The 55413-nt window shown below is 74.7% G+C and carries 52 protein-coding genes (1 of these 52 only partly in view); 21 read left to right on the top strand and 31 right to left on the bottom strand.

The window, feature by feature from the left end; all coding sequences use genetic code 11:
• From cobA to ACFV1L_RS29150, 9 genes are all read right to left on the bottom strand, one after another.
• Positions 1–671, bottom strand: the 5' portion of a protein-coding gene (cobA, locus tag ACFV1L_RS29190; RefSeq protein WP_380371344.1) for a uroporphyrinogen-III C-methyltransferase. 568 nt of this gene lie to the left of the window's left edge; 671 of the gene's 1239 nt are visible here — the first part of the coding sequence; its start codon is at positions 669–671; the stop codon falls past the left edge of the window.
• Positions 672–796: 125 nt separating this feature from the next.
• Positions 797–4513, bottom strand: coding sequence for a nicotinate-nucleotide--dimethylbenzimidazole phosphoribosyltransferase (gene cobT, locus ACFV1L_RS29185; RefSeq protein ID WP_380371343.1), 3717 nt, complete (start codon positions 4511–4513; stop codon positions 797–799).
• A gap of 407 nt (positions 4514–4920) precedes the next feature.
• Positions 4921–6159 (bottom strand): precorrin-6y C5,15-methyltransferase (decarboxylating) subunit CbiE, encoded by a 1239-nt coding sequence (gene cbiE / locus ACFV1L_RS29180; RefSeq protein ID WP_380371341.1) that lies wholly within the window; start codon positions 6157–6159, stop codon positions 4921–4923.
• 136 nt (positions 6160–6295) lie between these two features.
• Positions 6296–6922 (bottom strand): GNAT family N-acetyltransferase, encoded by a 627-nt coding sequence (locus tag ACFV1L_RS29175; protein ID WP_380371339.1) that lies wholly within the window; start codon positions 6920–6922, stop codon positions 6296–6298.
• A 157-nt stretch (positions 6923–7079) separates the two neighbouring features.
• Positions 7080–7919 carry a MetQ/NlpA family ABC transporter substrate-binding protein gene (locus ACFV1L_RS29170; RefSeq protein WP_380371337.1) on the bottom strand — a complete coding sequence of 280 codons (840 nt, stop codon included), beginning with the start codon at positions 7917–7919 and terminating at the stop codon, positions 7080–7082.
• Positions 7920–7988: 69 nt separating this feature from the next.
• Positions 7989–8735, bottom strand: a complete 747-nt coding sequence (locus tag ACFV1L_RS29165; RefSeq protein WP_380371335.1) for a methionine ABC transporter permease — start codon at positions 8733–8735, stop codon at positions 7989–7991.
• Entirely contained in the window at positions 8732–9757 is a 1026-nt protein-coding gene (locus tag ACFV1L_RS29160; RefSeq protein ID WP_380371333.1) for a methionine ABC transporter ATP-binding protein, read from the bottom strand. The genes ACFV1L_RS29165 and ACFV1L_RS29160 overlap by 4 nt, the downstream gene beginning before the upstream one ends.
• A gap of 425 nt (positions 9758–10182) precedes the next feature.
• Positions 10183–10677: a GNAT family N-acetyltransferase gene (locus tag ACFV1L_RS29155; RefSeq protein ID WP_380371330.1), complete on the bottom strand. Its 495-nt coding sequence runs from the start codon at positions 10675–10677 to the stop codon at positions 10183–10185.
• A gap of 261 nt (positions 10678–10938) precedes the next feature.
• Positions 10939–12330, bottom strand: coding sequence for an FAD-binding oxidoreductase (locus tag ACFV1L_RS29150; RefSeq protein WP_380371327.1), 1392 nt, complete (start codon positions 12328–12330; stop codon positions 10939–10941).
• Between the two features lie 125 nt (positions 12331–12455).
• Here ACFV1L_RS29150 and ACFV1L_RS29145 point away from each other — a divergent pair, with 125 nt between their 5' ends.
• Positions 12456–13721: a VanZ family protein gene (locus tag ACFV1L_RS29145; RefSeq protein ID WP_380371325.1), complete on the top strand. Its 1266-nt coding sequence runs from the start codon at positions 12456–12458 to the stop codon at positions 13719–13721.
• A gap of 43 nt (positions 13722–13764) precedes the next feature.
• Here ACFV1L_RS29145 and argH read toward each other — a convergent pair whose 3' ends face one another.
• The 9 genes from argH to ACFV1L_RS29100 form a co-directional block, all read right to left on the bottom strand.
• The gene (gene argH / locus ACFV1L_RS29140; RefSeq protein ID WP_380371322.1) at positions 13765–15186 is read right to left on the bottom strand and encodes an argininosuccinate lyase; all 1422 of its coding nucleotides are present in this window, start codon (positions 15184–15186) and stop codon (positions 13765–13767) included.
• A 76-nt stretch (positions 15187–15262) separates the two neighbouring features.
• Complete coding sequence (locus ACFV1L_RS29135) at positions 15263–16456, bottom strand: argininosuccinate synthase (RefSeq protein ID WP_380371319.1); 1194 nt, start codon at positions 16454–16456, stop codon at positions 15263–15265.
• A 109-nt stretch (positions 16457–16565) separates the two neighbouring features.
• On the bottom strand, positions 16566–17114 hold the full coding sequence (locus ACFV1L_RS29130; RefSeq protein WP_035860196.1) for an arginine repressor: 549 nt from the start codon (positions 17112–17114) through the stop codon (positions 16566–16568).
• Between the two features lie 25 nt (positions 17115–17139).
• Entirely contained in the window at positions 17140–18339 is a 1200-nt protein-coding gene (locus tag ACFV1L_RS29125; protein ID WP_380371316.1) for an acetylornithine transaminase, read from the bottom strand.
• The gene (argB, locus tag ACFV1L_RS29120) at positions 18336–19268 is read right to left on the bottom strand and encodes an acetylglutamate kinase (RefSeq protein WP_380371313.1); all 933 of its coding nucleotides are present in this window, start codon (positions 19266–19268) and stop codon (positions 18336–18338) included. Before argB ends, ACFV1L_RS29125 begins: the two co-directional genes overlap by 4 nt.
• Before the next feature lie 14 nt (positions 19269–19282).
• Entirely contained in the window at positions 19283–20455 is a 1173-nt protein-coding gene (argJ, locus tag ACFV1L_RS29115) for a bifunctional glutamate N-acetyltransferase/amino-acid acetyltransferase ArgJ (protein ID WP_380371311.1), read from the bottom strand.
• Positions 20452–21480: an N-acetyl-gamma-glutamyl-phosphate reductase gene (argC, locus tag ACFV1L_RS29110; protein WP_380371310.1), complete on the bottom strand. Its 1029-nt coding sequence runs from the start codon at positions 21478–21480 to the stop codon at positions 20452–20454. Before argC ends, argJ begins: the two co-directional genes overlap by 4 nt.
• A gap of 168 nt (positions 21481–21648) precedes the next feature.
• On the bottom strand, positions 21649–21984 hold the full coding sequence (locus ACFV1L_RS29105; protein ID WP_380371308.1) for a hypothetical protein: 336 nt from the start codon (positions 21982–21984) through the stop codon (positions 21649–21651).
• A 566-nt stretch (positions 21985–22550) separates the two neighbouring features.
• A complete protein-coding gene (locus ACFV1L_RS29100; RefSeq protein ID WP_380371307.1) occupies positions 22551–22997 on the bottom strand; it encodes a hypothetical protein in 447 nt (148 codons plus the stop codon).
• Between the two features lie 225 nt (positions 22998–23222).
• On the opposite strand from ACFV1L_RS29100, the gene ACFV1L_RS29095 reads away from it, so the two are divergent.
• Complete coding sequence (locus ACFV1L_RS29095; RefSeq protein ID WP_380371305.1) at positions 23223–23963, top strand: VOC family protein; 741 nt, start codon at positions 23223–23225, stop codon at positions 23961–23963.
• Between the two features lie 25 nt (positions 23964–23988).
• Positions 23989–25185, top strand: coding sequence for a hypothetical protein (locus ACFV1L_RS29090; RefSeq protein ID WP_380371304.1), 1197 nt, complete (start codon positions 23989–23991; stop codon positions 25183–25185).
• Positions 25186–25221: 36 nt separating this feature from the next.
• Here ACFV1L_RS29090 and ACFV1L_RS29085 read toward each other — a convergent pair whose 3' ends face one another.
• The 3 genes from ACFV1L_RS29085 to ACFV1L_RS29075 form a co-directional block, all read right to left on the bottom strand.
• Positions 25222–25701 carry a hypothetical protein gene (locus ACFV1L_RS29085; protein WP_380371302.1) on the bottom strand — a complete coding sequence of 160 codons (480 nt, stop codon included), beginning with the start codon at positions 25699–25701 and terminating at the stop codon, positions 25222–25224.
• A 94-nt stretch (positions 25702–25795) separates the two neighbouring features.
• Complete coding sequence (locus tag ACFV1L_RS29080; RefSeq protein WP_380371300.1) at positions 25796–26182, bottom strand: hypothetical protein; 387 nt, start codon at positions 26180–26182, stop codon at positions 25796–25798.
• Between the two features lie 70 nt (positions 26183–26252).
• Positions 26253–27245 carry a LacI family DNA-binding transcriptional regulator gene (locus ACFV1L_RS29075; RefSeq protein ID WP_380371298.1) on the bottom strand — a complete coding sequence of 331 codons (993 nt, stop codon included), beginning with the start codon at positions 27243–27245 and terminating at the stop codon, positions 26253–26255.
• Positions 27246–27443: 198 nt separating this feature from the next.
• On the opposite strand from ACFV1L_RS29075, the gene ACFV1L_RS29070 reads away from it, so the two are divergent.
• From ACFV1L_RS29070 to ACFV1L_RS29050, 5 genes are all read left to right on the top strand, one after another.
• Entirely contained in the window at positions 27444–28358 is a 915-nt protein-coding gene (locus ACFV1L_RS29070) for a ribokinase (RefSeq protein ID WP_380371295.1), read from the top strand.
• Positions 28359–28448: 90 nt separating this feature from the next.
• Entirely contained in the window at positions 28449–29795 is a 1347-nt protein-coding gene (locus tag ACFV1L_RS29065) for an NtaA/DmoA family FMN-dependent monooxygenase (RefSeq protein WP_380371294.1), read from the top strand.
• Positions 29796–29830: 35 nt separating this feature from the next.
• Positions 29831–30349 (top strand): flavin reductase family protein, encoded by a 519-nt coding sequence (locus tag ACFV1L_RS29060; protein ID WP_380371292.1) that lies wholly within the window; start codon positions 29831–29833, stop codon positions 30347–30349.
• Positions 30342–30770: a riboflavin kinase gene (locus ACFV1L_RS29055; RefSeq protein ID WP_380371290.1), complete on the top strand. Its 429-nt coding sequence runs from the start codon at positions 30342–30344 to the stop codon at positions 30768–30770. Before ACFV1L_RS29060 ends, ACFV1L_RS29055 begins: the two co-directional genes overlap by 8 nt.
• 222 nt (positions 30771–30992) lie before the next feature.
• Positions 30993–31688 (top strand): nicotinamide riboside transporter PnuC, encoded by a 696-nt coding sequence (locus ACFV1L_RS29050; RefSeq protein ID WP_380371288.1) that lies wholly within the window; start codon positions 30993–30995, stop codon positions 31686–31688.
• Between the two features lie 57 nt (positions 31689–31745).
• Here ACFV1L_RS29050 and ACFV1L_RS29045 read toward each other — a convergent pair whose 3' ends face one another.
• Complete coding sequence (locus tag ACFV1L_RS29045; RefSeq protein WP_380371285.1) at positions 31746–32909, bottom strand: serine hydrolase domain-containing protein; 1164 nt, start codon at positions 32907–32909, stop codon at positions 31746–31748.
• A 201-nt stretch (positions 32910–33110) separates the two neighbouring features.
• Between ACFV1L_RS29045 and ACFV1L_RS29040 the strand changes: the two genes are divergently transcribed.
• Both ACFV1L_RS29040 and ACFV1L_RS29035 read left to right on the top strand, forming a co-directional pair.
• Positions 33111–34085 carry a DUF4190 domain-containing protein gene (locus ACFV1L_RS29040; protein WP_380371282.1) on the top strand — a complete coding sequence of 325 codons (975 nt, stop codon included), beginning with the start codon at positions 33111–33113 and terminating at the stop codon, positions 34083–34085.
• Positions 34082–34681, top strand: a complete 600-nt coding sequence (locus ACFV1L_RS29035) for a hypothetical protein (protein ID WP_380371279.1) — start codon at positions 34082–34084, stop codon at positions 34679–34681. The genes ACFV1L_RS29040 and ACFV1L_RS29035 overlap by 4 nt, the downstream gene beginning before the upstream one ends.
• Here ACFV1L_RS29035 and ACFV1L_RS29030 read toward each other — a convergent pair.
• Together ACFV1L_RS29030 and ACFV1L_RS29025 are read right to left on the bottom strand one after the other, a co-directional pair.
• The gene (locus tag ACFV1L_RS29030) at positions 34650–35366 is read right to left on the bottom strand and encodes a hypothetical protein (RefSeq protein ID WP_380371278.1); all 717 of its coding nucleotides are present in this window, start codon (positions 35364–35366) and stop codon (positions 34650–34652) included. The genes ACFV1L_RS29035 and ACFV1L_RS29030 overlap by 32 nt on opposite strands.
• A 166-nt stretch (positions 35367–35532) precedes the next feature.
• Positions 35533–37044 carry a hypothetical protein gene (locus tag ACFV1L_RS29025; RefSeq protein ID WP_380371276.1) on the bottom strand — a complete coding sequence of 504 codons (1512 nt, stop codon included), beginning with the start codon at positions 37042–37044 and terminating at the stop codon, positions 35533–35535.
• A 230-nt stretch (positions 37045–37274) separates the two neighbouring features.
• Here ACFV1L_RS29025 and ACFV1L_RS29020 point away from each other — a divergent pair, with 230 nt between their 5' ends.
• Complete coding sequence (locus ACFV1L_RS29020) at positions 37275–37775, top strand: peptidylprolyl isomerase (RefSeq protein ID WP_380371274.1); 501 nt, start codon at positions 37275–37277, stop codon at positions 37773–37775.
• Between the two features lie 143 nt (positions 37776–37918).
• Here ACFV1L_RS29020 and ACFV1L_RS29015 read toward each other — a convergent pair whose 3' ends face one another.
• On the bottom strand, positions 37919–39145 hold the full coding sequence (locus ACFV1L_RS29015) for an erythromycin esterase family protein (protein ID WP_380371272.1): 1227 nt from the start codon (positions 39143–39145) through the stop codon (positions 37919–37921).
• Between the two features lie 78 nt (positions 39146–39223).
• Between ACFV1L_RS29015 and ACFV1L_RS29010 the strand changes: the two genes are divergently transcribed.
• Positions 39224–39970: a MerR family DNA-binding transcriptional regulator gene (locus ACFV1L_RS29010; protein WP_380371270.1), complete on the top strand. Its 747-nt coding sequence runs from the start codon at positions 39224–39226 to the stop codon at positions 39968–39970.
• Positions 39971–40168: 198 nt separating this feature from the next.
• Positions 40169–41398: a beta-ketoacyl-[acyl-carrier-protein] synthase family protein gene (locus ACFV1L_RS29005; protein WP_380371268.1), complete on the top strand. Its 1230-nt coding sequence runs from the start codon at positions 40169–40171 to the stop codon at positions 41396–41398.
• A 7-nt stretch (positions 41399–41405) separates the two neighbouring features.
• Here the strand turns inward: ACFV1L_RS29005 and ACFV1L_RS29000 are convergent, their stop codons facing one another.
• Positions 41406–42371, bottom strand: coding sequence for an ADP-ribosylglycohydrolase family protein (locus tag ACFV1L_RS29000; protein WP_380371266.1), 966 nt, complete (start codon positions 42369–42371; stop codon positions 41406–41408).
• A 62-nt stretch (positions 42372–42433) separates the two neighbouring features.
• Here ACFV1L_RS29000 and ACFV1L_RS28995 point away from each other — a divergent pair, with 62 nt between their 5' ends.
• Positions 42434–43636 carry a methyltransferase gene (locus tag ACFV1L_RS28995; RefSeq protein WP_380371265.1) on the top strand — a complete coding sequence of 401 codons (1203 nt, stop codon included), beginning with the start codon at positions 42434–42436 and terminating at the stop codon, positions 43634–43636.
• A gap of 137 nt (positions 43637–43773) precedes the next feature.
• On the top strand, positions 43774–44730 hold the full coding sequence (locus ACFV1L_RS28990) for a rhomboid family intramembrane serine protease (protein WP_380371262.1): 957 nt from the start codon (positions 43774–43776) through the stop codon (positions 44728–44730).
• A 7-nt stretch (positions 44731–44737) separates the two neighbouring features.
• Here the strand turns inward: ACFV1L_RS28990 and ACFV1L_RS28985 are convergent, their stop codons facing one another.
• Positions 44738–46105 carry a PLP-dependent aminotransferase family protein gene (locus tag ACFV1L_RS28985; protein ID WP_380371260.1) on the bottom strand — a complete coding sequence of 456 codons (1368 nt, stop codon included), beginning with the start codon at positions 46103–46105 and terminating at the stop codon, positions 44738–44740.
• Between the two features lie 333 nt (positions 46106–46438).
• On the opposite strand from ACFV1L_RS28985, the gene ACFV1L_RS28980 reads away from it, so the two are divergent.
• The 3 genes from ACFV1L_RS28980 to ACFV1L_RS28970 all read left to right on the top strand — a co-directional run bounded on the left by ACFV1L_RS28980 (position 46439) and on the right by ACFV1L_RS28970 (position 49505).
• Positions 46439–47356: an EamA family transporter gene (locus tag ACFV1L_RS28980; RefSeq protein ID WP_380371257.1), complete on the top strand. Its 918-nt coding sequence runs from the start codon at positions 46439–46441 to the stop codon at positions 47354–47356.
• A 94-nt stretch (positions 47357–47450) separates the two neighbouring features.
• Positions 47451–48332, top strand: coding sequence for a polysaccharide deacetylase family protein (locus ACFV1L_RS28975; protein ID WP_380371255.1), 882 nt, complete (start codon positions 47451–47453; stop codon positions 48330–48332).
• 168 nt (positions 48333–48500) lie between these two features.
• Entirely contained in the window at positions 48501–49505 is a 1005-nt protein-coding gene (locus ACFV1L_RS28970; RefSeq protein ID WP_380371254.1) for a ketopantoate reductase family protein, read from the top strand.
• 17 nt (positions 49506–49522) lie between these two features.
• On the opposite strand, the gene ACFV1L_RS28965 is transcribed toward ACFV1L_RS28970, so the two are convergent.
• Positions 49523–50341, bottom strand: coding sequence for an SDR family NAD(P)-dependent oxidoreductase (locus ACFV1L_RS28965; protein ID WP_380371251.1), 819 nt, complete (start codon positions 50339–50341; stop codon positions 49523–49525).
• Positions 50342–50588: 247 nt separating this feature from the next.
• Here ACFV1L_RS28965 and ACFV1L_RS28960 point away from each other — a divergent pair, with 247 nt between their 5' ends.
• The gene (locus ACFV1L_RS28960; RefSeq protein ID WP_380371250.1) at positions 50589–51455 is read left to right on the top strand and encodes a 3-hydroxybutyryl-CoA dehydrogenase; all 867 of its coding nucleotides are present in this window, start codon (positions 50589–50591) and stop codon (positions 51453–51455) included.
• A gap of 72 nt (positions 51456–51527) precedes the next feature.
• Here the strand turns inward: ACFV1L_RS28960 and ACFV1L_RS28955 are convergent, their stop codons facing one another.
• Both ACFV1L_RS28955 and ACFV1L_RS28950 read right to left on the bottom strand, forming a co-directional pair.
• Positions 51528–51917 (bottom strand): hypothetical protein, encoded by a 390-nt coding sequence (locus ACFV1L_RS28955; protein WP_380371248.1) that lies wholly within the window; start codon positions 51915–51917, stop codon positions 51528–51530.
• A gap of 191 nt (positions 51918–52108) precedes the next feature.
• Positions 52109–52924, bottom strand: coding sequence for a chitosanase (locus tag ACFV1L_RS28950; RefSeq protein WP_380371246.1), 816 nt, complete (start codon positions 52922–52924; stop codon positions 52109–52111).
• Between the two features lie 189 nt (positions 52925–53113).
• Here ACFV1L_RS28950 and ACFV1L_RS28945 point away from each other — a divergent pair, with 189 nt between their 5' ends.
• Positions 53114–53602: a GNAT family N-acetyltransferase gene (locus ACFV1L_RS28945; protein WP_380371243.1), complete on the top strand. Its 489-nt coding sequence runs from the start codon at positions 53114–53116 to the stop codon at positions 53600–53602.
• Here ACFV1L_RS28945 and ACFV1L_RS28940 read toward each other — a convergent pair.
• Positions 53583–54815 (bottom strand): hypothetical protein, encoded by a 1233-nt coding sequence (locus ACFV1L_RS28940; protein ID WP_380371240.1) that lies wholly within the window; start codon positions 54813–54815, stop codon positions 53583–53585. The two genes, ACFV1L_RS28945 and ACFV1L_RS28940, sit on opposite strands and share 20 nt — an antisense overlap.
• A gap of 150 nt (positions 54816–54965) precedes the next feature.
• On the opposite strand from ACFV1L_RS28940, the gene ACFV1L_RS28935 reads away from it, so the two are divergent.
• Positions 54966–55358 carry a hypothetical protein gene (locus ACFV1L_RS28935; RefSeq protein WP_380371238.1) on the top strand — a complete coding sequence of 131 codons (393 nt, stop codon included), beginning with the start codon at positions 54966–54968 and terminating at the stop codon, positions 55356–55358.
• Positions 55359–55413: the final 55 nt, after the last annotated feature.

Here is a 55413-nt window from a genome sequence, read left to right as displayed (position 1 = left end):
ATCACCTCGACGTGCGGCGGGAGTTCGGCGAGCAGCTCGCGCGGGGCGAGCCGGTCGGCGACCACCACGTCCGCGTCGGCGAGGAGGCGGCGGCCGCGCACCGTGATCAGGTCGGGGTCGCCGGGGCCGCCGCCGACCAGGGCGACGCCCGCGCCGCGGGCGCGGTACTGGCGGGCGGCGAGCGAGCCGTCGCGCAGGCCGGCGACGATCGAGTCGCGGAGCGCGGCCGAGTGCCGGGGGTCGCCGGTGAGGACGGCGACGGTCGCGCCGGAGTCGTGGCCGGAGGCGGGCGTCCAGGCCGTCGCGGCGGAGGCGTCGTCGCTGCGGGAGCAGAACACCCGCAGGCGCTCGGCCTCGGCGGAGACGGCCGTGTTGACGTCGGGGTCGTCGGTGGCGACCAGCGCGTACCAGGTGTCGGCGAGGTCGCCGTCCGCGTACGGGCGGCGGTGCCAGGTCAGCTCCCCGGCGTCGGCCATCGCGGAGACCGCGGGGGTGGTGGCCGGGGATATCAGGTGGATCTCGGCGCCGGAGGCGATCAGCGCGGGCAGCCGGCGCTGGGCGACCTGGCCGCCGCCGATCACCACCACGCGGCGGCCGGACAGCAGCAGCCCGACGGGGTACGGGGTGATGCCCTGGGTGGACGGGTGCGGGTGCGGCGTGGGCGCGGTCATCGAGGGAGCTCCTGGGTGGGCGGCGGTGCGGGGAGCCCCGTGGCCGGCGCGCCCTTGAGCCGGCGACGGGCGGCGGCGGGCCGCCCCCGCCTCGCACGGCGGGGGCGGCTCGCGCCGGTGGTGGATCAGGCCTTCTCGGTGACTCCGGCGGAGTCGAAGGTGGCTACATCGTGCATCGCCCGGGCGGCGCTCTGCACCAGCGGCAGGGCGAGCAGGGCACCGGTGCCCTCGCCCAGCCGCAGGTCCAGGTCGATCAGCGGGCGCAGGCCGAGCCTGGCGAGCGCGGCCTGGTGGCCCGGCTCGGCGGAGCGGTGGCCGGCGATGCAGGCCGCCAGCACCTCCGGCGCGATGGCCTTGGCGACCAGCGCCGCCGAGCCGGCGATCACGCCGTCCAGGATGACCGGGGTGCGCAGCGAGGCCGCGCCCAGCAGGAACCCGGCGATCGCCGCGTGCTCCAGACCGCCGACGGCCGCGAGCACGCCGATCGGGTCGGCCGGGTCCGGCTTGTGCAGCTCCAGGGCCTGCCGGATCACCTCGACCTTGCGGGTGTGGGTGGCGTCGTCGATGCCGGTGCCGCGCCCGGTCACCTCCGCCGGGTCGGTGTCGGTGAACACCGAGATCAGCGCGGCGGAGGCGGTGGTGTTGGCGATGCCCATGTCGCCGGTGATCAGCACCTTGTTGCCGGCCGCGACCAGGTCGCGGGCGGTCTCGATGCCGACCTCGATCGCACGCACCGCCTCGTCGCGGCTCATCGCCGGACCCTGCGTCATGTCGTCGGTGCCGGGCTTGACCTTGCGCGGCAGCAGGCCGGTGGTGCGGCCCTGCTGGATGGCGTCCGGCAGCTCGGAGGCGACGCCGACGTCGACCACGCACACCTCGGTGCCGACCTGCGCGGCGAACGCGTTGACCACCGCGCCGCCGGCCAGGAAGTTGCCGACCATCTGCGCGGTGACCTCCTGCGGCCACGGCGTCACGCCCTGGGCGTGCACCCCGTGGTCGCCGGCGAAGATCGCCACGCAGCCCGGCTCCGGGATCGGCGGCGGGCACTTGCGGGCCAGCCCGGACAGCTGCGCCGCGATGATCTCCAGCACGCCGAGCGACCCGGCGGGCTTGGTCATCCGCTTCTGCCGGTCCCACGCCTCGCCGAGCGCCTTGGCGTCCAGCGGGCGGATGCCGCGCAGCGTGTCGGACAGCAGGTCGTGCGGCTCCTCGCCGGGCAGCGCGCGGTTGCCGTACTGCTCCTCGTGCACCACCCAGGACAGCGGGCGCTTCTTCGCCCAGCCCTGCTGCTGCAGCTCCGGCTCGTCCGGGAACGCGTCCACGAAGCCGACGCACAGGTAGGCCACGACCTCCAGGTGCTCCGGCAGGCCCAGCTCGCGGACCAGCTCCTCCTCGTCGAAGAAGCTCACCCAGCCGACGCCCAGGCCCTCGGCGCGGGCCGCCAGCCACAGGTTTTCAACGGCCAGCGCCGCCGAGTACGGGGCCATCTGCGGCTGGGTGTGCCGACCCAGCGTGTGCCGGCCGCCGCGGGTGCGGTCGGCGGTCACCACGATGTTGACCGGCGTCTCGAGGATCGCCTCGATCTTGATTTCCTTGAACTGCTTCGCCCGGCCCTTGGGCAGCGAGTCCGCGTACGCCTCGCGCTGACGCTCCGCCAGCTCGTGCATCTTCCGGCGGGTCTTCGCGGAGCGGATCACCACGAAGTCCCACGGCTGCGAGTAGCCGACGCTGGGCGCGGTGTGCGCCGCCTCCAGCACCCGGATCAGCACCTCGTGCGGAATCGGGTCCGGCCGGAAGCCGTTGCGGACGTCCCGCCGCTCCCGGATCACCTGGTGCACGGCCTCCCGCCCGGCGTCGTCGTACCCGGGCGCGGCGGGACCGCGGTCCTCCTCGGGGGCGGCGGGCCCGGTCGCTTCGGTGGGCCCGGTCGCTTCGGCGGTGTCGCCCGCTTCGGCGGTGTCGCCCGCTTCGGCTTCGCCGGGTGCGGCGGGTGCGGCGACCTCGGCTTCGGCGGCTTCGGCGGCCTCCGGCTCGGCGGCGGGCACGGTCTCCACGACGGGCTCGGCTGCGGGCTCCGGCTCCGTGGCCGCGGGGGCCTCGGTGGCTTCGGGCGCCTCGGCAGCGGGTGCGGGCTCGGCCGCAGGAGCGGGCTCGGTGGCCTCGGGGGTCGCAGGGGCCTCCGCCGCCTCCCCGTTCTCCGCGTTCTCGGTGCCGGGCTGCGGCTCGGCCGCGGGCTTCCCGGGCTCCAGCAGCGGCAGCCCGGCGGGCGCGGCGAGGAACGCCGAGATGCGCCGGTGCGCGCCCCGCCCGCCCTTCGCGGCCTGCGCGGGGATCGGCTGTGCGGCCGCCTCGGCGGCCTCCGCGTTCTCGGCGGCGGCGGGCGTGGCCTGCTCGGCGGGCGCGTCCTGCGGCTGTTCGGCAGCCGGGGCCTCCGCAGCGGGGGCGGCGGCCTCGGGCTGGGCCTCCGACGGGGTGTCAGCCGTCTCGGCGGCGACGGGCTCGGCCACCGCGGGCTCGACGGCCGGAGCCGCCTCGGGCTGCTCGGCGACCGGCGTGTCGGCTGCCGGGACGTCGGCTGCCGGGGTCTCCGCCGTCCGGGCCTCCGCCACCGGGGCGTCCGCGACCGGTGCTTCGGCGGCCGGCTCTGCCACCGGGGCCGCCTCGGCCGCCGGCTCCTCGGTTGCGGGGGTCTCGACCGTCGGTGCTCCGGCCGCGGAGGCCTCGGCCCCGGGGGCTTCGACGACGACGGGCTGCTCGGCGGCCGGGGCCTCCACGGCCTGCGCCGCCGAAACCTCGGCTGCCGACGCCACGGCGACCGGAACCTCGGCTGCCGGGGCCTCGGCGACCGGTGCCGGCGTGCCCTGGGGTGCGGCGGTCTCGACCGGCTCCACGAACACGGGCGCCAGGCCGGCGGCGGGCGCGCCGACCACGACGGGCTCGACGGCGATCGGCTGCGCGGGAACCTCCACGGCCTCCGCCACCGCCGGCTCGGCAGCGCCGGGCTCGACGACGGGCTCGGCCGCCACCGGCTCGACGACGAGGGGCGCGACGGCGATCGGCTGCGCGGGGGCGGCCTCCGCCTCGGCAGCGGGCGCAACCGCCTCGACCGGCGCGGCCGGTTCGGCGACGACGGCCGCGGCTGCGGCGGCCTCCACCACCTGCGGCTGGACGGGCGCGGGCACCGGCACGGCGGTCTGCACCGGTACGGCCTGCGCGGGCACGGTCTGAACGGGCGCGGCCTGCGCGGGCGCGGCCTGCGGCTGCACGGGCTGCTGCGGGGCCGTCTCGGCGGGGGCCGCGGGCACGCCGAAGGCGGGCGTGCCGCCGGGGGTGGACGGGCCTCGGTCGGCCAGCGAGCGGACCGGGACGTGACCGGTCATCAGCGACGGGTCCGGGATCGGCGGCCCGGCGTGCAGCGGGCGGCGCGGCTGAGGCGCCGTCAGCGGCTGGACGACGGGCTGCGCCTGCGGGGCTGCGGCCGCCTGCCCGGCCACGGGTTCGGCCGCCGGCTCGGCGGTGAGCACGAGCGGGGCGAGCGGGGGCCAGGACGGCGCGACGGGGGTGCCGGCGGCCGGCTCGGCGGGATCGGCCGGTTCGGCCGCTTCGACGGTGCCGTGCACGGCGTCGCCCCAGGCGGTCTGGGGGCCGGGCATCAGCAGGACGTCGTCGTCCTCGTCGCCGTCGGGCTGGTCGAGGAAGGTGTACGCGGGCCGCTGCTCGCCGTGCCATCCGGCCGCGGCCGGCGGAAGGGGCGCGCCGAGGTGGTGCTCCGGCAGGGGTCCGCCGGGCCCGGGTTCGGGCGCGAGGGGACCGGCGTTGGGGGCGTGGCCGCCGTCGGTCATGTCAATGCTCCTTCCAGGCCGCTTCCGCGTCCTCGGCGGGTGTCCCGGAGGTCCCGCCCACTTCGCCGGGGCGGAGCCGCACCGACCCGTCCCTTACTCCATCGGTCGTCACCCACAGGGGTGGCGTGCCATCAGAAACAACGACAGCCCCGGGCAACCGGCACGACGGCGCGGCCGCTTTCGGACCCTCACGGCATTCTTCCGGGCGGGTGCGCACCGCGTCGAATGCCCGCGAAGCGGGCTGTTCGGGTTGCAGCGCGTCAAATCGGCGGTAATCATGCCGGATCGGACACGGTGCTGCCGTGACGGTTTGCGCCCCGGGGGAAAACCCTACCGGCCGCGGCCGGACCGTTCTCGAAACCCTGTCCGGATGCGACGGGGATCACCGTACCGCCGGGGTCTGACGGTCAGTCGTGCGGTTCGGCCCAGATCAGCAGGGTGTAGTCGCCGCGCCCGAAGGAGGGTCCGGCTCCGCTGCTCTGTTCGGCGCGCAGCGGGGCGGACTGGAGCAGCAGGCCGTCGGTGCGGTAGCCGGCGGTGTCGAGGATCTGCCGGGTCTCGCCGGCTTCGGCGAGGCTGCGGGCGACGGCGACGACGCGTTCGGGTTTGCGGGCGACGACGGCTCGGACCATGGCGGGCCCGCCGTGTTCGACGGCGACGGCGTCGGGTTCGGGGAGGGCGCCGAGGACCTCGGGGCCGCTGCCGGCGGCGGTCTCGATCTCGACGCCGGCCTTGCGGGCGTTGGCGGTGATCCGGGCGCAGTCGGCGGGTTCGGCCTCGACGGCGACGACGGCGGCGCCGAACCGGGCGGCCTCGACGGCGAGGGCGCCGTCGCCGGCGCCGACGGTCCACAGCAGGTCGCCGGGGGCGGGTGCGAGGCGGGCGAGCGCCAGCGCGCGGACGTGCGGAGGCAGGGCGCGGGGGCGCCTGGCGTCGGCGTCCGCGCCGGCGTACGCCCGGTTCGGGAGCGCCCAGCCGCGCTGCGTCCCGGGGTGGTCGACGGGTTTGCCGGCGAGCCAGCCGGCGGCGGCCTCGGTGGCCGGGACGTTGCCGATGACCAGGACGACGGAGGGGTCGCGCCAGTCGTGGTCGGGGACGCGTTCGGAGGTGAGGACGGTGACGTCCTCCTCGGGGGTGCCGAGGGCTTCGCAGACCACGAAGGTGCGGGGCACGCCGCGGAGCATCAGGGCGAGTTCGCTGGGGCCGGCGTCGGCGGTGGTGAGGACGGCGACCTTGGGGTGGGCGCGGCACACGTTGGCGGCGCGGCGCAGCCGTCCGCCGTGCGCGGAGACCACCTGGGCGTCCTCCCAGGGCATGCCGGCCCGGGCGAAGGCGGCGGCCACCGAGGAGACGGCGGGCAGCACTTCGAGTTCGAGGCCGTACTCGGGGCGGCGCAGGGTGCGCACGACGCCGAAGAATCCGGGGTCGCCCTCGGCGACGACGACGGCGGTGCCGCGGTGGTCGGCGAGGCGGCGGGCGGCGGCCCGCAGGTCGCCGAGGCCGATGCGTTCGGCGCGTTCGGGGACGGGGAGGGCGGCGAGCTGGTAGCCCGCCCCGGCGACGAGGGTGGCCGCGGCGAGTGCGCCTGCGGCCGCCTGGGTCAGTGGTGTGCCGTCCCACCCGATGACCGTGATCCGGTCAGCCATCTGCGGCTGTTCTCCCTACGCCGTGTTCCGCCCCTGGTGGGTGTGCCGGTGGCGTGTCGTGCCGCCGGCGTTCCCTGGGCAGAGGCTACCGCCTGGCCGGAGTGGTGCGGAGCAGTGGCGCGCGCCGGGGGCGTGCTCAGTGGCGCAGGGCGTGCGGGCGGTCGGCGGGGTGGGCGGGTTCGGGCGGGTCGAGGTCCTCGGGGAGCAGGCTCCACACGATGAGGTCGGTGTGTTCCTCGGGGCCGGGCCCCCATTCGCCGCCGCGGACGAGGGCGGCGTTGCGCAGGACGCCTTCGCTGATCGCGCCGGTCTTCTGAGCGACCTGCTGGGCGGCGGTGTTGCCGGCGGCGGTGCGCAGTTCGAGGCGCTGGAAGCCGCGGTCCTCGAACAGCCACTGGGCGGTGCCGAGCAGGGCCTCGGGGGCGTAGCCCTCGCCGCGGGCCCAGGGGGCGGTGACGTAGCGGACCTCGGTGGCGCGCAGCCGCCAGTCGGTGCGGTCGAGTTCGAGGAGTCCGACCAGGCGTTGGGTGAGGTGTTCGGTGACGGCGAAGACTATGCCTCGTCCGAGGGTGCGCCGGTCGGGCGCCTGACGGGCGATCAGGTCGTGGGCGTCGGCCTGGGTGTAGGGCCTGGGGTACCCGGTCCAGGTCTGGACGAGTTCGTCGGAGAGCATCGTGGCGAGGCCGGGGGCGTCCTGTTCCTCAAGGGGGCGCAGCAGCAGCCGTTCGGTGCTGATGGCTGTCTCGGGGAAGTTCGCAACCATGCCGTCTCTCCTCGCCGGGTCGTGGACACACCGTACGCCCCGCCCCTTCGTCGGGCGTGTCAGCGTACCTGTTCCGGACCTCACGGCTCGTCAGCACGGTGCCCCCGGCCGGGAGGCCGGGGGCGCCGCGGTGGCCGAGCGTGAGTCGGCGGGCGGTTCAGAACGCGGGGATGACGGCGCCCTGGAAGGTGTCGTTGATGTACTTCTTGACCTCGTCGGAGTGCAGCAGCTCGGCGAGCTTCTTGACCCGCGGGTCGCTCTCGTGGCCCTTCTTGACGGCCAGGATGTTGGCGTACGGGTTGCCCTGGGCCTTCTCCAGCACCAGCGCGTCGGTGGCCGGCTTGAGGTTGGCGCCGAGGGCGTAGTTGCCGTTGATGACGGCGGCGTCGACGTCGTCGAGGGAGCGCGGCAGCTGGGCGGCCTCCAGCTCCTTGAACTTCAGGTGCTTGGGGTTGGAGGCGATGTCGTCGGCGGTGGCGGTGGTCCCGGCGCCGTCCTTGAGGGTGATGATGTTGTTGTCGGCGAGCAGCTTGAGCGCCCGGCCCTCGTTGGTGGCGTCGCTGGGGACGGCGATCTGGGCGCCGTCCTTGAGGTCGGCGATGCCCTTGACCTTCTTGGAGTAGACGCCGAGCGGCTCCAGGTGGACGGCCTCGACGGAGACGATGTCGGTGCCGTTCTTCTTGTTGAAGTCGTCCAGGTAGGGCTGGTGCTGGAAGAAGTTCGCGTCCGCGGATCCGTCCTGGACCGAGGTGTTGGGGGTCACGTAGTCGCTGACCTCCTTGACGTCCAGCTTGAGGCCGGCCTTCTCCGCCAGGTTGTCCTGCACGAACTTGAGGATCTGCGCGTGCGGGGTGGCGCTGGCGGCGACCACCAGGGGCTTGTTGGGGTCGGCCGCGGCGCCGGAGTCGGACTTGCCGGAGCTGGAGCAGGCGGTGAGCCCGATGACGAGGCCGGCGGCGGTGGCGGTCAGGACGGTGGTCTTCAGAACGTTACGCACGAAAAGTGCCTTTCTGCGGGATGCGAACGGCCCTGTCGGGCCGGGGCCGCTCCTGTGGGGAGCGGTGGTTCAGTGCGAGGAGGCGAGGTCCTCGTCGATCTCCTCGGCGCGCGGCGCGGCGGTCGCGGAGCGGAAGAAGCTCAGCGGGCTGCGGTAGTTGCCGCGGTGGGAGAGTCGGCGGGCGATCAGGTCGCCGAGCAGTTGCAGCGCGGTGACGATGATCACGAGTTCGGCGACGATGACCCACATGAAGGTGGTCTCGAAGCGCTGGTAGCCGTAGCGGATGGCGAGGTCGCCGAGGCCGCCGCCGCCGACCGTGCCGGCCATGGTGGAGTAGCCGATCAGCGCGATCAGGGTGGTGGTGACGGCGGAGACCAGCGACGGCAGGGTCTCGGGCAGCAGGGTCTTGCGGACGATGGTGCCGGTGCCGGCGCCCATCGCCTTGAGCGCCTCGATCAGTCCGCCGTCGACCTCGCGCAGCGAGGTCTCGACCAGGCGGGCGAAGAACGGGATGGCGCCGATGGCGAGCGGGACGCTGGCGGCCTGCCAGCCGAGCGAGGTGCCGGTGATCGCCTTGGTGAGGGGGATCACGGCGACGATCAGGATGATGAAGGGGATCGAGCGCCCGACGTTGACGATCACTCCGAGCACCCGGCTGACGGCCAGGTTCTGCAGCAGGCCGCCCTTGTCGGTGAGGACCAGCAGCAGTCCGAGCGGCAGGCCGATCACCAGGGTGGCGAGTCCGGCGATGCCGACCATGCCGAGGGTCTCCCAGGTGGCGGGCCACATGAGTTCCTGCATCCGTTCCCAGGTCATGCCGCCGCTCCGTTCGACAGGTCGAGGACGTCCACCTGGAGTCCCTGTTGGCGCAGGTAGCCGATCGGCACCACGTTGTCGGTGTGGCTGCCGGGCAGTTCGACCCGCATCCGGCCGACCAGGCGGCCGGCGATGGTCTCCGCGGCCGCGCCGAGGATGTTGATGTCGATCTGGTAGGTGCGGGCCAGCTGGGAGACGAACGGCTGGGCGGGCGCGTCGCCCTGGAAGGTGATCTCCAGGACGGTGCGGTCCTCGCGGCCGGTGCCGAAGTCGCCCAGCGGGAACAGGTCGCGGGCAATCTGCGAGCGGCCGTCGGCGAGCAGGTCGGTGAGCTGCCCGGTCTCGACGACCTTGCCGCCGCGCATCAGCGCCGCGGAGTCGCAGACCGACTTGATGACGTCCATCTCGTGGGTGATCAGCAGCACGGTGAGGCCCAGCTGCTGGTTGAGCTCGCGCAGCAGCTTGAGGACGGAGCGGGTGGTCTCCGGGTCGAGGGCGCTGGTGGCCTCGTCGGACAGCAGCACCTTGGGGTCGCCGGCCAGGGCGCGGGCGATGCCGACGCGCTGCTTCTGGCCGCCGGACAGCTGGCTGGGGTAGCTGCGGGCCTTGTCGGCGAGGCCGACCAGGTCGAGCAGGTCGGCGGCCTTGCGGCGGCGGTCGTGCCGGTCGAGGCCGATGATCTCCAGCGGCAGTTCGACGTTCTGCTGCACGGTGCGCGAGGACAGCAGGTTGAAGTGCTGGAACACCATGCCGATCCGGCGGCGGGCCTCGCGCAGTTCGCGGCCGGCCCGCTGCTCGCTGCCGGCCAGCGCGGTCAGCTCCACGCCGTCGACGGTGACGGTGCCGGAGGTGGGCCGCTCCAGCAGGTTGACGCACCGGATGAGGGTGGACTTGCCGGCGCCGCTGGTGCCGACGACCCCGAACACCTCGCCCTGCCGCACGTGCAGGTCGACGTCGTCCAGTGCCACGACGTCGCGGCCCCGGGAACGGTAGACCTTGGTCAGGCCCTTGGTGGTGATCACAGCTGCTTCCGTTGTTCGTCGGCGGATGGTCATCGGCGGACCGCCGCGGGGGCGTGCGCCAATGGCGGAGGACGGCACCTGGTGCCGGGAGGAAGAGTGGGCGCTGCCGTCGTGTCGATCATGGCCGCCGGTCGGACGGGCCGCGCGTGGGCGTGGCCCTAACGAGTCATCGGCGGACGGGACGTCAGCGGGCGCTGGGCGAAGGCTCTCAGCGACAACACATTCGACGGCACATGCGTCGCTCACCTGCCGGCGTCGCGCCGGTGGGGATGCATGTCGTCGTCGTGGTCATGGACCCAGTAAATCAGACAATTGGTCCACGTCCCAATGATCAGGACCTTCTGTCCGACATGCGGACACGACCCTTGTGGGACAAGGCCGCGGCGCCCCACCCGTGGTCCGGATGGGGCGTCGCGAGGGGTGGTTCAGGCCGCCAGGGAGGTCTGCACCGGCTTGGCCAGGGTGACGATCGACATCCGGCGGGAGACCTCGCGCACCTCCGTCTCGCGGTATCCGAGACGGCGGTACAGCCGCAGGTTGCCCAGGCTGCGGTGGCCGGTGAACAGCCGGTAGCCGCTGCTGGCGCCGTCCTCGGCGAGCTGTGCCTCCAGCGCGGTCAGCAGGCGGCGGCCCAGGCCGTGCCGCTGCATCCGGGGGTGCACCACCAGGCGGCCGATCCGGCCGACGCCGTCCTCGTCGACCCAGCCGCGCACCGTGCCGACCACCTCGTCGCCCAGCCGGGCCACCAGCACGCGGTGCTCGGCGAGTTCGGCCTTGAGGCTCTCCAGGGTCTGGGTCAGCGGTGCGAGGTTCCAGTCGCCGTACAGCTCGGCCTCGCTCTGGTAGCCGAGGTACTGGAGCTTGAGGATCTGCTCCGCTTCATCAGGTCGTGCCGCTGCGATGATCACACTCATGCCCATGTGCGGGGGCCTCCATCGTCAATCGCCCGGCGCGCACGAGTGAGGGTCTGGCACCGGCCTTGTCCGAGGTGTGCCCGGACGGGGATCGGCCCGGCCCGGGAAAAAGCGCGACACGTCCCGCCGGACGGTGGCCCGGTCACCGGACTGGCGCGCTCACGCTCAGTATCCGGACGGCCGGACGACCGTCAAGAGAGACGTTCGCCACCGCTCTACCCAGCCGACGGCTGTTCTCAACCTCCCGGACGCCCGACGTGGCGAGCGTCACGCGCCCCCCGCCGGGCCGTCCCGCCGCCCGCTCGGACGGATGTTCTGGTTCACCCGGAACAGGTTCCCCGGGTCGTAGCGGTCCTTCAGCGCCACCAGCCGCTCGTACTTGGCCAGCCCGTACGCCTCCACCACCCGGCCCTGGCCCTCCAGACCCATCAGGGTGACGCAGCCGCCGCCCGAGGAGAACGGCCGCATCGCCTCCCAGCACCGCCGCACCCACGCCACCTGCGGCTCCGCCGGCCCGGCGCTCCACCGGCCCACCGCGCTCAGCAGGTACGGGGCCTGCCGGTAGGTGTACGCGCTGTCCTCCGCGCCCACCCGGGCCACCGCGCCGCCCAGGAACGCCAGTTGCGCGTACGCGTCCGGCGACGGCAGGGCGGCGACCTGCTCCGCCAGGCAGTCGATCGCCGCACCGTCCAGCACCGACAGGAACTCCGACCGCCCGAACACGGCCGCGCCCGGCCCCCGACCCTCGTCCTGCATCCGCTGCCACAGCGGGTACGGGCGGGTCTGCACGGTGTCCGCGAGCACGCCCGGCAGGGCGCGCAGCGGCGCGATCACCTCCCGGCCGCGGTCGGCCCGGCCGGCCCAGCACAGGCCGATCCGCACCGCCGTCGCCGCCGGCAGCTGCGGCATCCCGCGCGGTACGCCGAACTCGCAGCACACCGTGAGCCCGTCGGGGGCCTGCGCCATGAAGTCCCGCACCGCGGCCAGCGTCGGCGCCAGCCGCTCCCCGGGCAGGTACAGCGCCCCGCACAGCAGGTGCGCGCCCACCCGGTGCAGCCGGTAGGTGAAGGAAGTGACCACCCCGAAGTTGCCGCCGCCGCCGCGCAGCCCCGCGAACAGCTCGGGGTGCGAGGCCGCGCTCGCCGTCAGCAGCCGCCCCTCGGCGGTCACCACGTCCGCCTCCAGCAGGTTGTCGCAGGTCAGCCCGTACGCGCGGGACAGCCAGCCGCTGCCGCCGCCGAGCGTGGTGCCCGCGATGCCCGCCGCCGAGTACGGCGCGCCGGGCGTCGCCAGCCCGAACGCCTGCGTCTCGTGGTCGAAGCCGCCCCAGGTCGCCCCGGGCTGCGCCCGGGCGGTCCGGCGTTGCGGGTCCACCCGCACGCCCGTGAGGCCGGACAGGTCGATCAGCATCGCGCCCTCGCCCGTCCCCAGCCCCGCCAGACTGTGCCCCGCGCCGCGCACCGCGACCGGCAGGCCGTGCTCCCGGGCCACCGCCACCGCCTGCAGCACGTCGGCGACGCCGGTGCACCGGGCGATCACCTCGGGCCGCCGGTCCACCGCCGCGTTCCACACCCCCCGCGCCCGGTCGTACTCCTCGTCCCCGGGCAGCACGATCTCGCCCCGGAACCCCTCGGCAAGCGCCACGGCTGCGTCGGCCATGGATCCAGCGTAGGCGGGGTGCCCGCCGCCCGCTCCGCCGCGATCGGGAGGCCGGGTGACGGCGACCACCGGCAGTTACCGCCGACTCCGCCCGCGGTGCCCGGCCGGGCGGCATGCTCGGCCGGGTGACCGATGCGATCTTCCACGGCCATGCCGGCCTGCTGCCCGCCCTCCTGGTGTCCGCCCTGCTGCTCGGGGCGCTGTCGTACGTCGTGGGCAGGGCCCGCGGATGGCCGGCCTGGTCGGCGGTGCTCGGCGGGGCGTCGATCGCGGCGGTGCTGACGGCGACGCTGTACCCGACCGGCGGGTCGGGGTCGGCCTCGCAGATGTGCCTGTACAGCCGGGACCTCCCGGGGGCGTTCGGCACCCAGCAGGGGCTGATGAACGTGGCGCTGTTCGTGCCGCCGGCGTTCTTCGCGGCGCACGCGACGCGGCGGCCGGTGCTGGTGGCGGCGGGCTGCGTGGGCTGGTCGGCCGTCACCGAGACCGTGCAGGCGCTGGCGCCGGGGATCGGCCGGGCCTGCGACTCGGCGGACCTGGTGGCCAACGCGGCCGGCGTGCTGCTGGGAGCGGCGCTGGCGGTGGCGTGGCGCCGGGTGCGGCCGTCGCGGCGGGAGTGGTCGGCGGGCGCGGTGGCGGCGGCGGTGGCGCTGGTGCCGGTGGCGGTGGTGCAGCGGGCGGCGGTGACTCCGACCTGGAGCGATGCCGCGCTGTCCCCGGCCCGCTCCCCCGAGCAGCTCGAACTGGCCCGCCGGGACGCGGAGCTGCTGTTCGGGCCCGGCACGGCGCTGATCGGCGTGAAGCACTCGGCGGCGATGGGCGAGACGCCGGAGTCGCTCCTCGTCACGACCGCCGGCGGTTCGTTCCACCTGGAGTGGCCGTCGGGCCGGCTGCTCCACGCGTCGCTGGTCCCCGTCGCCCCGGCGGGGGGCGGCAGCGACGAGGAGGCGCGGGCGGCGGCGGACGCGTTCGCCGCGCGGTGGCTCCCCGGCGTCCCGGCCTCGCCCGCCGCGGAGGTGCACCGGGCGGACCCGGCGACCGCCCGGCGCACCGTGCGGTACCGGCGGTTCCGGGAGGACGGGCTGCTGCTGCCGATGCGGCTGGACATCGACGTGGACCCGGGCGGCCGGGTCGCCCAGGTGCTGACGCGCCTCGTGGACGATCCTGCGCTGCCCGCCGCGACCGTCACCCGGGAGCAGGCGGTCGCGGCGGTGGCGTCACGTCACTCCGGTTCGGTGCAGGGCGTGTTGCTGCTGGCGGCGAGGACGCGGGACGGCTGGCGGGCCTGCTGGGCGGTCACCGTGGCGGATGCCGACCCGGCCGCGCCGGGGGTGGCGTACGCGGTCGACGCGGTCACCGGCACGGAGGTCGAGGCCGACGCGAGCCGCTGAGGCGGCGGGGGGCCGGACGGCTGTCCGGCCCCCGCTCCGGCGGTCAGCCGACCCAGGCCTGCTGGACGGCCAGGTCCTGCTTGATCTCGGCGAGCTGCACGGCGACGGCGGACGGGGCGGTGCCGCCGCGGCCGCTGCGGGAGGCGATCGCGCCGTGCACGGACAGCACGCTGCGGACGTCGGGGGTCAGGTGGTCGGAGATGGCGGCGAACTGCTCGTCCGTCAGGTCGGAGAGCTCGATGCCCTCGGCCTCGCAGACCTTGACGCAGGCGCCGGCCACCTCGTGCGCGACGCGGAACGGGACGCCCTGCTTGACCAGCCACTCGGCGATGTCGGTGGCGAGCGAGAAGCCGGCCGGTGCGAGCTCTTCGAGGCGCTCGCGGTGCACGGTGAGGGTGGCGACCATGCCGGTGAAGGCGGGCAGCAGGACTTCCAGGGTGTCGCAGGAGTCGAAGACCGGCTCCTTGTCCTCCTGGAGGTCGCGGTTGTAGGCCAGCGGCAGCGCCTTGAGGGTGGCGAGCAGGCCGGTCAGGTTGCCGATCAGGCGGCCGGACTTGCCGCGGGCGAGCTCCGCGATGTCGGGGTTCTTCTTCTGCGGCATGATCGACGACCCGGTGGAGAAGGCGTCGTGCAGCGTGATGAAGCCGAACTCCTTGGTGTTCCAGATGATGATCTCCTCCGCGATCCGCGAGAGGTTGATGCCGATCATCGCGGTGACGAAGGCGAACTCGGCGACGAAGTCGCGCGAGGCCGTGCCGTCGATGGAGTTGCCCACCGAGCCGCGTTCGAAGCCGAGTTCGGCGGCGACGGCCTGCGGGTCGAGGCCCAGCGAGGAGCCGGCCAGCGCGCCGGAGCCGTACGGGGAGACCGCGGTGCGGGTGTCCCACTGGCGCAGCCGCTCGGCGTCCCGGCCGAGGGCCTGGACGTGGGCCAGCACGTGGTGGGCGAACAGCACGGGCTGGGCGTGCTGGAGGTGGGTGCGGCCGGGCATCGCGGTGTCCGGGTGGGCCTCGGCGAGGCCGACCAGGGCGTGCTGGAGGTCGAGGATCAGCGCGCCGATGGTCTTGGCGTGGTCGCGCAGGTACATCCGGAACAGGGTGGCGATCTGGTCGTTGCGCGAGCGGCCGGCCCGCAGCTTGCCGCCGAGGTCGGCGCCGAGGCGCTCCAGCAGGCCGCGCTCCAGGGCGGTGTGCACGTCCTCGTCGGCGACGGTGCCGACGAACGCGCCGGACTCGACGTCGGCCAGCAGCTGGTCCAGGCCGGCCAGCATGCCGTCCAGCTCGGTGTCGCTGAGCAGGCCGGCCTTGTGCAGGACCCGGGCGTGGGCCTTGGAGCCGGCGATGTCGTAGGGGGCGAGCCGCCAGTCGAAGTGGACGGAGGCGGACAGCTTGGCGAGGGCCTCGGAGGGGCCGTCGGCGAAGCGCGCGCCCCAGAGGCGGACGTCTGCGGGCTGGGAGGCGGTCATCGCGTGGGCTCCTTCGAGTGCTGCGGCGGTGCCCCGGCCGCGCGGTGCGGCCGGGGCGGGTGGAACTGAGGGGTGATCAGGCCAGGTCGCGGCGGGCGGCGATCTTCGAGGACATGCCGAAGATCTCGATGAAGCCCTTGGACATGGACTGGTCGAAGGTGTCGCCGGTGTCGTAGGTGGCGAGGTTGAAGTCGTACAGCGACTGGTCCGACTTGCGGCCGTTGACGACGGCGCGGCCGCCGTGCAGGACCATCCGGATCTCGCCGGAGACGGCCTGGTTGGCCTCGTTGACGAAGCCGTCCAGGGCGCGCTTGAGCGGGGAGAACCACAGGCCGTCGTAGACCAGTTCGGCCCAGCGCTGCTCGACCTGCCGCTTGTAGCGGGCGAGTTCGCGCTCGACGGTGACGTTCTCCAGGGCCTGGTGGGCGGTGATCAGGGCGATCGCGCCGGGGGCCTCGTAGATCTCGCGGGACTTGATGCCGACCAGGCGGTCCTCGACCATGTCGAGGCGGCCGACGCCCTGGGCGCCGGCCCGCTTGTTGAGCTCCTCGATGGCCTGGAGCACCGACACCTTGCGGCCGTCGACGGCGACCGGGACGCCCGCCTCGAAGGTGATGACGACCTCGTCGGCCTCGCGCGGGGTGGCCGGGTTCTGGGTGTACTCGTAGACGTCCTCGATCGGGGCGTTCCAGATGTCCTCGAGGAAGCCGGTCTCGACGGCGCGGCCGAAGACGTTCTGGTCGATCGAGTACGGGTTCTTCTTGGTGGTGACGATCGGGAGGTTCTTGGCCTCGGCGAAGGCGATCGCCTTGTCGCGGGTCATCGCGTAGTCGCGGACCGGGGCGATGCACTTCAGGTTCGGGGCCAGCGACTGGATGCCGACCTCGAAGCGGACCTGGTCGTTGCCCTTGCCGGTGCAGCCGTGGGCGACGGTGGTCGCGCCGTGCTTCTGCGCGGCGGCGACCAGGTGCTTGACGATCACCGGGCGGGACAGCGCGGAGACCAGCGGGTACTGGCCCTGGTAGAGGGCGTTGGCCTTGAGGGCCGGCAGGCAGTACTCGTTCGCGAACTCGTCGCGGGCGTCGGCGACCTCGGCCTCGACGGCGCCGCAGTCGAGGGCGCGCCGGCGGATCACCTCCAGGTCCTCGCCGCCCTGGCCGACGTCGACCGCGACGGCGATGACCTCGGCGCCGGTCTCCTCGGCGATCCAGCCGATGCAGACGGACGTGTCCAGACCGCCCGAGTAGGCGAGTACGACGCGCTCAGTCACGGCTTTCTCCTTCAGTACAGGTTTCATGCGGCGTTAGGCATAAGTATGCACGTCCGCGTATGAGTTGCCAAACCGGTGGCACGGAAGGCGTGCGAACCGGACGGCGGGGCTACTGCGACTTGGCCTGCGCGAGCTGCATCAGGTGGTCGGCGAGCGCCTGCCCGCCGGCCGCGTCGCGGCTGATCAGCAGCACGGTGTCGTCGCCGGCGATGGTGCCGAGGATCTCGAACACCTCGGCGGTGTCGATCGCGGAGGCCAGGAACTGGGCGGCGCCGGGCGGGGTGCGCAGCACCACCAGGTTGCCGGAGGCGGTGGCGGAGACCATCAGCTCGCCCGCCAGCCGGGCCATCCGGGCCTCGCTGGCGGATTCGCCCATGGGGGCGCGCGGGGTGCGGTCCCCGCCCTCGGCCGGGACGGCGTAGATGAGCGCGCCGTCCCGATTGCGGATCTTCACCGCGCCGAGTTCGTCCAGGTCCCGGGAGAGGGTGGCCTGGGTGACCACGAGGCCGTCGTCGGCGAGCAGCTTCGCCAGTTGGCTCTGGGAGCGGACGGGCTGACGGGTCAACAGATCCACGATGCGGCGGTGGCGCGCGGTGCGGGTCTGCGGGACCTGCGGCATGGGTCCTGCCGTGGTCGACTCGGGGCGGGGTTCGGTCATAACTGAAGATTCTCCTGAAAGACGCTCAGCTGTTCGCGCCGGGGGCGGTTTCACGGACCGTTCGGAGGATCGCGGGCAGCGCGGCGAGGAAGCGGTCGGCCTGTTCCTCGGTGAGGATCAGCGGCGGAACGAGCCGGACGGCGTCCGCGACGGCGGCGTTGACCAGGAAGCCGGCGTCCTGCGCGACGGCCTGGACCCGGGCGGCGACCGGCTGCGTGAGCACGATGCCGAGCAGCAGGCCCTTGCCGCGCACCTGCGCGACCAGCGGGTCGCCGATCGCCTCGATGCCCTGGCGCAGCCGCTCGCCGAGCTTGGCGGCGTGCTCCAGCAGGCCCTGCTCCTCGATGGTGCGCAGCACGGCGAGGCCGGCGGCGGCGACCACCGGGTTGCCGCCGAAGGTGGTGCCGTGCTGGCCGGGAGCGAGCAGTTCGCCGGTCTCGCCGAAGGCGAGCACGGCGCCGATCGGCAGGCCGCCGCCGAGGCCCTTGGCGAGGGTGACGATGTCGGGGTCGACGCCGTCCTCGGCCTGGTGGGCGTACCAGTGGCCGGTGCGGCCGATGCCGGTCTGGATCTCGTCCAGGACCAGCAGGGTGCCGGTGGCGCGGGTGATCTCGCGGGCGGCCCGCAGGTAGCCGTCGGGCATCGGGACGGCGCCGTTCTCGCCCTGGATCGGCTCGACGAAGACGGCGGCGGTGTCGGTGGTGACGGCCGCGCGGAGCGCTTCGACGTCGCCGAGCGGGACGTGCGTGACGTCGCCGGGCAGTGGCTCGAACGGCTTCTGCTTGGCGGGCTGGGCGGTGAGCGCGAGGGCGCCCATGGTGCGGCCGTGGAAGGCGCCCTGGACGGAGACCAGGTGGGTGCGGCCGGTCAGCCGGGAGATCTTGAAGGCGGCCTCGTTGGCCTCGGCGCCGGAGTTGCAGAAGAACACCCGGGCCTGGCGTCCGGCCAGCTCGACGAGCTTCTCGGCGAGTTGGACGGTCGGTTCGGCCATGAACAGGTTGGAGACGTGGCCGAGGGTGGCGATCTGCTCGGTGACGGCCCCGACGATCGCGGGGTGCGCGGTGCCGAGCGCGTTGACGGCGATGCCGCCGACCAGGTCGAGGTACTCGTTGCCGTCGGCGTCCCACAGCAGGGCTCCCTCGCCGCGCACCAGCGGGATGCGGGGGGTGCCGTAGTTGTGCATCAGCGTGTGCCGGTACCGCTCGACGATGCTCTTGTTGCTCATGCCAGGCCCCCCAGGACGGTGGTGTCGTCGTCGGGCACGACCATGGTGCCGATGCCCTCGTCGGTGAAGATCTCCAGCAGCAGGCTGTGCTGGACCCGCCCGTCCAGGACGCGGGCGGTGCCCACGCCGGAGCGGACGGCGCGCAGGCAGCCCTCCATCTTGGGGAGCATGCCGCTGGCCAGGGTCGGCAGCATCTCCTCCAGTTCGGAGGCGCTGAGCTGGCTGATCACGTCGTCGGAGTTCGGCCAGTCCTTGTAGAGGCCCTCGACGTCGGTGAGCACGACCAGCATCTCGGCGCCGAGCGCGGCGGCCAGCGCGGACGCGGCGGTGTCGGCGTTGATGTTGTAGACGTGGCCGTCGGCGCCGCGGGCGATCGAGGAGATCACCGGGATCCGGCCGTCGGCGATCAGCGCCTTCACCGCGCCGGCCTCGATGTTGACGATGTCTCCGACCAGGCCGATGTCGACCTGCTCGCCGTCGACCACGGCGTAGCGCTTGACCGCGGTCATGGTGTGCGCGTCCTCGCCGGTCAGGCCGACGGCGAACGGGCCGTGGGTGTTGAGCAGGCCGACCAGTTCGCGCTGGACCTGGCCGGCGAGCACCATCCGGACCACGTCCATGGTCTCGGGGGTGGTGACCCGCAGGCCCGCGGTGAACGAGGACTCCAGGCCGAGCCTGTCGAGCTGGGCGCTGATCTGCGGGCCGCCGCCGTGCACCACGACGGGGTGCAGTCCGGCGTAGCGGAGGAACACCACGTCCTGGGCGAAGGCGGCCTTCAGGTCCTCGTCGACCATGGCGTTGCCGCCGAACTTGATGACGACGGTCTTGCCGTGGAAGCGCTCCAGCCAGGGCAGCGCCTCGATCAGGGTGCGGGCCTTGGGCAGGGCGGCGTTGCTGCGGGCCTGTTCGCCCTTGGGTGCGATCTGCATGGTGACGTCCCCCGTCAGCTGGAGTAGGCGCTGTTCTCGTGCACGTACTCGGCGGTCAGGTCGTTGGTCCAGAGGCTGGCCGAGGCCCGACCGGCCTTCAGGTCGGCGGTGATGACGACCTCGCGGCCCTTCATCGGGACCAGGTCGCGGTCGTCGCCGACGCCGCCGTTGCGGCACACCCAGACGCCGTTGATGGCGACGTCCAGCTCGTCGGGGTCGAAGGCGGCGGAGGTGGTGCCGATCGCGGACAGCACCCGGCCCCAGTTGGGGTCCTCGCCGTGGATGGCGCACTTGAGCAGGTTGCTGCGGGAGACGGTGCGGGCGACGTCGACGGCCTCCTCCTCGGTGGCGGCGTTGACGATGTCGATCCGGATGTCCTTGGAGGCGCCCTCGGCGTCGCCGATCAGCTGGCGGGCCAGGTCGGCGCAGACGGTGCGCACGGCCTCGGCGAACTCGCCCTGTTCGGGGGCGACGTCGGAGGCGCCGGAGGCGAGCAGCAGCACCGTGTCGTTGGTGGACATGCAGCCGTCGGAGTCGACCCGGTCGAAGGTGGTGCGGGTGGCGTCGCGCAGCGCGGCGTCCAGTTCGGCGGACTCGACGACGGCGTCGGTGGTGACGACGACCAGCATGGTGGCCAGGCCCGGGGCGAGCATGCCCGCGCCCTTGGCCATGCCGCCGACCGTCCAGCCGGCCGGGCTGGTGACCTGGGCGGTCTTGTGCACGGTGTCGGTGGTCTTGATGGCGATCGCGGCGCTCTCGCCGCCGGTGTCGCTGAGCGCCTTCGCGGCCAGCTCGACGCCGGGCAGCAGCTTGTCCATCGGCAGCCGGACGCCGATCAGGCCGGTGGAGCAGACCGCGACCTCGATCGCCCCGACGCCGAGTTCGGCGGCGGCCTTCTCGGCGGTGGCGTGGGTGTCCTGGAACCCCTCCGGGCCGGTGCAGGCGTTCGCCCCGCCGGAGTTCAGGACGACGGCGGCCAGCTCGCCGTCCTTCAGCACCTGCCGGGACCACTTGACCGGCGCGGCCTGCACCCGGTTGGAGGTGAAGACGCCCGCGGCGGCGCGCAGCGGCCCGTCGTTGACGACCAGCGCGAGGTCCGGGGTGCCGGACGCCTTGATGCCGGCGGTGACGCCCGCCGCTCGGAAGCCCTTCGCCGCGGTGACGCCGAGGTTCTGAGTGTCCGTCATGGTGCGACTCCGTTCAGCGGAAGGCCCAGCTCCTCGGGGAGGCCGAGGGCGATGTTCATGCTCTGCACCGCGCCGCCGGCGGTGCCCTTCACCAGGTTGTCGATCGCGCCGATCGCGATGATCCGCCCGGCGTGCTCGTCCAGTGCCACCTGCAGCACGGCGGCGTTCGAGCCGTAGACGGACGAGGTGTGCGGCCACTGGCCCTCGGGCAGCAGGTGGACGAACGGCTCGTCGCCGTACGCCTCCTGGTACGCGGCGCGCAGCTTTCCGGCCGTGGTGCCGGGCTTCGCCTTGGCGGAGCAGGTGGCGAGGATGCCGCGCGGCATCGGCGCGAGCGTCGGGGTGAAGGAGACGGTGACCGGCTCGCCCGCGAGCGGGGTGAGGTTCTGCGCCATCTCCGGGGTGTGCCGGTGGCCGCCGCCGACGCCGTACGGGCTCATCGAGCCCATCACCTCGCTGCCCAGCAGGTGCGCCTTGGCGGCCTTGCCCGCGCCGGACGTGCCGGACGCGGCGGTGATCACCGCCTCCGGCTCGGCCAGGCCCGCGGCGAACATCGGGAACATCGCGAGGGTGACGGCCGTCGGGTAGCAGCCCGGCACCGCGATCCGCTTGCTGCCCTTCAACGCCTGGCGGTGGCCGGGCAGTTCGGGCAGGCCGTAGGGCCAGGTGCCGGCGTGCGGGGAGCCGTAGAACTGCTCCCAGTCCGCCGCGGACCTCAGCCGGTGGTCGGCGCCGAGGTCGACCACCAGGACGTCTTCGCCGAGCTTGGCGGCGATCTCCGCGGACCGGCCGTGCGGCAGGCCGAGGAACACGATGTCGTGCCCGGCCAGCGTCTGCGCAGTGGTCGGCTCCAGCACCCGGTCGGCCAGCCCGATCAGGTGCGGCTGCAGCGCGCCGAAGCGCTGCCCCGCGTTGGAGCCGCCGGTCAGCGCCCCGATCTCCACCTCCGGATGCCCTTGCAGCAGCCGCAGCACCTCGCCGCCCGCGTACCCGCTCGCTCCGGCGACGGCAACTCGCAATACCATGGCGTTCCCTCCTGAAGCCCAGCATGAATATACGCACCCCAGCAAAATCATGCAAGAATGCATGCACGCTGCGCTCCCCCGGGCCGCCCTTCCGGCGGGACGGACGACGGCGCACGGAGCCGCCGCCGCACGGAGCCGGTCCGCGCGGCGGCGGCGCAGCGGCGTCCGTCAGCCGGAGAAGACGACCGCGCCCACCGTGGGCGGCGAGGTCGAGACGACGCTGAAGTATCCGACCGTCCCCGCGGGGCCGCGGAAGTCGGCGAAGCACCCCGTCCTGCCGACCTGCACGGGGACGCTCCCGCCCGGCGCGCCGTGCAGGGCCAGGGCGGCACGGCACTGGTCGGGCGTCGGCGGCGCGGGGCCGTCCCAGGCCGCCACCTGGGGGCCGGTGATCGCCGTCGGGGCGCACGACGCGCAGAGGCGAAGCCGGTAGTCCCGCACCGGCAGGGTGGGGGGCTCCGCCTCGGGGTCGGCGCCGCGGAAGGTCAGAACGCCTTGCCACACGGGGCCGGGGCCGCTCGGGGAAGCCGTCGTCGACGGCGCCCCCGGACTGGTCGGCGGCCAACCCGCCGGCGGAGGCGTCATGCCGCTGCCGGTACTGGCAGCCGGTGTGGGGAGGGTCGTGGTGGAGGGGTGCGGCTCGGGCAGCGCCCCCCCGCTGTGGGGCACGGAACTGCCCAGCCCCAGGACGATGCCCACGAGCATCAGCAGGGCGCCGGCGGCGCCCACCGCCGGCTTCCACACGGACGGCCCTGCCGCCACGGCGGTGCGACCGCCGGCGCCGGTCGTTGCACGGCCGGCGAGAGAGCCCTTGAAGGCCGGCACCCGGGGCCGGGGCGCACCGCGGGAAGCCGGCCCCGACGGCCGAGCGCGGTGTGCCGGGTCCCCGGCGGCGTCCTCCAGGCCGTCCGGAGCCGTGTGCGACCGGGCCCCGCCGGCCACCGGCACGTCGAGCAGCGAGGCGAGGTAGCGCTTCGACCACCGTGCCCCGACCGCCCGTCCGGGCGGCTGCTCCGGGGCGGGGGGCGCCGTGGCGGACAGCAGGGAGCGGAGGTAGCGCCGCCTGAAGCTCAACTTCCTGCCTCCCCGGTCGTCTCCAGCGGTGCCCGGGCCGGCGCCGGCTGCTGCTCGGTCGGGGATGGGACGCCCGCCGGGGCGCCCGGGTTCCGGTCCTCCCCGGCGCCCGGGTCCTGGACGATCTCCTGGACCGTGCGGAACGAGCCGAGTTGCCGCAGCAGGGCGGGTGCGGAGGCCCCGGCGGCCACGGCGGCGTACAGGCCGGTGATCTGCGAGTGGAGCAGCCAGCCCGCGAGCGCCCCGAGGAGCAGCCGGCTCACGGCTGCGGCGAGGTCGGCCGTCGGATCGATGTAGGCGCGCAGCGGGGGGAGCCTGCGGCGCTTGGCCTCTCTGGCCCGCTGGCGTGCGGCCTGCCACGCCAGCACCCGTGCGTTGAAGACGAGGGCCTCGACGAGTGCACCGCCGATCGCCCCGTACAACGTGCCGTGGAACCAGTCCACCTGCTCCCCCTTCGCCAGGGGAATGTTCCAGCAGTCGGCGGCGCGGCTTCAACCGGATCGGGGCAACTGCCGCCCCGTGCGGGCCCGAGGCGCTGTCGGTCGGCTCGCTCCGGCCCGCCGAGGTGCGGGCGCCGGCGGCGAACCTCCGTGCCGGGCCGGGCCGTTGAGGCGCCCGGGGGTTGGCGGGAAGGTACCGCGCGGGCCGCGGTGGCTAGGATCTGCGGCATGGCGCTGCGCCCCGTACAGGTGAACATCAAGGCTGTCGACCCGGTGGCGGTCGGCCGGTTCTGGGCGCAGGCGCTCGGCTGGACGGCGCACCGGCCCGGGGTGACGACCTACGTCGCACCGCCGGGCGAGCTGGTGTGGCCGGACCCGGTGGTCCTGGGGATCGACCTGGTGCCGGTGCCGGAGGGCAAGGGCGCGGTGAAGAACCGGACCCACCTCGATCTCGCCAGCTCGTCGACGGCCCATCAGCAGGAGCTGGTGGAACGCGTGTTGGCGCTCGGTGCGACGCCGGTCGACCTGGGGCAGGGCGAGGTGCCGTGGACGGTGCTGGCCGACGTCGAGGGCAACGAGTTCTGCGTGCTGGAGCCGCGCGAGGTCTACCGGGGGACCGGACCGGTCGCCGCGGTCGTGGTGGACTGCGCGGATCCGCGGGAGATGGCCCGGTTCTGGGGCGAGGCGGTCGACTGGACGGTGCACGAGGCCGCCGACGACCACGCCACCCTGCGCGCCGCCGCCGGCAGCGGCCCGTTCCTGGAGTTCCTGCGCTCCACCGACGGCCGTGCCGCGCCCGACCGGATCCACCTCGACCTGCTGCCGTACCCCGGTGACGACCCGTCGGCGGAGGTCGCCCGCCTGCGGGCGCTGGGGGCCGTCGACCTCGACCTCGGCCAGGGCGAGGTGCCGTGGACGGTGCTCGCCGATCCGGACGGGCACGAGTTCTGCGTGCTCGCGCCGCACTGACACCCCCGGCCCCTACCGTGTCGGCATGACCGAACTCGCCGTACTGGCCCGCACACCCGCGGACGACGACCACCCCGTCGAGCAGCTCACCGCCCACCCCCGGCTCCCCCTGGTGGCGGGCACCGCCGCCGGCAGCCGACTGGTGCGGGTCTGGGACTGCGGCGGCGGGCGGCTGCGCGAGCTCTCCCCCGTCGATCTCGGGCCGGCCGGCGAGCCGGACCCGGCCGACTGGTGGCACCGGGACGCCCCTCCCGCGGTGGCCTGGCATCCGCGCGACCCGCTGCTGGTCGTCGCCGACGGAGCCACCCTGACCCGCTGGACGCCTGACGGCCCGTCGGCGCCCGAGCCGACCGCGGCGGCCCACCACTACCTGGCGTTCAGCCCCGACGGCCGCACCCTGTGGGCGGCCCCGTCCGGCGAGGGCGCCTCGGCCGCCGTCGATCCCGCCACGGGCGCCAGCGCCCCGGCCCCGTACTGGGACACCGGCGTCGCCGCCCACCCGTCCGGCGAGCTGGTCACCACCCTGGTCAGCGACCAGGGCGCGACGTTCTGCCTGTTCGCCCGCCCCGGCGACGGGCCGGGGACGGCGATGCGGACGCTGCGGCAGGCGCTGATCCTGGACGTCGACGGCTACGGCACCCCGCTGTTCAGCGCCGACGGCCGGCACCTCGCCGTCCGCGGCAACGCGTACGTCGAGTCGCTGGACATCTTCGCCTTCCCGTCGCTGCGCAAGGTCCTGTCGACGGCGCTCGCCGAGGACGGCGCCGTCGAGTGGCCCCGGGACAACCTCGCGTGGGACGCCCGCCCCGGCGTGATCTGGATCGGCACGCCCACCGGCGCGCTGATCGAACTCGACGTCGAGGCGCAGGAGGCCGTCGAGCACGCCGCCCCGGACGACGTGCCGGTCTCCGCGCTGGTCGCCACCGCGGCGGGCGAGCTGCTGGCCGCCCGCGAGAACGGCGAACTCGTCCTGCTGGCGGTCCGCTCGGAGGCCCCGGCCGCCGCGTCCGCCCAGGCGCCGGACGACGACGCCGCCGCGTTCCTCGCCGCGACGGAGGCACTGCCGCCGGACGCCGACCTGGAGGAGCACCTGGTCTTCACCGACGGCACGGACAGCTGGGACACCGAGGCGCTGGAGACGGTGACCGAGGCGTCCCCCGCCGACCCGACCTGGCTGCAGATCCAGGCCTCGATCAACCGGGCCCGGGCGCAGCGCGGTTGAGCCGGCGGGGGCGCCCCGGACGTCAGGCGCCCGGCGTCACGCCTCGGGCTGAGTGACCGTCAGCCCCCAGTGCACGTCGGGGGCCGAGGTCTCCACCCCGACGTGGAAGGACCGGCCCTGCTCGGGCGTCACCACCGCCGTGCCCCGGCCGACGGCGTCGGCCGGGCAGGCGACGGTGAACTCCACCGGGGTCGGGTCGCCGTAGTAGGGCGTGAAGGTGACGTGGGCCTCGCCCGCGACGCCGCTGCCGCCCTGGCAGCCGACGGTGACGGTGACCGGCGGCCCGGCCTGGTAGGCGCCGCCGGTGACGGCGCCGCCGTTGCCGATCCAGTCCTTGATCCAGATCAGCCCGTCCGGCCCGGGGTAGGGCAGGATCTCACCGGTCCCCTCCGTCCCGATGTCGGAGGCCACCGCAGCCGGAGCCCCCTGCTCGGCCACCGCCGGCCCCGCCGCCCCCGCAGCCGTCGCCACCGCGACCGCCGCTGCGGCCGCCCACGCGAAAGTCGAACGCCTCATCGTCGTCCCCTCCGTCGGCGTCGGGCCACCCAGCGGCCCGACGTACCCGAACAGTCTCGTCCGGCCCGGACGGACGCCGCCTGAGTACGGGTACTCAAGTCCCCGCCGCCCACGACTCCGGATCCGCCGGCGCGCGGCCGTCGAGCGGACCGGAGCGGAGGCAGGCGAGCACGGTGCCGGCCGTGGCGTCCAGGAAGACCTGGAAGTACCAGCGCCCGTCGGCCGAGCGGATCCATCCGACGCGGGTGGGCCGGTCCCCCGCCGCGCGCAGGATCTCGACGGTCTCGGCGAACCCGAGGGCCGGTCTCCCCTTCCGCAGCGCCGTCCGCAGTCTGGCGCGCACGATGCCCGCATGGTGGGACCCCGTCCCGAGGAACGCCCGCACCCCGCAACTGCCGCCGGACAGCAGGGCCTCGCGGGCGGGGCCGAAGGCCGGCGTCCGCTCGCCGGTCAGCAGCGCGGCGAGCTCCTCGGGCGTCATGCCGGCCAGTGTGGCAGGCCCGCGCACGGCCGCTCCACCGGCGTTCCGCGCCGGGTCGGTTGACGCCCCGTCAGGCCTCGGCGTCGGTGGAGGCCCGGACGACCAGCTGGGGGGCGAAGCGTTCGACGTTCTCCGCCCGGTCCCGGGCGGTGGACTGAAGGAGCGTCAGGGCGCGTTCGGCCATCGCGGCGAGCGGGTGGCGGATGGAGGTGATGGGCGGGTCGAGCAGTTCGAGTATCTCGGTGTCGTCGAAGCCGGTGACGGCGATCTCCCCGGGGACGGACACCGCCGAGCGCTGGAGGGTGGAGACCAGGCCGACGGCGAGGACGTCCGCGCCGCAGACGACGGCGTCGATCGCGTCGCGCTGTTCGGCGATCCGCCGCCCGGCGGTGCGGCCGGCGTCGGTGGTGAAGCTGGGGAGCAGGACGGTGGTGGCGTCCTCACCGCGGGCGGCGGTGAACGCGGCGAGGCGTTCCGCGCCCGAGGAGGAGGCCTGGTCGGCGGCGACCAGGGCGATCCGGTGCCGGCCGAGGGCGTCGAGGTGGTCGAGGAGCAGGCGCATCGCGGCGGCGTTGTCGAGGGTGACGGCGACCGTCCCGGAGCCGCTCGCCCAGCGGTCGAACAGCACGACGGGCGTGCGCTTCGCGGCGGCCCGCACGGCGGGGCCGGAGGCGGCGGCGGAGACGGGGACGACGACCAGGCCGTCCACCCGTCCGCCGAGCAGGGTCTCGATCTGTTCGGCCTCGATGCCGGCCGAGTTGGCGGCGTCGGAGACGACGAGCTGCCCGCCGGCGGCGCGGACCTGCTGGGCGATGGCGTCGGCGAGTTGGACGAAGTAGGGGTTGGCGAGCGAGGGGACGACGACGCCGACGGTGCCGGTGGTGCCGGTGCGCAGCGCCCGCGCGGAGTGGTTGGTGCGGTAGCCGAGTTCGCGGGCGGCGTCCTCGACGCGGCGGGCGAGCTCGGGGTCGACGTTGCGCGGGGTGCCGGCCAGGACGCGTGAGGCGGTCGCGCGGGAGACGCCGGCGGCGGCGGCCACGTCGAGGAGTCGGGGCGCTGTCACGTGGGGTCCTCCCCGGTCGGGAACGGTGTCGGCGCGGCGCCGGCCCGGCTGCGGTGTCGGGGCGGTGTCGGCGCGGTCACGGATCGGGCCGGCGGGTCCGAGTCGGCGGAATGCGCAGCACGAGGGTACTTGACGGGTGCCGGGGGCTGGGCCAGAGTGTGGGAAATCGATCTCCCGAGGAGCTCCCGAGGAGCGCAGATGCCGTCCATCACCGTCGTCGGTTCGGTCAACCGCGACCTCGTGCTGACCGTCCAGGACCTGCCGCGACCGGGCGAGACCGTGCTCGCGGAGGGCTTCGTGGAGGGCGTCGGCGGCAAGGGCGCGAACCAGGCCGTGGCGGCCGCCCGGCTCGGTGCGCGCGTCCGGCTGGTCGCCCGGGTCGGGGCGGACGCGGGCACGATCCTGCGGGCGCTGGCCGCCGAGGGCGTCGACGTCACGACGGTGCTCCCGGCCGCGGACGCCACCACGGGCATCGCCTCCGTGGTGGTCGACCGCGCGGGCGAGAACGCCATCGTGGTCAACCCGGGGGCGAACGCGGCGCTCGCCGTCGCCGACCTGCCGGCCGAACTGGCGGGCGGCGCGGGCGATGTGGTGCTGGTCCAGCACGAGATCGCGCCCGAGGTGGTGGCCGCGGCGGTGCTGCGGACCCGGGAGCAGGGCGGCACGGTCGTCCTCAACCCGGCCCCGGCCCGGCCGGTCGCGCCGGAGGTGCTGGCGGCCGTCGACGTCCTGGTCCCCAACCTGGGCGAGCTCGCCGCCCTGCTCGGCGTCGAACCCCCGGCCGGCCCGGACGGGGCGCGCGCCCTGCTGGAGCACGCCGAACTGCCGTGCGGCGCCGTGGTGGTGACGCTCGGTGCGGACGGGGCGCTGGTCAAGCGGCCCGGCCGGCCCGCCGTCCACCTGCCCGCCCCCGTGGTGGACGCGGTGGACACGGTCGGCGCCGGCGACACCTTCTGCGGGGCGCTCGCCGACTCCCTCGCCCGCGGCGGCGACCTGCTCGCCGCCGCCGAACGCGCCGTCCGGGCGGCCTCGTTGGCCGTCACCGGGCTCGGCGCGCAGTCCTCCATGCCGACCGCGGCGCAGCTCGACTCCCCGCCGCCCGCCGCGGCCTGACCCGGCAGCAGCTCCACCCGCCCTGCCGTTTCCTGACGAACCCCCGGCTCCACCCGCACCCCGGTACCACCAGTTCAACGGAGAACACCCATGCGCAGCCTCAAGCTCGGACTGTTCGAGAACGCCCAGACCAACGCGAGCGGCACCGCCACCTGGCGCCATCCCGACAGCCGCCGGCACGAGTTCGACACCCTCGGCTACTGGCGCGAGGTCGCGCAGCTCTGCGAGGACGCCAAGCTGGACTTCCTGTTCCTGGCGGACGCCTGGGGCTGGTCGGAGATCAACGGGGTGCGGCCGCCGATCGCCACCGAGGAGACCCTCGACCTGCCCCGGCTGGACCCGTTCGTGATCGCCTCGGCGCTGCTCGCCTCCACCACCGACCTGGGCCTGGTGGTGACCGGTTCGGTGCTGGTGGAGCCGCCGTACGCGTTCGCCCGCCGGCTGGCCACCCTGGACCAGCTGTCCGGCGGCCGACTGGGCTGGAACATCGTCACCACCGGCACCGCCGACACCGCCGTGAAGGCCTTCGGGATGGACATGGTGGCGCACGACGACCGGTACGCGATGGCCGAGGACTTCCTCGACCTGGTCTACAAGTACTGGGAGGGCGCCTGGGAGCCGGACGCGCTGGAGAAGGACAAGGCCGGCCGGTTCGCCGACCCGGCGAAGGTGCACCTGGTCGAGCACGAGGGCCCGTACTTCCGCTCGCACGGCTACGGCAACACCGCCCGCTCGCCGCAGGGCACCCCGGTGCTGTTCCAGGCGGGCGCGTCCCCGGCGGGCCGCCGGGTCGGCGGGCGGCACGGCGAGTGCATGTTCGTCGGCAGCGGCAGCGTCGCCCAACTCGCGGGCCACACCAGGGCGATCCGCGAGGAGGCGGTGCAGGCCGGCCGCGCCGCCGACCAGGTCAAGGTCATGTCGGCGTTCTCCTGCGTGGTCGGCGCGACCACCCAGGACGCGGAGCGCCGCTGGCAGCGGATCCTGGACGCGCAGCGCCCGGAGGTCACCGTCGCCTCGTACGCGATGTTCACCGGCCTGGACCTGTCCTCGTACGCGCCGGACACCCCGATGAGCGAGCTGTCCACCGAGATGTCGCAGACCCAGGTGGCCCGGTTCGCCGACCGGACCGTCGGTGACGTGCTCGCCGACTGGCACACCCACGGCGTCGGCGCCCGCCCCGTGGTCGGCACCGCCGAGGAGATCGCCGACGAGATCTGCGCCCTCGCCGAGGGCGCGGACCTGGACGGCTTCCTGCTGTCGCCGCCGGTCCAGCCCGCCTCCACCGTCGAGTTCGTCGAGTCGGTGCTGCCGATCCTGCGCGCCCGCGGCGTGTTCCGCGGCGAGTACGCGGACGGCGAGTCGCTGCGCGAGCGGCTCACCGGCGCCGACGACCGGGCGCTGCCGGCCAGCCACCCGGCCGCCCGGCACCGCCACTGACCCGCCCCACCCGCGACGAGAGGACGGCGACGGCCATGGCCACTCCCGCCCACCACCCCACCGCTCCGTCCGCGGACCTGAGCGCGGCGACGCTGCGCCAGGCCTTCGGGGCGTACCCGACCGGCGTGGTCGCGATCGGCGCGCTGCGCGACGGCGCACCGGACGGTTTCGCGGCGAGCTCGTTCGTGTCGATCTCGCTGGAGCCGCCGATGATCGCGGTCAGCGTGGCCCGCACCTCGACCACCTGGCCGCGGCTGGCCGGCCTGCCGGTGCTGGGGCTGAGCGTGCTCAGCCACGAGCAGGGCGCGCTGTGCCGGCGGCTGGCCTCCCGGGCGGGCGACCGCTTCGAGGGGAGCGACTGGCAGGCGACGCCGGACGGCGCGGTGCTGATCGAGGGTGCGGCGCTGTGGCTGACCGCCCGGGTCGGCGCGGTGTACGACGGCGGCGACCACGAGATCGTCCTGATGGAGCTGCTCACCGCCGAGCTGTTCCCCGGCGTGGAACCGCTGGTGTTCCACACCAGCCAGTTCCGCGAGCTGTCGCCCCATGCCTGACGCCACCTCACCCCGGCTGTCCGGCACCGTCGTCCACGGTGCCGGACGGGGGCGGATGCTGGGCTTCCCCACCGCCAACATCTCCCCCGACCCCGGTTCGGACGTCCCGCCGCCCGCGATCTACAGCGGCTGGCTGGCCCGGCCGGCCACCGGCGCCGTGCACCGCGCGACGATCAGCATCGGCACCAATCCCACCTTCGAGGACGGGTCTCGGGTCCACACCGAGGTGTACTGCCACGACACCTCGGACGACCTGTACGGCGAGCACGTCGCACTCTGGTTCGTCGCCCGGATCCGGGACACCGTCAGGTTCGCCTCGGTGGACGAGCTGCTGCTCGCCGCGCGGGCGGACGTCCGACGCTCGGAGGCCCTGCTGGACTCCGCCAGGGGGCGGCGCGTCCTCGCCGCGGCGGCCCGCTGACTCCCCTTCCCCACCTGCCCGGTCGGCCCCGTCTCCCCCGCTTCCGGCGGGGCCGGCCGTCCCCCTCCCGCCTCCCCTTCCCTGCACGGCACGCACCCCCACCCCCACCCTCCGTCTGCGCCCGACGCCCGCGTGCCCGGTCGGCCCCGTCCCCGCTTCCCCGTGTCCGCGGGGCCGACCGCTCCTCCCCCGCCTCGCTCCGAACGAACAAAGGTGTGAGTAATGAGCGCATTCCACTGGCTGAACGAGCAGTTCAGCTTCCTCGGCCTCCCCGTCTACTGGTCCGACTTCCTCGGCAACATCCTGGCGCTCGCCACCGTCTGGCTGGCCCTGCGCCGCTCCCTGGTGGCCTGGCCGGTGCAGATCCTCGGTTCGGTGTTCCTGCTGGTCGCCAGCCTGAACGTGCACCTCGGCGGCAACGCCGCCCGGCAGGTCGTGATCATCGTGTCGGCCGCCTGGGGCTGGGCCACCTGGAAGCGCAGCCGCGAGCAGGAAGGCGCCATCAACGTCCGCTGGGCGAACTGGACCGAACGCGGCGTCCTGATCGCCGCGATGGTGCTCGGCACCGGCGCGTTCGGCGCGCTGCTGAAGTGGACCGACGCGTCCTTCTACCCGGGCGCCCCGTGGTGGATGGTCCTCGCCGACGCCTGGATCTTCATCGGCTCGATCCTCGCCATGTACAGCCAGGCCCGCCGCTACATCGAGTTCTGGTTCGTCTGGCTGGCCGTCGACCTGGTCGGGGTGCCGCTCGCCATCCACTCCGAGCTGTACTTCTCCGGCATCGTCTACGGCATCTTCTTCGTCATGGTCCTGATGGGCATCCGCGACTGGGCCTCCCGCAGCAGGCCGCAGGACATCGCGTCCCCGCTGGAGCCGGCCGTCCAGGTCGAGTCCCGCGACGAGTCCCGCGCGAACTGACCCCCCGCCGGGCCGACCCCTCCTCCGAGGGGCCGGCCCGCTCGTCCTGATGCTGCGTCAGGACGCGGCGATTCCCCGGTACACCGCTTCGAGCAGGCGGTGGTTCTCCGGGCCGGCGCCGTAGCGGGAGGGCAGGCCGAAGCGGCGGCGGGCGTAGGCGTAGGCGAGCCCGGCGCCGGGGTCGGCGAGGGCGAGCGAACCGGTGGCGCCGCTGTGGCCGAAGGCGTCCGGGCCGAGCGGGCGGTAGAGGCCGGAGAGCTCCTCGAAGCCGAGGCCGAAGACGTCCTCGTTGCCGGTGACCAGGTCGGTGCCGCGGTACTGCGGGCGGGCGAACTCGGTGACGGTCTCCGGCTTCAGCAGCGGGGCCCGGCCGTCCACCTCGCCGATCGCGGCGGCGTACAGGCCGGCAACGCCGCGGGCGGTGCCGACGCCGCCGGACGAGGTCGGGCCGAGGGCCCGGACCAGCCGGGTGTTGGCGAAGGCCACCAGGTCGACCGGCACGGGCGCGTTCCGGTTGCCGGCGACACCGGCGATGCTCTCCGGGTCGGTCGTCGTCGCGCCGATCCGCGCGGCCTCCTCCGGTGTCGGCCGCAGCGGCAGCGTCTCGGCCCGCCGCGGCTCCAGCTCCTCGGGCAGGCCGAGGTAGAAGTCCAGGCCGTACGGGGCGCGGATCCGCTCCTCGTAGAGCTCCTGGATGGAGCGGCCGGTCACCCGCCGCACCACCTCGCCGGTCAGCGCGCCGATCACGAAGGCGTGGTAGCCGTACGCCGCGCCGGGCTCCCAGAACGGCCGCTGGCCGGCCAGCCGGGCCGCCATCGCCCGGTCGTCGGCCAACTCCTCGGCGGTGAACCCGCCGTCCACGCCGACCACGCCGGAGCGGTGCGCGAGCAGCTCGCGCAGCGTCAGCCGGTCCTTGCCGTGCGCCCCGAACTCCGGCCAGTACGAGGCCACTTCGCGGTCGAGGTCGAGCACGCCGTCCTGCACCAGCAGCGCCGTCACGAGGTGCGCCGCGCCCTTGGTGACGGAGAACAGGTTCATCAGCGTGTCCGCGTCCGTCCCGCCCCCGGCCCACAGGTCGACCACCCGCCGGCCGTCGACGTGCACCACCAGCTGCGCCTCCGGCGAGTCCTCGCGCTCCGCGGCGACGGCCGCGAACGCGTCCCGTACGCCCTCGAAGCCCGCTGCCACACTGCCCTGCACCGCATCGTCCCGGTTCGCCATGGTCTGCGCCCCCCGTCGTCGATCGTCCGGCCGCCCCTCGGCCGGGAGTGGTCAACTGCCGTGCGCACACCGACATTCCCGGCCGGCGGAGATTCTTCCGGCGCTGCGGAAACGGGCTCGCCTTCTGCTGCCCCGACAGGGGATACTCCGGTCACGATCGGTCCCGTCCGGTCCTCGCCGTCCCTGAGCTCAAGGTGCCGCATGACCCTGCCCGTCCCGCCCGACAGTCCGGAGACCGAGGAGGCGGCAGTGCCCGCCAACCCGTGGGCCCCGCCGGATTCGGACCGGCTGACGGCCGCTCAGGTGACCGCGCCGCCCGCCGGCCCGTACTGGCCGCCGTTCCCGGTGCCGGTGCCGCAGCCCCGCAACGGGCAGGGCATCGCCGCGCTGGTGCTCGGCATCATCGGCGCGGTGCTCAGCCTGCCGCTGGTCCTGTTCTGGTTCTCCTGGCTGCCCGCCCTGCTCGCGGTGGTCTTCGGTGCCGTCGGCCTGCGGCTGGCCCGCCGCCGCCTGGCCACCAACCGGGCGATGGCGCTCACCGGCACCGTCCTCGGCGCCGTGGGCCTGACGGTCTCCGCCGTCACCGGCGGCTTCGTCGTCTCCGAGGTCCGGGACGCCGCGCGGGCCCACGACCGCGCGGTCGCGGAGCGGCGGCGCGACGAGGCGGAGCGGCAGCGGCTGGCGGACGAGCGGGCGAAGAAGACGGCCGCGGAGCAGGAGGCCAGGGCCGCCGACGAGCGGGCCCGCCGACTGCCGGCCGGCGGGACGTATACGTTCCCCGACGGCCTGAAGGTCACCATGGCCCCGCCGGCCCCGGCCGCCCCGAGCACCTCCGGCACGCCCCTCCCGGAGAACGCGACCTTCGTCCGGCTGCGGGTGACCGTCGTCAACACCGGCTCCACCGAACTCTCGCTGTACGGATCGGCGCTGCTCATCGTCAAGGACTCCCGCGGCACCCTGCTCCACCCGCTGTTCGGCGGCGGGCAGTACGTGCAGCTCCCCAAGTCCCTCGCCCCCGGCCAGGAGAGCACCGCGCTGGAGACCTACGGCCTGCCGAACGCCACCGCCGACCCGTTCACCCTCCAGTTCACCCACGGCTCCGGGCTCGACCGCAAGGACGTGATCTGGACCGGCACGCCGCCCCGCCGACCCCCGCCCCGGAGGCCCGCCCCGTGACCGCCCGACCGCCGACCGGCCGCCCCGTCCTCGCCGTTGCCGACCCCGGCCGCCGCCTGCTCGCCGTGGCCTGCGCCGACACGTACGGCGAGGCCCGGCAGCTCGGCCTGTACGAGACCGGTGAGCGGCCCCGCCTGCTGCGCCGGATCCGCTGCCGGCACCACATCGCCGCGCTGGCCTTCCACCCCGGCCTGCCGCTGCTCGCGGTGGGCACCGGCGCCTACGACGGCGGCTGCTTCTTCGAGGGCCAACTGCTGATGGTGCCCCTGGACGGCGGCCGCGAACGGGAGCTGTTCGCCGAACGGATGGGCCGTCAGGTACTCGCCGTGCACTGGCTGGACGACACCCGGCTGCGCCTGCACCTCGCCCCGTACGACGACGACCGCGACGACGACGCCCACCACGAGGCCCATCTGGTCGTCCTGGAGCGGCCCGACTGGACGGCCGTCGCCGCCCGCTCCATCCCCGACCGCCGCCTCCAGGGGCCTCGCGTCCCCTTTCCCCGCACGGCCGGGGCGGCCGCGGCAGACGCCGCCGCCGCCCGGCAGTTGACGGACCGCCTGCTCACCGCGCCGGCTCCCCGCCACGACCGCTGACCGCGGCGGGGGGCTCCTCCGCCGGGGCCAGCCCGAAGCGCACCGCCAACCGCTCCGCCAGCTCGGCGACCGGAACGCTGCCGTCGACCGTCACGACGTCGAGGCCGTGCCGGGCGGCCTGGCGCCGGATCTCCCCGTCCCACAGCGCGTCGCGGGCGCAGCGCAGCGCGAACATCCGCTCCGGGTCCGCGCTGCCCCAGTTGAGCCGCACCCGGTCCGGATCGGCGAACCGCGCCCGGAGCGCGGCGGTGCGGAACTCCGGCGTCGGCACCAGGAAGACCGCGTGCCCGGGCCGGGCGAGCAGCGGCGCGAGGTGGTCCGGCAGGATCCCGAAGTAGTCGACCAGCAGCGGCCGTTCGCCGGCAGCGCGCCGAAGGTCCTCGGCGAGGAACCCGGCCGTCTCCCCGTACAGCCCCGCCATCGACCGGAACACCTGCTCGGCCGTCCGCCCCTGCCACGCCTCCCCCGGCGCCGCCCCTCGCAAGGCGGCCAGCCGGGGCTGCCGCTCCGCCGAGCACCGCGCCAGCCACCCGTGCTCCGCCCGGTCGCCGTCGTACACCTCGGCCCCGTACCGGTCGGCCAGCACCCGCGCCACCGTGCTCTTCCCGGCCGCGCTCCCCCCGACGATCCACCGCACCCGTGCCAGTCCGTCGGGCCGTCCGCCGTCCGCAAGTCGATCCGTCATGGGTTCCATGGTCGGGGCACCGGCTCCGGATGTGCAGTCTTGTTCCGGCCCGCCGGACGACGGAATCCGGGCGGCCGGCGGACGACCTCCGCCCCGCGAGCCCGTCGTCGGTGCGCGCCCCGGCTGAACTGCCTTGCCGTGGAGGGGCGCTGGACCGCCGAGCCGCTCAGCCCCGGGGCGGCGGGAGCAGGCGCAGCAGGTCGGCAGGCGGCAGCGAGGGGTTGGCGGCGGCGCCCTGGGCGGTGGAGGGGTCGGGGTCGGCGAGGAGGGAGCGGAGGCGGGCGAGGGGCAGGGCGGGGTGGACGGCGGCTCTGCGGCGGGCGCGGGGGTCGCGCAGGCAGGCGGTGAGGGTGGGCCCGTCGGCGGCGGGGTGGGTGGCGAGGGCGCGCAGGGTGGCGACGTTGTGCTCGCCGTGGACGAGTTCGGCGAGCAGGGCGGTGGGGGCGTCCGGGTTGGCGGCGATGCCGGCGCCGACCGTCCGGCCGTGGCGCTGCCGCATGGCGCGCAGCTGCCGCTCGTCCAGGCCGGGATGGGGGGCGATCGCGGCGGCGACCCTGGGGTCGGGGTCGTCGGCGAGCCGGTCCCGGACGGGGTCGGGGAGGTCGCGGCGGAGGGCGGTGAGGCGGCGCAGTTCGCGGTTGGCGGAGCCGGCGAGCGCGTCCAGTTCGGCGGGGGTGGCGGCGGCGATCCGGGGCACCGGCAGCGGTCCGAGCCGGACGGTGGTGCAGACCCGGTCGAGCACGTCCAGCGGGACGCGCGGGTGCTGGGCGACGCTGCGGCGCACCTCCTCGGACGGGTCGTCGGCCAGCTGCCGGATCAGCGGCTCGCCGATCGCGGGATTGCTCGCGAGCGGCTCCCGCACCCAGATCTGCGGGTCCGCGGCGAGCGTGGCGTACGCGGACGCGGGAAGGTCGGTGCGGGCGGCGAGTTGGGCCCGCAGGAACGGTGACGCGGCGGCCAGGTGCGTGAGCGCGTCGGCGGCGGCCGCGGCGGGGTGCCCGAGGGCGGCCTGCAGGATCGTCTCCCGGGCGAAGCCGTGGCTGCCGTCGCAGGCCGCGCCGGGGTGCAGGGTGCAGTCGGGGTCGGGGCAGTCCGGCGGGTGGACCCAGGGCACGGGGTGCCGCTCGCAGACCTCGCAGCTGTCCAGCGGGGGACGGTTGCCGATCAGGTCGGCGAGGACGGCGGCCGGGGCGCTCTCGTTGAAGCCGAGCGCCTGGCGAACGTACTCCGAGGGGTGGGCGGCGAGCAGCGCGGCGATCGCCGGGTCGGTGGTCGCCTCGGCGAGTTCGATCACCACGGCGAGGTCGGGTTCGGCCGCCAGCCGCCGGGACACCGCGGGCGGGAGCACCGGGCAGCTCGCCAACCGGGCCCGCAGTTCCGGCCGTTCGCACAGGGCGTGGGCCCACTCGACGGGTCCGAGACCGGCCCGCAGCAGGGCGAGGGCGGCGACCGGCTGCCGTTCCGGGTCGACCCGGTCGGCCGTCAGCCGTCCGCTCGCGGCGAGCGAGCCCGCGGCCACGGCGTCACGCTCGGCCAGCGCCAGGACCTGCCGGTCCGTCAGGTCGGTGCGCCCGGCGAGCTCCGTCGACAGGTCCGGACTCTCCAGCGCCAGCAGCCGCTCGACGCCCTCGCGCGGAAGCCCCGGATTCTCGGCCAGCCCGGCCCACACGTGTCGCATCCGCACATCCTTGCGGAACGTCCCGGCTGCCGCCGCGAATTACGCCACGGCCCGGCCCGGCGGACGGCACCGGCCCGCCCCGGCCGCCGGGCCGGGCCGGCCCCCTCCGTACGGGGCCTGCGCGACCGGCCGGGACCGTGTGGCGGATCCCCGGGCCGTCGGCCGCCTGCGAGGATGGGCGGGACATTCCGTGATCAGCACAGTGTCAGAAAGTCAGAAGTGAGGTTGTCTTGTCCAAGGTCAAGCTGAACACCAACCACGGCGACATCGTGATCCGCCTCGACGAGGAGAAGGCGCCCGCGACCGCGGCGAACTTCCTGCAGTACGTCCGGGACGGGTTCTACGACGGCACCGTCTTCCACCGGGTGATCAACAACTTCATGGTCCAGGGCGGCGGGATGGAGCCCGGCCTGCGGCGCAAGGAGACCCGGTCGCCGATCCAGAACGAGGCCGACAACGGCCTGAAGAACGTCAAGTACTCGGTGGCGATGGCCCGCACCTCGGACCCGCACTCGGCCACCGCGCAGTTCTTCATCAACGTCGCCGACAACGCCTTCCTCGACCACACCGCGAAGTCCGGCCCCGGCTGGGGCTACGCGGTGTTCGGCGAGGTCGTCGAGGGCCAGGAGGTGGTCGACTCGATCAAGGCCGTGCCGACCACCTCCAAGGGCGGGCACGCCGACGTCCCGAAGGAGGACGTGGTGCTGGTGAGCGCCGAGGTCGTGGACTGACCCGACCCCTCGCACCGCCCGCGCCACGCCGGCCCCGCCCGGATCCGGCGGCGCGGGCGGTGGGCGCACCCGGATCCGGCGGCGCGGGCGGTGGGCGCACCCGGATCCGGCGGCGCGGGCGACGGGCGGGCGGGGCCGCGGGGTCAGCCGCCGAACGGCCCGGACTGCCGGGGGATCTCGCGCACGAACACCACCCCGTCCAGCAGGCCCAACGTCTGCGGGTCGAGCCCGAAGTAGGTGTGGTCGGCGGGCACCCGGGGTTTCGCCCTGCCCCCCGTCGCCGCTGCCAGCAGCCGGGGATCGACCGCCAGGCGCGGGTCGGGGAGGGCGGCGAGGAGTCCTTCCGGGGTGTCGCGGGCGGGGTGGTCGTCGGCGCCGCGGTGGCCGAACGCGGTGGCGACGAAGGCGTAGCCGTCGCCGAGGCGGGTGGCGAGCAGCGAGCCGGCGCTCCACCAGAGCAGTTCGCGGCCGCCGAGCGGGAGGCGGCCGGCCTCGCGCTGGAGGTGGCGGTTGTGGGCGAAGACCAGGGTCGGCCCGCGGTCCGCCTCGCGGCGCACGATCGCTTCGAGGTTGTCGGCCATCATCAGCTCGCGTTGCCGCATCAGCGAGTTGAACCGGTCCGGCCCGGTGTCGGCCATCGCCGCGTGGTAGCGCAGCAGTCCGGTCGCGGTCCGGGCGTCCAACTCGGCCCGCCAGCACTCCTCGGGATCGGCCCGGCCCGCGAACCCGGGAGCGTTCGCCGCCAGGAGAACCGTCAACTCGTCCGCGAGCAGCCGCAGTCGGCCGGTCTCCGCGGTGCGTCCGACGGACCGGTGCGGGTCGAGCGCGGCGGCGGGCTCGGTCCACCGCCCGTCCGGGCCGTGCAGCCGCGTCAACTCCTTGCGCGGCGGCAGGAGTTCGGCGGGCAGGTGGGCGGCCAGGAAGTCGTGCAGCCGGACGAGGGACGGTCCGGGCGGGGCGGCGGCGGCCATCTCCAGCGGGCCGTCCGCGCCGTAGCACCGCAGCCGGTCCGGCTCCGCCACCCCGCTGTTGAACTCCCGCATCCAGCGAACCAGTTCGCGGTTGCCGGCGAACTCGCCGAAGCCGTGGGAGAAGCCTTCCCGGACGACCGTGTCGAGGTCGCCGTCCGCCCCGCCGAGGTACGCGTCGACGGCCAGTGCGGCCAGGCAGTCGCTCTCGACGGCGATCGAGCGGTAGCCGTGTTCGGCGACCAGGTGGCGGAAGAGTTCGTTGCGCAGGTCGAGGAAGGCCTCGACGCCGTGGGTGGGTTCGCCGAGGGCCAGCACCCGGGTGCGGGGCGGCAGCAGGTCGGTGACGGCGGACGGGGAGAACGGCCGGGCCGCGTCCCGGAGCGCGTGCGAGACGGTCATGACTTCCACCGTATCGTTGAAGGATCGGTGTAAACTTTTCCGCTCTCAGCCCGCGAATCGAGCAGAAAAGTCTCCACCATGGCTCTGCGGCCCGTCGACCTGGCCCGGGAGCACGGCCTGTCCACCCAGGCGGTGCGCAACTACGAGGAGGCGGGCGTCCTGCCGCCCGCCGAGCGGTCCCCGCACGGGTACCGGCGGTACGGGGAGCGGCATGCCGCCGCCCTGCGCGCGTTCCTGGCGCTGGTGCCGGGCCACGGCCACCGGGCGGCCACCGCGATCCTGTGCGCCGTCAACGCCGGGCGGCCGGAGGAGGCACTGCGGCTGATCGACGAGAGCCACCTGCGCCTCGCCGAGGACCGCCGCACCCTGGACGCGGTGCGCACCGCCCTGGCGCACCTGCCGGCCGACCGGTCCGACACCGACCGCCCCGCCGCCGACCGGCCCGCCGCCGACCGGCCCGGGCCCACCCACATCGGACCGCTGGCCCACCGCCTCGGCCTGCACCCGGCCACGCTGCGCGAGTGGGAGCGCGCGGGGCTGGTCACCCCGTCCCGGGACGCCCGCACCGGCTACCGGACGTACCTGCCGGACCAGGTGCGGGAACTGCAGATCGCCGAGCAACTCCGGCGCGGCGGCCACGGGTTGGCCCGCACCGCCGAGATCCTGCACCGCCTGCGCACGGCCGGCGGCCCGGAGGCCGTCCGCCCCACCCTGGACGCCTGGCAGGACCGCCTGACCGCCCGCGGCCGCGCCCTGCTCTCCGGCGCTGCCGCCCTGCACGCCTACCTCGACCGCCCGGACGGCGCGGAGCACGCCCCGGCCTGACGCCGCCCGCAGCGGCGCCGCTTTCCCGACGGGCCGTCAGCTCAACCTGTCCGATTCCTCCAAAATCATCGGGTACGAATCCGTCCCGTCCAGTACCGGAACTCGCGGATCTCCCTTGGCAGAGTGACTGTCACCGACCGCCCCGGCCGAGAGCCGCGGCGGTACTCGTTGTGCCATCACGACAAAGGGAGCGCTGCTGTGCGCACGGAATCCGACATCGACACCGACCGCGTTCTGGTCACCGGCCTGGGGGCCACCACCCCGCTCGGCGGCACCGCCCCGGCCACCTGGCAGGCCATGCTGGAGGGCCGCAACGGCATCCGGCCGATCGACCGGGAGTGGGCGGCCGGGCTGCCGATCCGGATCGCCGGACAGCTCGCCGTCGAACCGTCCGAGGTGCTGGACCGGGTCGAGGCCCGACGGTTGGACCGCAGCGAGCAGTTGGCGCTGATCGCCGCCCGTGAGGCGTGGGCCGACGCGGGCCGGCCGGAGGTCGACGGGGAGCGGCTCGCGGTGGTGATCGGCACCGGCACCGGCGGGGCCGTGACGATGCTGGAGCAGGACGACGTGCTGGAGCGCTCCGGCGTCCGGAAGGTCTCGCCGCACACCGTGCCGATGCTGATGGCGAACGGGCCGGCCGCCTGGGTGTCGATCGACCTCGGGGCCAGGGCCGGGGCGCACACCCCGGTCAGCGCGTGCGCGTCCGGCGCGGAGGCGGTGGCGATCGGCCTGGACCTGATCCGGCTGGGCCGCGCCGACGTGGTGATCGCGGGCGGCACCGAGGCCTGCCTGCACCCGCTGCCGCTCGCCGGGTTCGCGCAGGCCCGCGCGCACTCGCTGCGCAACGACGACCCGGAGCACGCCTCCCGCCCGTTCGACCTGGACCGGGACGGCTTCGTGATCGGCGAGGGCGCGGCCGTCCTGGTGCTGGAGCGCGCCTCGCTGCGACCGGGCTGGCGCGCGTACGCGGCGCTCGCCGGGGCGGCCGTCACGTCGGACGCCCACCACATCACGGCCGGCCACCCGGACGGCCAGAGCCGCGCGATGCGGCGCGCCCTCGCCGAGGCCGGCCTCGCGCCCGAGCGGATCGGCATGGTGCACGCGCACGCCACCTCCACCCAGAAGGGCGACCTCACCGAGGCGGAGTCGCTGGCCCGGGTGTTCGGCGCGCACCGGCCCGCCGTCACGGCCACCAAGTCGATGACCGGCCACCTGTTCGGCGCGGCCGGCGCCCTCGCCGCACTGGCCACCGTGCGCTCCCTGCACGACCAGGTCATGCCGCCGGTCCGCAACCTGGCCGCTCCGGATCCGGCCGCCCACCTCGACCTGGTCGGCGGCGCCGCCCGTGCCGTCGCCTCCGACGCCGCCCTCACCAACGCCTTCGGCTTCGGCGGCCACAACGCGAGCCTGGTCTTCACCGCGGCCTGACCTGCCGTCAGTTCCCGCTGGCTGCCCGCCCCGCCGCGTCCAGCGCCTCCGCGAGCGCCGTCAACTCGGCTGCCCGCAGCACCCGTTCGGTCGGCGGCAGCGGGACGTGCAGCGGCTCCAGCCACCCCTCGGGGATCGCCCCGACGCCGTGGACGGCGCCGGCCAGGGCACCGGTGACGGCGCCGGTGGTGTCGGTGTCGCCGCCGAGGTCGACGACGGCGCGCAGTGCGGCGGGGAAGTCGGCGGTGGTGCGCAGTGCCCAGAGCGCGGAGCCGAGGCACGGCCAGGCGGCGCCGTTGCTCTCGGTGGCCAGGGCGGGGTGCCAGTCCGGGGCCAGCACGGTCGCCCAGCGTTCGCGGTGCTCGGCCCGGACGGCGGCCAGGGTCGACGGCACGGCGCCGAGCGGGTCCTCGCCGTCGAGGGCGCGGCGCAGCAGCTCGTGCAGGATCGCGGTGCCCTCCCAGGCGGCGCCGTCGCCGTGGGTGAGGGCGGTGATCCGGCGGGCGGCGTCCATGGTGGCGTCCCGGCCCTGCGGGGCGAACCGGACGGCGGCGGTGACGGCGCGCATCAGGGCGCCGTTCCCGGCGGCCCGGCCCTCGGTCTGGAAGTGGACCTGTGCGGCGAGGTCCCACGGGAGGCCGCTGCCGAGGACGCACTCGGTGAGGATGCCGATGTCCTTGGGCTCCCCGGCGGCCCAGGCCCGGAACCGGTCGAAGACCCCGGGCAGGTCGAGTCCGCCCGCGTCGAGCAGCGACTCGCCGAGGTGGACGGCCAGCTGCGTGTCGTCGGTGGCCTCCCCGGGGGCCCAGCCGCCGCCCCCGCACATCGCCGCCGCGTACGGAAAGCGCTCTCCCGGCACCAGGGGAAAGCGCTTTCCGAAGGCGCCCGCCGGACCGAACTCGAACGGCGCGCCCAGCGCGTCCCCGACCGCCGACCCGAGAACCGCCCCGACCGCCCTGTCCCGCCGCCGCATGCCGGCCCCCTCCTCCGTCGCCGTCCGGCGACCACCGCCCCCTCCGATAGCCTGGGGGCACGATGAACAACTCTTTCACCACCGCCTGGGGCACCTTCGAGCTGGCCCGATTCCCGGAGAACCCGCGCGAGCAGCTGCGCGCCTGGGACGCCGCCGACGAGTACCTGCTGCGGCACCTGAAGGAGGGCCCGGCCACCGGCGGCCCGGCGGGCGCCACGCCGGAGAGCAGCGCACCGGTGCCGCTGGACGGCGCGGCGGTGGCGGTGCTCGGCGACCGCTGGGGCGCCCTCTCCACGGCGCTCGCGGCGGCGGCCGGCTCGCTGACGGCGATCACCGACTCGTACCTGTCCGCCCGGGCGATCGCCGCGAACCTGGCCCGCAACGGGCTCGACCCCGCGTCGGTGGAGGTCCGCAGCACGCAGGACGCGCCGCCGTCCCGCATCGACGTGCTGCTGGTCCGGGTGCCCAAGAGCCTGGCGCTGCTGGAGGACCAGCTGCACCGCCTCGCCCCCGCGCTGCACGACCGGACGGTGGTGGTCGGCACCGGAATGGTGACCGAGATCCACACCTCCACCCTGCAGCTGTTCGAGCGGATCCTCGGCCCGACCCGCACTTCGCTGGCCGTCCGCAAGGCCCGCCTGATCCACACCGCACCCGACCCGGCGCAGGACCGGCCCGCGAACCCGTGGCCCCTGCGCTACCGGCTCCCGGACGGCATCGGCGTGCTGTCGGGCCGTCAGGTCGCCAACCAGGCGGGCGTGTTCTGCGCGGACCGCCTCGACATCGGCACCCGGTTCTTCCTCCAGCACCTGCCCGACCTGCAGGACGCCCGCCGGGTGGTCGACCTCGGCTGCGGCAACGGCATCGTCGGCACCGCCGCCGCGCTCACCGCCCCGCACGCCGAACTCCTCTTCGTGGACGAGTCGTTCCAGGCGGTGGCGTCCGCCGAGGAGACCTTCCGCGGCAATCTCGGACCGGACGCCCGCGCCGAGTTCCTGGTCGGCGACGCCCTCGCGGACGTCCCCGACGCCTCGGTGGACGTCGTCCTCCTCAACCCGCCGTTCCACTCCCACCAGGCGACCACGGACGCCATCGCCCGCCGGATGTTCACCGGCGCCCGCCGGGTCCTGCGCCCGGGCGGCGAACTCCGTGTGGTCGGCAACCGCCACCTCGGCCACCACGTCACCCTCCGCCGCCTCTTCGGCAACTGCCGCACGGTGGCGGGCAGTCCGAAGTTCACGGTGCTCAGCGCGGTCCGTCGATAGGGCCCCGGCCACGGGCGGCGGCAGGGCTGGCGTCGGGGCTGTCCGGGCGGTGCTCTAGGGTGAGCGCCGTTTCGCCGTGGATCATCGCCGTGGACGTCCCCCGCGGCCGAGTACCACCGCCCAGGGGAGGGCCCGCCATGGACGCCGTGCAACCCGCCTCGGGAGCCCCCGCTCCCGAGGCGCCGTCACCGACCTGCTTCCGCCACGCCGACCGCGAGTCGTACGTGCGCTGCACCCGCTGCGACCGCAACGTCTGCCCGGACTGCCGGCGCGACGCCGCCGTCGGCTACCAGTGCGTCGAGTGCGTCAAGGACGGCCATCGGACGGTGCGGCAGGCCCGCACCGCGTTCGGCGGACGGATCACCGCCCGGCCGTACGCCACCCTCACGCTGATCGCGCTGAACGTCGCCGCGTACGTGCTGGAACTGGTGCGGCCGGAGACCGTCCAGCGGTTCGGCATGATCGGTTCGGCGCTGATGCTGCGCGACCCGGGCGAGCAGCCCACCGACCTCTCGGCGTTCCACCTGGCCGGCGTCGCGCACGGCGAGTGGTACCGCCTGCTCACCGGCGCGTTCCTGCACCTGTCGCCGAACTCGGACACCTTCCTCGGCCCGATGGCGATCACCCACATCGTGTTCAACATGTACTGGCTGTGGTCGCTCGGCCGGGTCGTCGAGGACCGCCTCGGCGTGCTGCGCTTCCTCGGCCTGTACCTGCTCTCCGCACTCGGCGGCTCGGTGCTGGTCTACCTGGCCGCCCCGCACACGCTGACCGTCGGCGCGTCCGGCGCGATCTTCGGCCTGGCCGGCGGCTACTGGATGCTCAGCCGACGGCAGGGCTACGACCCGCTCGGCGGCAACCAGATGATGGTCACCCTGGTGGTGTGGATGGTGGTCTCGGCGAGCTTCGCCTCCTGGCAGGGCCACCTCGGCGGCCTGCTCACCGGCGTCGCCTCCGGCGCGGCCATCGCCTACGCCCCGCGCCAGCAGCGCGGCCTGGTCCAACTGATCAGCCTGGGCGCGGTCCTGCTGCTCCTGGCCACCCTGATCTACGCCAACACCGACCACCTGAACGTCACCACGGGCATGGACTGACGGCCCGTCAGAACGCCTCCCGCACCGCCTCGCCGAGCAGCGCCGCCGCCTCCCGCAGCCGCTGCTCGGCAACTCCCGCGTACCCCAGGGCGATGGCCGCCCGGCCCGGCCCGAGCCGCCCCGGCGCGACCGTCGCCACCCGCACCCCGCGGCGCAGCGCAGCGTCCGCCACCGCCTGCTCGCCGACACCGTCCGGCAGGTCCGCGTACAGGTGCAACCCGGCGGCCACGCCCCGCAGTTCGGCCTGCGGCAGGTGCTCGCGCAGGCCCGCCACCAGCGCGTCGCGCCGGGCCCGGTAGCGGGGCCGGACGGCGCGCAGGTGGCGGTCGTAGCCGCCGCTCTCCAGCAGGGCGGCGAAGGCGAGTTGGTCGACCGCACCGGTCCCGAGGTCGGCGTACCGCTTGGCGTGCGCGAACGGCTCCACCAGGTGCCCCGGCAGAACGGCCCAGCCGAGCCGCAGCCCCGGCGCCAGCGTCTTGCTGAGCGAGCCCAGGTACACCGTCCGCTCCGGCGCCAACCCCTGGACGGCGCCCACGGGTTCACGGTCGTACCGGAACTCGGCGTCGTAGTCGTCCTCCACCACCAGCCCGCCGGCCCGCGCCCACGCGGCGAGTTCGGTCCGGCGCCGCGCCGACAGCACCACCCCCGTCGGATACTGGTGCGCCGGCGTCACCAGCACCGCCTGCGCCCCGGACGCCGCCAACTCCCGCACCACCAGGCCCTCCTGGTCCACCGGCACGCCCACCGGCCGCACCCCGTGCGCCCGCAGCAGCTCCAGGGTGCCCGGCGAGCCCGGATCCTCCACCGCGAGCTGCCGCCCCTCCGCCGCCAGCACCTGCATCAGCAGCGCCAGCCCCTGCCCCACCCCGCTCACCACCGCCACCCGCTCCGGCCGCGCCACCACCGCCCGCACCCGCCCCAGGTACGCCGCCAACTCCCGCCGCAACTGCGGAAGTCCGGCCGGATCCGCGTACCCCAACTCGCTGTTCGCCGCACCCAGCAGCGCCCGCCGCACCGCACCCGCCCACGCCGCCCGCGGGAACGACCCCAGATCGGGGGTGCCCGGCTTCAGGTCGTACCGCGAGGCGGCCGGCGCCGCCCGCTCCACCCGCCCCGGCCCCGCATCCGCCACCCCCGCCGCAACCCGCGTCCCCGACCCGCGCCGCCCCACCAGGTACCCCTCGGCGGCGAGTTGCTCGTACGCCTCCACCACCACGCCCCGGGAGACCCCCAACTCCCCCGCCAGCACCCGACTCCCCGGCAGCCGCTCCCCCGCCACCAACCGCCCGTCCCGCACCGCCGCCCGCAACCCCCGCGTCAACCGCCCCGCCAGATCCCCGTCCCCGTCCCCCCACTCGACCAACAACTCCCGCATCCCCCCATCATGACAGCGCGGGCCCCGCCAGGGGCCCGGGGAACGGCGGGGTCAAGTCTGCTGGCGATCAACGGGGCGCGAAGAGGTCCCGCCGTTTCGGGTCCCCGCCGTGAGGCCCGCCGCAGCCATGACCAACCGCTGTCCCCGACCCCCTGCAACTCGACCTCGCCGTTCCCCGAGCCCCTGACGGGGCTCCCGCCGTTCTCCCCCCATCCCCCGACGGGGCTCCCGCCGTTCTCCCCCCATCCCCTGACAGGGCTCGGGAAGTGGTCCTGTCGGAGGGGTCGTCAGTGGTCCTGGGAAGGGGACCACCTCGGTTCTAGCGTGGCGTTCATGCCCACCACCGTCGCCCCTGCCGGGTCGTCAACTCCGGCGGCCGTGCCCTCGCGTCTCGGAGGCTCCCTGCGAGCGGCCACCGCCATGACGATGCTCGGCTGTTCCACCGGCGTCACCGCCACGTTCTCCTCCTATCCGGTCGCCGCCGGCCAGGCCCTCCGCTATGCGCTGGCCGCGGCCGTCCTCCTCCCGCTCGCCCGTCGCCGGGGGCCGGGCCCCCGGCCGACGCCCCGCGAGTTCGGGCTCCTTCTGGCTCTCGCCGCCACCGGCCTGTTCGCCTTCAACCTCCTGATGGTCACGGCCCTGCGGCACACCGATCCGGCGGTGGTCGGCAGCATCGTCGGCTGCACGCCCCTTCTCCTGGGTGTCCTCGGCCCGTTGCTGTCCCGCCGCCGCCCGGCGGCCCGCCTGCTCGCGGCGGCGGCCCTCGTCGTCGCGGGCGCCGCCCTGACCCAGGGCTTCGGTTCCGGTGACACCGTCGGACTCCTGTGCGCCGCGGGCACGTTGCTCTGCGAGGCCGCGTTCTCGCTGCTCGCCGTTCCGCTGCTGCCCCGTCTCGGTCCGGTTCGGGTGTCCGCCTGGACCACGGCCCTCGCGGTGCCCCTGTTCGCGGTGACCGCCGCCCTCTCCCCCGTTACCCTGCGCGCGCCGACGACGACCGAGCTCCTGGCCCTGCTCTATCTCGCCCTGGTGATGACCTGTGTCGCCTTCCTACTCTGGTACTCGGCGCTGACCCGTCTCGCGCCGGAGCACGCCGGCCTGTTCGGCGGTCTGATCCCGCTCACGGCGGCTCTGTCGGGGGCGGTCCTCACCGCCACCGTCCCGACCGCGCCGCAACTGCTGGGCGCCGTCCTGGTGACGGTCGCCCTGCTGCTCGGTCCGCCGCGCGCCGCCGGACGGAGCGTCACCACCTGACCGGCACCGGGCCGCCGCCGCCCGGGGCCGGACCCCACTCGTCCGGGCGGTGGCCGTTGTCGCGCCGCCGAGGCCTCGGCTTAGGCTTTCCGCGATGAGAGTCGACCGCCGCAGTCTTCTGCGCTCCTCCGCCCGACTGGCCGCGATCACCGCCACGGCCTGGCTCACCGCCACGTGCAGCGGCGCCACCGACGGCCGGGGCCGTTCCGCGACCGCGGTGGCGGCCCGTCCGCAGCCTTCGCACCTCACCGAGGGCACCGACCCCGGCACGGATCCGAGCCTGCCCACCTCCGCGTCCACCAGCGCCCCGTCCGCCGCGGCGACCGCCGAGGGCGTCGCGCCGTCCCCGCTCGTCCTGCCGCCGCTCGCCCCGGACACCCCGCTGGAGGTGGTGACGGGCCCGCGCTCCCGCCCGCAGGTCGCGCTGACCTTCCACGGGCAGGGCGACCCGGCGATCGCGACGGCGCTGCTGACGGCCGCCGAGCAGCGCGGGGCGCGGCTGACCGTGATGGTGGTGGGCAGCTGGCTGGACCAGCAGCCGCAGATGGCGCGGCGGATCCTGGACGGCGGCCACGAACTCGGCAACCACACCCAGAACCACCTGGACATCTCCTCGCTGCCGCCGGACCGGGCCCGCGACGAGATAGCGCAGTGCGCGCAGCGGCTGGAGCGCCTGACCGGGTCGATGGGCCGCTGGTTCCGGCCGTCGGCGGCCCAGTACGCGACGCGGATGGTGAAGGAGCAGGCCCAGCAGGTCGGTTACCAGCACGTGCTGTCCTTCGACATCGACCCGCGGGACTACACGGACCCGGGCCCCGACGTCGTCGCCCAGCGGGTGCTGAAGGCGGCGGCCGCCGGTTCGGTGGTCGCCCTGCACATGGGCCACCCGGGCACGGTGGCGGCCCTCCCGGCGATCCTGGACGGCCTGACCGCCAAGGGCCTGCACGCGGTGACCGCCTCCGAACTCTGCGCCTGAACCCGCCCCCTCCCGCGCCCCGAACCCGCCCCCTCCCGCGCCCCGGACCCGCCCCTCCCGTGCACCGGCCCCGCCCCGCCCCGTCCGCCGGAAGCCGTCCGAAACCCCACCCGCACAGGGCCTGACCCGCCCTCACTTCCGGCCCGGCCGCCGTGCCATGCTCGACCCATGCGCTATCTCTTCCTCGGCGCCGGCGCGGTCGGCGGCACCATCGGCGGTCGTCTCCACCGGAGCGGCCACGACGTGGTCCTGGTCGCCCGCGGCCCGCACCTGGCGGCGCTGCGCAAGGACGGCCTGCACCTGACCACGCCGGACGGCTCGCACCTGCTGCCCGTCCCGACGGTCGGCGGGCCCGACGAGATCGACCTGATGCCGGACGACGTGCTGGTGCTGGCGGTGAAGACCCAGCACTCGGCGGAGCTGCTCGACCAGTGGGCGCCCCGCCCGGTCGCGGGCGGCGGCACGGCGGGCGAGCGGCTGCCGCTGGTCTGCGCGCAGAACGGGGTGGAGAACGAGCGCCTGGCGCTGCGCCGCTTCGCCCGGGTGTACGGGATGTGCGTGTGGCTGCCGTCCACGCACCTGGAGCCGGGCCGGGTCTCGGCGGCGGGCTCGCCGCGCTCGGGCATGCTGCACCTGGGCCGCTATCCGCACGGCGCGGACGACCTCGCGGAGCGGATCTCGGCCGATCTGACGGCCTCGTACTTCGACGCGCCGGTGACGGACCGGGTGATGGCGTGGAAGTACGCGAAGCTGTTGAGCAATCTCGGCAACGCGCTGGAGGCGGTGGCCGGCCCGATCGACGGCGAGCTGCGCATGCAGCTGTGGCAGCGGGTGCAGGCGGAGGGGCGGGCGGTGCTGGCGGCCGCCGGGATCGAGCACCCGTCGGAGGAGGAGCAGCGGGCGAGGCGCGGCGACCGGGTGACGCTGGTGCCGCTGGACGGCGAGGAGCGCGGCGGCGGGTCGTCCTGGCAGAGCCTGGCGCGCGGCACCGGCGACATTGAGGCGGACTTCCTGAACGGCGAGGTCGTCCTGCTGGGCCGCCTGCACGGTGTGCCGACGCCGGTCAACGCCGCCCTCCAGCGGCTGGCGGGCGTGTTCGCCCGCGAGGGCCGCCCGGCGGGCTCGCTGCCGGCGGCCGACCTGGCCGCGCTGCTCGACCTCCCGTTCGCCTGAGCGGAACTGACGGGCCGTCACGCCATCGGGTCGTCCGGCCCGTACGGCCGCAGGCGCAGGGTGCGCGCGTCGGCGGCGCGGATCGCGGCGGCGGAGGTGACCAGGGTCTCCAGGTTGTCGCGGCCGGCGTGCAGGAAGCGGCCGTGCAGTCCGTCGAAGCGGCCGCGGGCGGCGTCCACGGTGACGGCGACCATGTAGGGGATGGAGCCCCAGTCCTTCATGTCGTGGAACATCGGCATGTCGGCGGTCATGTCGGTCCGGACGGCGCCGGGGCTGATGTCGAGCACCACGATGCCGTGCTGCCCGACCGAGTCGGCGATGTTGTCGGACAGTTGGAGCAGCGCGCCCTTGGAGGTGGCGTAGGCGGTGTAGTTGCCGTCGGGGCGCAGCGCGAAGCCGCTGTTGAGGTTGACGACCCGGCCGCGGCCGCGTTCGACCATGCCGGGCAGCACGTTGCGGAGCATGTTGTAGGGGCCGCGCAGGTTGGTCTCGACGACCTGCCACCACTGGGCGGGGTCGGTCTCCCAGATCGGCACTTCGTCGCGGTCGACCTGTCCGGCGTTGTTGACCAGCAGGTCGACGGGGCCGAGGTCGCGTTCGATCGAGCGGACGGCTTCGCGGACGGCGCCGGGGTGGCCGACGTCGGCGGTGACGGCGACGCCGCGGGCGCCGTGGTGGACGCACTCCTTGAGGGCGTCGACCAGGGTGTCCTGGGTGCGGCCGACCAGTCCGACGGCCATGCCCTCGGCGGCGAGGCCGATGGCGATCTCGCGTCCGATGCCGCGTCCGGCCCCGGTGACGATTCCGACCTGCCCGGCGAGTGATCCGGTCCCCATCTGCCTGCTCCCTCCGGCGGCTTCCTTCGGCTGGACGTTCGCATTGTGGTCCCCGGGCGCGGGGCGGGGGCGGGCGCACCGCCGATGCTCACCCGTTCGAGGAGGGCGAGCCGGGACCGAGCCGGGGTGAACGTGCGTTAAGGCAGGTAGTACCGTCGTCCGGGCGGACTGCCGGGCCCCGACCGGGGCGCGGTGGCCGTGACACCACCGGCTGGGTGACCCCCAGCTCCACGTGAAGGGCAACTGAGTGAGTGACATCGCGCGTGTCGGAGTAGTCGGCTGCGGCCTCATGGGGTCGGGCATCGCCGAGGTCTTCGCCCGTTCGGGCCTGGACGTGCTGGTCTCGGAGGCCAGTGGCGAGGCGCTGGAGCTGGGCCGGACCCGGCTGACCAACTCCCTGGAGACCGCCGTTCGGCGCGGCAAGCTGACGGAGGAGCAGCGCGACGAGGCGCTGTCCCGCCTGGCGTTCACCACCGACCTGGCGGACTTCCACGACCGGGACCTGGTGGTCGAGGCGGTCGCGGAGCGCGAGGACATCAAGGTCAAGATCTTCCAGACGCTGGACCAGGTGGTGGCCCGCCGGGACGCGATCCTGGCGTCGAACACCTCGTCGATCCCGATCGTGAAGCTCGCGGCGGCGACCGGCCGTCCGGAGCAGGTGATCGGCCTGCACTTCTTCAACCCGGCGCCGGTGCAGAAGCTGGTCGAGGTCATCCCGACCCTGACCACCTCGGTGGAGACCACCACCCGCGCCGAGCAGTTCGCCGTCGACGTGCTGGGCAAGGAGCCGATCCGGGCCCGTGACCGGGCCGGTTTCGTGGTGAACGCGCTGCTGGTGCCGTACCTGCTGTCGGCGGTGCGGATGTTCGAGTCGGGCGTGGCGACGGCCGCGGACATCGACAAGGGCATGGAGGCCGGTTGCGCCCACCCGATGGGCCCGCTGCGGCTGTGCGACCTGATCGGCCTGGACACCATCGTCTCGATCGCCGAGTCGATGTACGAGGAGTACAAGGAGCCGCTGTACGCGGCGCCGCCGCTGCTGTCGCGGATGGTGGACGCGGGCCTGCTGGGCCGCAAGTCCGGCCGCGGCTTCTACGACTACACGGCGGCCTGACCTCCCGTCAGCGCCCTTCGGCCGTCCCCGGTTCCGTTCCGGGGGCGGCCGTCCGCTTTCCCGGCGCGCGGGTCAGGGGGTGGCGTAGCGGGCGATGTCGACGACCCGGCAGCTGACCGGGCCCTGCGGGTCGGCGGTGCCCTGGGCCTGCTCGACGGCGTCCTGGGCGGGGGCGAGGGTGCTGGCGGCGGCGACGCCTTCGGTGATCTGGCGGCCGGCGCCGTCGAGGAAGGCGATCTGCACCACGTAGTTGCTGGTGGTGGCGGAGTGGTTGGTGATCCGGACGGTGGCGGCGGGCCAGTGCAGTTGGTCGTCGACGGCGCAGGCGGTCAGTTCGACGTCGCCGGCCGCCCGGTCGGCCCCGAACCCCAGGGCGGTTCCGCCGCCGGGAGCGGGTGCGCAGCCGCCGGCGGCGAGTGCGGCGGCCAGGCAGGCGGCGGTGACGGTCGCACGGATGCGCATGGCTCCCCCTCCGGGCGGGCGCGGTCGGGGCCGACGCTACCGACCGGCGCGGACCCGGCGGGCCAGTTGTGTCCAAGTTGTAATAACGGCACGAAGTAAGTGTGTTGACGAACCGTCGACAATTGCGGGGCGGCAGCCCGGAGCGCCCGGTCCCGCGCGGGTGCGGGGGCCGGGCGCTCCGGGCGGCCGGGTCAGCTGTTGATCTGGTACGGGTCGCCGTAGACCTTCCACTTCAGCGGCGGGTTCAGGTCGAAGTTCTTGGCGTTGAGGAACACCCGCTGCTCGGTGTCCACCCGGCTGGTGTCCGCGTGCGCCTCCTCCTGCTTCATGACGACCTTGCGGGCGTCCAGGAAGGCGTTCAGGTAGGTCGCCTCGTCGCCGCCCTGCGCCGGCGTCTTGGCCTTCTTCAGCGCGGCGGCGCGGATCCCGCCGAAGGAGTCGCTGCTGGTGCCGGGGCCGTGCATGACGATGGCGTCGTAGTAGATGAACTGGCCGAGCGCCCGCAGCCCGTCCGCCTTGCCCTGCTTGACCGCGGGGTTGAAGTAGACCCGGTCGCGCTCGTCGTTCTGCGCGGTCTGGAAGACGGTGTCCTTGGCAGCCGTCTTCCAGTCGTTGACGAACGCGCTGCCGAGGCCGGAGTGCGAGTCGCTGCCGTTGACCTTCTTCAGCGCGGGCAGGTACTTCGCCAGCACGTTGCCGGGCTTCAGGTCGGTGTAGTGCTGCACCAGCTCCAGCATGTCGCCGGTGCCGGAACAGAAGCCGATGATGCCGGCGGTGTAGCCGCGGCCGTCGCCGATGTCCTCGATGTACTTGTACTGGGCCTTCCAGTCGAGCGAGGAGTTCTCCGCGGAGGAGACCAGCTGCATGGCGATCTCCTTCTTGTGCGCGTCGTCCAGGCCCACCGTCGCGGCGGCGGCGGTGCCCGTTCCGGCGGTGGCGAGGGTGAGCGGGAGGGCGGCGAACAGGACCGCGAGGGCGGCGCGGGTGGTGCGGTGCTTGGTCTGCATCTGACGCTCCGTCGGCCGGCTGCGGGCACGGGGGTGCCCGCAGGAGAGGGTTAGGAAAGTTTCCTAACAGGGATTGAAGCGTCGAGGACGGCGGTCCGCAAGACGTCCGACGGATCTGACAGGTACTGGCCACCGGGTGCGGCGGAAAACCGCTGGCCCCGTCGCCGACGGACCGTCATCCTGGGGCCGATGATGATCCGCGAAGCCACCGCCGAGGACTGGGCCGCCATCTGGCCGTTCTTCCACCGCGTCGTCCGCGCCGGCGAGACGTTCACCTACCCGGTCGACCTCACCGCCGACACCGCCCGCGACTGGTGGCTGCTCCACGCCCCCAACCGCACCGTCGTCGCCGTCGACGACGACGGCACGGTCGTCGGCACCGCCAAGATGAACAACAACCAGTGGGGCAACGGCGCGCACGTCGCCAGCGCCAGCTACCTGGTCGACCCCGACCACGCCGGCCGCGGCGTCGGCCGCGCCCTGTGCCGGCACACCCTCGACTGGGCCCGCCAACAGGGCTTCCGCGCCATGCAGTTCAACGCGGTGGTCGCCACCAACACCCCCGCCCTGCACCTGTACGCGTCGCTCGGGTTCCGCATCCTCGGCACCGTCCCCGAAGGCTTCCGCCACCCCGTGCACGGCCTGGTCGGACTGCACATCATGCACCGCCCGCTGTGACGGCCGCGGCCTCCCGCCGCACCGCCCGCCGGGAGGCCGCCGTCACCGCCAGCGACACCGCCGCCAGCAGCGCGATCGCCCACCGCGGCTCCACCGCCTGCGCCAGCGCGCCCGCCAGCGCCGCGCCGATGCCCTGCCAGGTGAGCCGCCCCGCCGACTCCACGCCCTGCACCTGGCCGCGCTCCGCGCCGGGCGTCAGTGCCAGCAAGTGCTCCTGCAACGGCAGCGTCGCCGCGAACCCGATCCCGGCCACGCCCACCGCGAGCAGCGCCACCACCAGCGGCGGACGCAGCGCCAGCAGCAGGAACGGCGCCGCCAGCAGCAGCCGCAGCCCGAACGCCCAGCGCGCCCGCCGCCCCGCGTCCAGCAGCCGGCCCACCGTCAGGTCGCCCAGCAGCATCCCCGCCGAACCCGCCGCCAGCAGCAGCCCCGCCCGCCCGGGCGCGTACGGCAGGAACAGCGCCAGGCAGCCCACCACCAGCCCGTTCGGCACCCACAGGTTCAGCAGCAGCGCCCGCCGGCCCGGCCGGCCCAGCAGCTTCGCGTTCCCCCGCCAGGTCTCCCGCAGGCCCGGCCGGCGCGCCGCACGCACCGAGCGCTCCCGCACCGTCACCGCCACCACGGCCGTCGCCGCCGCAGCCAACACCCCGGCCAGCGCGAACACCTGATACGGACTCAGCACCGCCAGCAGCGCCCCGCCGAGCGCGAACCCGAGCACCGACGCGCCGCCCGCCGTGACGTTCATCAGCGACCGCGCCGGCGCGTACCCGGCCGCCGGCACGATCTCCGCCAGCAGCCCCATCCGGGCGCCCGTGCCGAGCGCCTGGAAGAAGCCCACCACCAGCAGCAGCCCGAACCGGGCGGCCAGCGGCAGCCCCGGCACGGCCTGCGCCGCCAGCGCCGCCAGCGACAGGCCGTGCAGCGCCACCAGCGCCCGCCGCGGCCGGCTGCCGTCCGCGACCGACATCAGCGTCGTCGCGCCCAGCACCGCCGCGAACGACGACCCGTACATGCTCAGCGCCGTCAGCAGCGGCGAACCGGTCCGCCCCTGCACCAGCGAACCCAGCGCGAACCCGGACAGCGTCCCCGCCGCCGCCGTCAGCGAGAAACTCGCGTACAGGCCCGCGAACTCCCGCTGCCGCAGCAGCTCCAGATAGCCCACCACGGGCGCGACCCGGTCGCGCCCCGTACCCAACACCGTGTCAGAGGTCATGAAAAAAGCCTCCGACGCTGCCGCGGGCGCGTTCGAAGGCTGACCCGGGGACCATAGCAGCACGCCGCCCCGGCACGCCAACCGTGTTGCCCCGCACACCTTTTCGGGAGCGGGCCCGCCCCGCACCGCCGGTCTGGCACAGTGTCCCCCATGCGATCCGTCATCACGCGAACCGCCCTGGGCTGCCTCGCCCTCGGCGTCGCCCTCTCCCTCACCTCGTGCGACTTCCCGGGCAGCGGCTCCAAGGACGCCAAGAAGCCCGCCGCCACCGCGGCCCCCTCGGACGACAACTGGGACCAGGCCGTCAGCGCCGAGATCGACATGATCTCCGGCCTGAAGGAGATCGACCCCGACCTGATCGACGACCAGCAGAAGGCGATCGACGCCGCCGCCGAGGTCTGCAAGGAGATCAAGAAGTCCAAGGGCGACAGCGCGGGCCTCGGCCAGGTCGCCGTCACCAAGTTCGCCGAGGTGAAGGCCGGCCTCACCGCCGAGGACGGCGAGAAGATCGTCATCCTGCTGAAGGACACCACCTGCAAGTAGCCGGCGGCCGGCAACGACGGAGCCCCGCCGGGCCCGGGACCTTCGAGTCCCGGGC

The sequence above is a fragment of the Kitasatospora sp. NPDC059646 genome, from assembly GCF_042734615.1.
Taxonomy (GTDB): Bacteria; Actinomycetota; Actinomycetes; order Streptomycetales; family Streptomycetaceae; genus Kitasatospora.
This window is presented reverse-complemented; position numbering and strand designations above follow the sequence as displayed.

Bases quoted from the DNA above. Each gene is read 5' to 3' on its own strand.
- ACFV1L_RS28935 (WP_380371238.1), top strand. From the start codon at position 54,966: ATGCGATCCGTCATCACGCGAACCGCCCTGGGCTGCCTCGCCCTCGGC.
- ACFV1L_RS28995 (WP_380371265.1), top strand. From the start codon at position 42,434: ATGAACAACTCTTTCACCACCGCCTGGGGCACCTTCGAGCTGGCCCGA.
- ACFV1L_RS29025 (WP_380371276.1), bottom strand. From the start codon at position 37,044: ATGCGACACGTGTGGGCCGGGCTGGCCGAGAATCCGGGGCTTCCGCGC.
- ACFV1L_RS29165 (WP_380371335.1), bottom strand. From the start codon at position 8,735: ATGACCTGGGAACGGATGCAGGAACTCATGTGGCCCGCCACCTGGGAG.
- ACFV1L_RS29085 (WP_380371302.1), bottom strand. From the start codon at position 25,701: ATGAGGCGTTCGACTTTCGCGTGGGCGGCCGCAGCGGCGGTCGCGGTG.
- ACFV1L_RS29130 (WP_035860196.1), bottom strand. From the start codon at position 17,114: ATGACCGAACCCCGCCCCGAGTCGACCACGGCAGGACCCATGCCGCAG.
- ACFV1L_RS28950 (WP_380371246.1), bottom strand. From the start codon at position 52,924: ATGCAGACCAAGCACCGCACCACCCGCGCCGCCCTCGCGGTCCTGTTC.
- ACFV1L_RS28975 (WP_380371255.1), top strand. From the start codon at position 47,451: ATGAGAGTCGACCGCCGCAGTCTTCTGCGCTCCTCCGCCCGACTGGCC.
- ACFV1L_RS29040 (WP_380371282.1), top strand. From the start codon at position 33,111: ATGACCCTGCCCGTCCCGCCCGACAGTCCGGAGACCGAGGAGGCGGCA.
- ACFV1L_RS29000 (WP_380371266.1), bottom strand. From the start codon at position 42,371: ATGCGGCGGCGGGACAGGGCGGTCGGGGCGGTTCTCGGGTCGGCGGTC.
- ACFV1L_RS29125 (WP_380371316.1), bottom strand. From the start codon at position 18,339: ATGAGCAACAAGAGCATCGTCGAGCGGTACCGGCACACGCTGATGCAC.
- ACFV1L_RS29175 (WP_380371339.1), bottom strand. From the start codon at position 6,922: ATGGTTGCGAACTTCCCCGAGACAGCCATCAGCACCGAACGGCTGCTG.
- argB (WP_380371313.1), bottom strand. From the start codon at position 19,268: ATGCAGATCGCACCCAAGGGCGAACAGGCCCGCAGCAACGCCGCCCTG.
- ACFV1L_RS29090 (WP_380371304.1), top strand. From the start codon at position 23,989: ATGACCGAACTCGCCGTACTGGCCCGCACACCCGCGGACGACGACCAC.
- ACFV1L_RS29055 (WP_380371290.1), top strand. From the start codon at position 30,342: ATGCCTGACGCCACCTCACCCCGGCTGTCCGGCACCGTCGTCCACGGT.
- ACFV1L_RS28990 (WP_380371262.1), top strand. From the start codon at position 43,774: ATGGACGCCGTGCAACCCGCCTCGGGAGCCCCCGCTCCCGAGGCGCCG.
- cobT (WP_380371343.1), bottom strand. From the start codon at position 4,513: ATGACCGACGGCGGCCACGCCCCCAACGCCGGTCCCCTCGCGCCCGAA.
- argJ (WP_380371311.1), bottom strand. From the start codon at position 20,455: ATGACGGACACTCAGAACCTCGGCGTCACCGCGGCGAAGGGCTTCCGA.
- ACFV1L_RS28980 (WP_380371257.1), top strand. From the start codon at position 46,439: ATGCCCACCACCGTCGCCCCTGCCGGGTCGTCAACTCCGGCGGCCGTG.
- ACFV1L_RS29060 (WP_380371292.1), top strand. From the start codon at position 29,831: ATGGCCACTCCCGCCCACCACCCCACCGCTCCGTCCGCGGACCTGAGC.
- ACFV1L_RS29050 (WP_380371288.1), top strand. From the start codon at position 30,993: ATGAGCGCATTCCACTGGCTGAACGAGCAGTTCAGCTTCCTCGGCCTC.
- ACFV1L_RS29065 (WP_380371294.1), top strand. From the start codon at position 28,449: ATGCGCAGCCTCAAGCTCGGACTGTTCGAGAACGCCCAGACCAACGCG.
- ACFV1L_RS29045 (WP_380371285.1), bottom strand. From the start codon at position 32,909: ATGGCGAACCGGGACGATGCGGTGCAGGGCAGTGTGGCAGCGGGCTTC.
- argH (WP_380371322.1), bottom strand. From the start codon at position 15,186: ATGACCGCCTCCCAGCCCGCAGACGTCCGCCTCTGGGGCGCGCGCTTC.
- ACFV1L_RS28945 (WP_380371243.1), top strand. From the start codon at position 53,114: ATGATGATCCGCGAAGCCACCGCCGAGGACTGGGCCGCCATCTGGCCG.
- ACFV1L_RS29095 (WP_380371305.1), top strand. From the start codon at position 23,223: ATGGCGCTGCGCCCCGTACAGGTGAACATCAAGGCTGTCGACCCGGTG.
- ACFV1L_RS29010 (WP_380371270.1), top strand. From the start codon at position 39,224: ATGGCTCTGCGGCCCGTCGACCTGGCCCGGGAGCACGGCCTGTCCACC.
- ACFV1L_RS29015 (WP_380371272.1), bottom strand. From the start codon at position 39,145: ATGACCGTCTCGCACGCGCTCCGGGACGCGGCCCGGCCGTTCTCCCCG.
- ACFV1L_RS29030 (WP_380371278.1), bottom strand. From the start codon at position 35,366: ATGACGGATCGACTTGCGGACGGCGGACGGCCCGACGGACTGGCACGG.
- ACFV1L_RS28955 (WP_380371248.1), bottom strand. From the start codon at position 51,917: ATGCGCATCCGTGCGACCGTCACCGCCGCCTGCCTGGCCGCCGCACTC.
- ACFV1L_RS28965 (WP_380371251.1), bottom strand. From the start codon at position 50,341: ATGGGGACCGGATCACTCGCCGGGCAGGTCGGAATCGTCACCGGGGCC.
- ACFV1L_RS29070 (WP_380371295.1), top strand. From the start codon at position 27,444: ATGCCGTCCATCACCGTCGTCGGTTCGGTCAACCGCGACCTCGTGCTG.
- ACFV1L_RS29150 (WP_380371327.1), bottom strand. From the start codon at position 12,330: ATGGCCGACGCAGCCGTGGCGCTTGCCGAGGGGTTCCGGGGCGAGATC.
- ACFV1L_RS28970 (WP_380371254.1), top strand. From the start codon at position 48,501: ATGCGCTATCTCTTCCTCGGCGCCGGCGCGGTCGGCGGCACCATCGGC.
- cbiE (WP_380371341.1), bottom strand. From the start codon at position 6,159: ATGGCTGACCGGATCACGGTCATCGGGTGGGACGGCACACCACTGACC.
- argC (WP_380371310.1), bottom strand. From the start codon at position 21,480: ATGGTATTGCGAGTTGCCGTCGCCGGAGCGAGCGGGTACGCGGGCGGC.
- ACFV1L_RS29080 (WP_380371300.1), bottom strand. From the start codon at position 26,182: ATGACGCCCGAGGAGCTCGCCGCGCTGCTGACCGGCGAGCGGACGCCG.
- ACFV1L_RS29155 (WP_380371330.1), bottom strand. From the start codon at position 10,677: ATGGGCATGAGTGTGATCATCGCAGCGGCACGACCTGATGAAGCGGAG.
- ACFV1L_RS28940 (WP_380371240.1), bottom strand. From the start codon at position 54,815: ATGACCTCTGACACGGTGTTGGGTACGGGGCGCGACCGGGTCGCGCCC.
- ACFV1L_RS28985 (WP_380371260.1), bottom strand. From the start codon at position 46,105: ATGCGGGAGTTGTTGGTCGAGTGGGGGGACGGGGACGGGGATCTGGCG.